The 57,671-nt window shown below is 55.1% G+C and carries 44 protein-coding genes (1 of these 44 only partly in view); 27 read left to right on the top strand and 17 right to left on the bottom strand.

All coding sequences use genetic code 11. The features are described from left to right. Positions 1 to 450: 450 nt before the first annotated feature. Entirely contained in the window at positions 451 to 1,578 is a 1,128-nt protein-coding gene (locus tag AC2FLA_RS08135; protein ID WP_496668115.1) for an ATP-dependent DNA helicase, read from the top strand. 632 nt (positions 1,579 to 2,210) lie between these two features. Here the strand turns inward: AC2FLA_RS08135 and AC2FLA_RS08130 are convergent. After that, entirely contained in the window at positions 2,211 to 2,975 is a 765-nt protein-coding gene (locus tag AC2FLA_RS08130) for a hypothetical protein (protein ID WP_496721579.1), read from the bottom strand. 136 nt (positions 2,976 to 3,111) lie between these two features. Continuing rightward, positions 3,112 to 3,810, bottom strand: a complete 699-nt coding sequence (locus tag AC2FLA_RS08125) for a Crp/Fnr family transcriptional regulator (protein ID WP_298855257.1) — start codon at positions 3,808 to 3,810, stop codon at positions 3,112 to 3,114. Between the two features lie 217 nt (positions 3,811 to 4,027). Between AC2FLA_RS08125 and AC2FLA_RS08120 the strand changes: the two genes are divergently transcribed. From AC2FLA_RS08120 to AC2FLA_RS08085, 8 genes are all read left to right on the top strand, one after another. Next, positions 4,028 to 5,860 carry a DUF3604 domain-containing protein gene (locus AC2FLA_RS08120; RefSeq protein WP_496721578.1) on the top strand — a complete coding sequence of 611 codons (1,833 nt, stop codon included), beginning with the start codon at positions 4,028 to 4,030 and terminating at the stop codon, positions 5,858 to 5,860. 10 nt (positions 5,861 to 5,870) lie between these two features. Further along, the gene (locus AC2FLA_RS08115; protein WP_496721577.1) at positions 5,871 to 7,751 is read left to right on the top strand and encodes a DUF3604 domain-containing protein; all 1,881 of its coding nucleotides are present in this window, start codon (positions 5,871 to 5,873) and stop codon (positions 7,749 to 7,751) included. 55 nt (positions 7,752 to 7,806) lie between these two features. After that, positions 7,807 to 8,808 carry a SphA family protein gene (locus AC2FLA_RS08110; protein WP_496721576.1) on the top strand — a complete coding sequence of 334 codons (1,002 nt, stop codon included), beginning with the start codon at positions 7,807 to 7,809 and terminating at the stop codon, positions 8,806 to 8,808. 22 nt (positions 8,809 to 8,830) lie between these two features. Then, positions 8,831 to 9,610: a hypothetical protein gene (locus AC2FLA_RS08105; RefSeq protein ID WP_496721575.1), complete on the top strand. Its 780-nt coding sequence runs from the start codon at positions 8,831 to 8,833 to the stop codon at positions 9,608 to 9,610. Between the two features lie 58 nt (positions 9,611 to 9,668). Then, the gene (locus AC2FLA_RS08100; protein WP_496721574.1) at positions 9,669 to 10,544 is read left to right on the top strand and encodes a peptidyl-prolyl cis-trans isomerase; all 876 of its coding nucleotides are present in this window, start codon (positions 9,669 to 9,671) and stop codon (positions 10,542 to 10,544) included. Further along, positions 10,541 to 11,551 (top strand): HupE/UreJ family protein, encoded by a 1,011-nt coding sequence (locus AC2FLA_RS08095; protein WP_496721573.1) that lies wholly within the window; start codon positions 10,541 to 10,543, stop codon positions 11,549 to 11,551. Before AC2FLA_RS08100 ends, AC2FLA_RS08095 begins: the two co-directional genes overlap by 4 nt. A 24-nt stretch (positions 11,552 to 11,575) precedes the next feature. Continuing rightward, positions 11,576 to 11,761: a hypothetical protein gene (locus AC2FLA_RS08090; RefSeq protein ID WP_298855268.1), complete on the top strand. Its 186-nt coding sequence runs from the start codon at positions 11,576 to 11,578 to the stop codon at positions 11,759 to 11,761. 187 nt (positions 11,762 to 11,948) lie between these two features. Then, complete coding sequence (locus AC2FLA_RS08085) at positions 11,949 to 12,503, top strand: neutral zinc metallopeptidase (RefSeq protein ID WP_496721572.1); 555 nt, start codon at positions 11,949 to 11,951, stop codon at positions 12,501 to 12,503. 505 nt (positions 12,504 to 13,008) lie between these two features. On the opposite strand, the gene AC2FLA_RS08080 is transcribed toward AC2FLA_RS08085, so the two are convergent. After that, entirely contained in the window at positions 13,009 to 16,209 is a 3,201-nt protein-coding gene (locus tag AC2FLA_RS08080; RefSeq protein ID WP_496721571.1) for an ATP-binding protein, read from the bottom strand. 187 nt (positions 16,210 to 16,396) lie between these two features. Between AC2FLA_RS08080 and AC2FLA_RS08075 the strand changes: the two genes are divergently transcribed. From AC2FLA_RS08075 to AC2FLA_RS08050, 6 genes are all read left to right on the top strand, one after another. Beyond that, positions 16,397 to 16,795: a nuclear transport factor 2 family protein gene (locus AC2FLA_RS08075; RefSeq protein WP_299987102.1), complete on the top strand. Its 399-nt coding sequence runs from the start codon at positions 16,397 to 16,399 to the stop codon at positions 16,793 to 16,795. 260 nt (positions 16,796 to 17,055) lie between these two features. Further along, positions 17,056 to 17,346: an ArsR/SmtB family transcription factor gene (locus AC2FLA_RS08070; RefSeq protein ID WP_367181564.1), complete on the top strand. Its 291-nt coding sequence runs from the start codon at positions 17,056 to 17,058 to the stop codon at positions 17,344 to 17,346. A gap of 257 nt (positions 17,347 to 17,603) precedes the next feature. Then, positions 17,604 to 18,332, top strand: a complete 729-nt coding sequence (locus AC2FLA_RS08065) for an alpha/beta fold hydrolase (RefSeq protein ID WP_496721570.1) — start codon at positions 17,604 to 17,606, stop codon at positions 18,330 to 18,332. A gap of 131 nt (positions 18,333 to 18,463) precedes the next feature. Then, positions 18,464 to 19,396 (top strand): DMT family transporter, encoded by a 933-nt coding sequence (locus AC2FLA_RS08060; RefSeq protein ID WP_496721569.1) that lies wholly within the window; start codon positions 18,464 to 18,466, stop codon positions 19,394 to 19,396. A gap of 547 nt (positions 19,397 to 19,943) precedes the next feature. Beyond that, a complete protein-coding gene (locus AC2FLA_RS08055) occupies positions 19,944 to 21,656 on the top strand; it encodes an adenylate/guanylate cyclase domain-containing protein (protein WP_083445195.1) in 1,713 nt (570 codons plus the stop codon). Between the two features lie 437 nt (positions 21,657 to 22,093). After that, a complete protein-coding gene (locus AC2FLA_RS08050) occupies positions 22,094 to 23,065 on the top strand; it encodes a hypothetical protein (RefSeq protein WP_496668131.1) in 972 nt (323 codons plus the stop codon). Positions 23,066 to 23,459: 394 nt separating this feature from the next. Here AC2FLA_RS08050 and AC2FLA_RS08045 read toward each other — a convergent pair whose 3' ends face one another. The 4 genes from AC2FLA_RS08045 to AC2FLA_RS08030 all read right to left on the bottom strand — a co-directional run bounded on the left by AC2FLA_RS08045 (position 23,460) and on the right by AC2FLA_RS08030 (position 27,045). Beyond that, on the bottom strand, positions 23,460 to 23,933 hold the full coding sequence (locus AC2FLA_RS08045) for a hypothetical protein (protein ID WP_496668133.1): 474 nt from the start codon (positions 23,931 to 23,933) through the stop codon (positions 23,460 to 23,462). Positions 23,934 to 24,472: 539 nt separating this feature from the next. Then, complete coding sequence (locus AC2FLA_RS08040; protein WP_496668135.1) at positions 24,473 to 25,369, bottom strand: EamA family transporter; 897 nt, start codon at positions 25,367 to 25,369, stop codon at positions 24,473 to 24,475. Between the two features lie 58 nt (positions 25,370 to 25,427). Beyond that, positions 25,428 to 26,051, bottom strand: coding sequence for an NAD(P)H:quinone oxidoreductase (wrbA, locus tag AC2FLA_RS08035; RefSeq protein ID WP_496668137.1), 624 nt, complete (start codon positions 26,049 to 26,051; stop codon positions 25,428 to 25,430). 106 nt (positions 26,052 to 26,157) lie between these two features. Further along, positions 26,158 to 27,045: a LysR family transcriptional regulator gene (locus AC2FLA_RS08030; protein ID WP_496668139.1), complete on the bottom strand. Its 888-nt coding sequence runs from the start codon at positions 27,043 to 27,045 to the stop codon at positions 26,158 to 26,160. A 1,203-nt stretch (positions 27,046 to 28,248) separates the two neighbouring features. Between AC2FLA_RS08030 and AC2FLA_RS08025 the strand changes: the two genes are divergently transcribed. After that, a complete protein-coding gene (locus AC2FLA_RS08025) occupies positions 28,249 to 33,366 on the top strand; it encodes a RecQ family ATP-dependent DNA helicase (protein WP_496721568.1) in 5,118 nt (1,705 codons plus the stop codon). Between the two features lie 240 nt (positions 33,367 to 33,606). Here the strand turns inward: AC2FLA_RS08025 and AC2FLA_RS08020 are convergent, their stop codons facing one another. Beyond that, positions 33,607 to 34,008: a helix-turn-helix domain-containing protein gene (locus AC2FLA_RS08020; RefSeq protein WP_171711823.1), complete on the bottom strand. Its 402-nt coding sequence runs from the start codon at positions 34,006 to 34,008 to the stop codon at positions 33,607 to 33,609. A 140-nt stretch (positions 34,009 to 34,148) separates the two neighbouring features. Beyond that, positions 34,149 to 34,604 carry an Lrp/AsnC family transcriptional regulator gene (locus AC2FLA_RS08015; RefSeq protein WP_170423874.1) on the bottom strand — a complete coding sequence of 152 codons (456 nt, stop codon included), beginning with the start codon at positions 34,602 to 34,604 and terminating at the stop codon, positions 34,149 to 34,151. 115 nt (positions 34,605 to 34,719) lie between these two features. On the opposite strand from AC2FLA_RS08015, the gene AC2FLA_RS08010 reads away from it, so the two are divergent. From AC2FLA_RS08010 to AC2FLA_RS08000, 3 genes are all read left to right on the top strand, one after another. Further along, on the top strand, positions 34,720 to 35,919 hold the full coding sequence (locus AC2FLA_RS08010) for a methionine gamma-lyase (protein WP_496721567.1): 1,200 nt from the start codon (positions 34,720 to 34,722) through the stop codon (positions 35,917 to 35,919). A 14-nt stretch (positions 35,920 to 35,933) separates the two neighbouring features. Then, entirely contained in the window at positions 35,934 to 38,306 is a 2,373-nt protein-coding gene (locus AC2FLA_RS08005) for a thiamine pyrophosphate-binding protein (protein ID WP_496721566.1), read from the top strand. A gap of 911 nt (positions 38,307 to 39,217) precedes the next feature. Next, positions 39,218 to 42,010, top strand: a complete 2,793-nt coding sequence (locus tag AC2FLA_RS08000; RefSeq protein WP_496721565.1) for a bifunctional aconitate hydratase 2/2-methylisocitrate dehydratase — start codon at positions 39,218 to 39,220, stop codon at positions 42,008 to 42,010. A gap of 37 nt (positions 42,011 to 42,047) precedes the next feature. On the opposite strand, the gene AC2FLA_RS07995 is transcribed toward AC2FLA_RS08000, so the two are convergent. From AC2FLA_RS07995 to AC2FLA_RS07970, 6 genes are all read right to left on the bottom strand, one after another. Then, positions 42,048 to 42,980 (bottom strand): hypothetical protein, encoded by a 933-nt coding sequence (locus AC2FLA_RS07995; protein ID WP_496721564.1) that lies wholly within the window; start codon positions 42,978 to 42,980, stop codon positions 42,048 to 42,050. 6 nt (positions 42,981 to 42,986) lie between these two features. Further along, entirely contained in the window at positions 42,987 to 44,300 is a 1,314-nt protein-coding gene (locus AC2FLA_RS07990; RefSeq protein WP_113788636.1) for a TRAP transporter large permease, read from the bottom strand. Between the two features lie 4 nt (positions 44,301 to 44,304). After that, entirely contained in the window at positions 44,305 to 44,838 is a 534-nt protein-coding gene (locus AC2FLA_RS07985; protein WP_496721563.1) for a TRAP transporter small permease, read from the bottom strand. 68 nt (positions 44,839 to 44,906) lie between these two features. Continuing rightward, complete coding sequence (locus tag AC2FLA_RS07980) at positions 44,907 to 45,884, bottom strand: TRAP transporter substrate-binding protein (RefSeq protein ID WP_282152044.1); 978 nt, start codon at positions 45,882 to 45,884, stop codon at positions 44,907 to 44,909. Positions 45,885 to 45,936: 52 nt separating this feature from the next. Continuing rightward, entirely contained in the window at positions 45,937 to 47,187 is a 1,251-nt protein-coding gene (locus AC2FLA_RS07975) for an NAD(P)/FAD-dependent oxidoreductase (protein ID WP_496721562.1), read from the bottom strand. Further along, positions 47,184 to 48,317: an enolase C-terminal domain-like protein gene (locus AC2FLA_RS07970; RefSeq protein ID WP_496721561.1), complete on the bottom strand. Its 1,134-nt coding sequence runs from the start codon at positions 48,315 to 48,317 to the stop codon at positions 47,184 to 47,186. The genes AC2FLA_RS07975 and AC2FLA_RS07970 overlap by 4 nt, the downstream gene beginning before the upstream one ends. Before the next feature lie 99 nt (positions 48,318 to 48,416). Here AC2FLA_RS07970 and AC2FLA_RS07965 point away from each other — a divergent pair, with 99 nt between their 5' ends. Beyond that, a complete protein-coding gene (locus tag AC2FLA_RS07965) occupies positions 48,417 to 49,337 on the top strand; it encodes a LysR family transcriptional regulator (RefSeq protein ID WP_496721560.1) in 921 nt (306 codons plus the stop codon). Here the strand turns inward: AC2FLA_RS07965 and AC2FLA_RS07960 are convergent. Further along, on the bottom strand, positions 49,298 to 50,992 hold the full coding sequence (locus AC2FLA_RS07960; RefSeq protein ID WP_496721559.1) for a thiamine pyrophosphate-binding protein: 1,695 nt from the start codon (positions 50,990 to 50,992) through the stop codon (positions 49,298 to 49,300). The genes AC2FLA_RS07965 and AC2FLA_RS07960 overlap by 40 nt on opposite strands. Before the next feature lie 109 nt (positions 50,993 to 51,101). Between AC2FLA_RS07960 and AC2FLA_RS07955 the strand changes: the two genes are divergently transcribed. The 7 genes from AC2FLA_RS07955 to AC2FLA_RS07925 all read left to right on the top strand — a co-directional run bounded on the left by AC2FLA_RS07955 (position 51,102) and on the right by AC2FLA_RS07925 (position 56,964). After that, positions 51,102 to 51,806, top strand: coding sequence for a GntR family transcriptional regulator (locus AC2FLA_RS07955; RefSeq protein WP_496721558.1), 705 nt, complete (start codon positions 51,102 to 51,104; stop codon positions 51,804 to 51,806). Then, the gene (locus tag AC2FLA_RS07950; RefSeq protein ID WP_496721557.1) at positions 51,803 to 52,522 is read left to right on the top strand and encodes an aspartate/glutamate racemase family protein; all 720 of its coding nucleotides are present in this window, start codon (positions 51,803 to 51,805) and stop codon (positions 52,520 to 52,522) included. Before AC2FLA_RS07955 ends, AC2FLA_RS07950 begins: the two co-directional genes overlap by 4 nt. A gap of 129 nt (positions 52,523 to 52,651) precedes the next feature. Beyond that, a complete protein-coding gene (queC, locus tag AC2FLA_RS07945; RefSeq protein WP_496721556.1) occupies positions 52,652 to 53,350 on the top strand; it encodes a 7-cyano-7-deazaguanine synthase QueC in 699 nt (232 codons plus the stop codon). Further along, entirely contained in the window at positions 53,350 to 53,703 is a 354-nt protein-coding gene (queD, locus tag AC2FLA_RS07940; protein WP_496721555.1) for a 6-carboxytetrahydropterin synthase QueD, read from the top strand. Before queC ends, queD begins: the two co-directional genes overlap by 1 nt. Next, positions 53,700 to 54,401: a 7-carboxy-7-deazaguanine synthase QueE gene (gene queE, locus AC2FLA_RS07935; RefSeq protein WP_496721554.1), complete on the top strand. Its 702-nt coding sequence runs from the start codon at positions 53,700 to 53,702 to the stop codon at positions 54,399 to 54,401. Before queD ends, queE begins: the two co-directional genes overlap by 4 nt. Before the next feature lie 16 nt (positions 54,402 to 54,417). Beyond that, positions 54,418 to 54,882 carry a preQ(1) synthase gene (gene queF / locus AC2FLA_RS07930; RefSeq protein WP_108859684.1) on the top strand — a complete coding sequence of 155 codons (465 nt, stop codon included), beginning with the start codon at positions 54,418 to 54,420 and terminating at the stop codon, positions 54,880 to 54,882. A gap of 225 nt (positions 54,883 to 55,107) precedes the next feature. Continuing rightward, positions 55,108 to 56,964: an SLC13 family permease gene (locus AC2FLA_RS07925; RefSeq protein ID WP_496721624.1), complete on the top strand. Its 1,857-nt coding sequence runs from the start codon at positions 55,108 to 55,110 to the stop codon at positions 56,962 to 56,964. A 53-nt stretch (positions 56,965 to 57,017) separates the two neighbouring features. Here AC2FLA_RS07925 and AC2FLA_RS07920 read toward each other — a convergent pair whose 3' ends face one another. Continuing rightward, on the bottom strand, positions 57,018 to 57,671 hold the 3' portion of the coding sequence (locus AC2FLA_RS07920; protein WP_496721553.1) for an HlyD family type I secretion periplasmic adaptor subunit. The gene runs 609 nt beyond the window's last position; only the last 654 of its 1,263 coding nucleotides appear in the window; its start codon lies beyond the right edge, outside the window — the gene reads right to left on this strand; its stop codon occupies positions 57,018 to 57,020.

Genomic DNA, 57,671 nt, shown 5'->3' with positions numbered 1-57,671 from the left:
AAACCCTTCCAGAAACGGGCTTCGCGGATCCGATTGCCGAGGCCGATAGGCGGGCAAACCGGAGGCGCGTGAACGAATATCGCGCTCGCCAGCGTGCACTGAAGTTAGAAGCCAACGCTGCCCCGAAGTTGGAGGTTGCGGTGTAATGGCCCCCTTGCGTCAGACATAGTGTAAGAGAAATGAAGTTAAATATTAGGGGAGCGTTACACCTTCCGGAGATCAAGAAACTCCTCCGGGTATGTAATGCCCCCCTAATTAATTACTTTCTCCGGAACATTCCTCCTGAAGTGTAACCTGTCACAAGGGGGGCATTACACCTTAATTTCCATGAACGCAGAGCCGACCATCAATCGTCTGGTTGGTTTGTCCCTAAGACGCCCAAGATACGCTCGGCCAGACTCGCCCGTTGGCCAGGATTCTCAACCCCAAACCTGCAGAAGACCTAACCTCATGAATGCTATCAATTTCACTATGTCCGGCCAACAGCTCTCAGCGCTTGACTGCGTTGGCTCCTGGCTGAAGAACGATGCCAAGACAAATAAGATCTTCCGGCTCTTCGGATATGCTGGCACCGGCAAGACGACAATCGCGCGACATCTGGCCAGCGGTTTGAATGGAAGGGTTGTTTACGCAGCCTTCACTGGCAAAGCGGCTATGATGATGCAGCGCAACGGCTGCGAGGGTGCTTCCACCATCCACAGTCTGATCTACAAGTTTGTTCAGGGACCGGATGGCAAATTCAGTTTCCACCTCGATCCGGATAGTGCAGCAGCGGATGCGGACTTAATTGTGCTCGATGAGTGCTCAATGGTTGATGTGAACTTAGCCAGTGACATTATGTCATTCGGAACTCCTATCCTCGCACTTGGTGATCCTGCCCAACTGCCGCCGGTGGCCGGAGAGGGCTATTTTTTCACCAACGCCAAGCCTGACGCCATACTGACCGAAATCCACCGTCAGGCCAAAGACAGCCCGGTCTTACAACTGGCGACAGACATTCGTGAAGGGAAACCGTTGAAATATGGTGCCTATGGGAACAGCCGTGTGGTGCCGGACGGGAGTCTTGAGATTGATGAGATACTGAATGCGGACCAGCTCCTTGCCGGTAGGAACGTCACTCGTTCCCACTACAACGAAGAAATCCGCAGGGCCTTGGGACGCACCAGCGACCTGCCTGAGATTGGCGACCGCCTTGTGTGTCAGCACAATGACCATGGCCTTGGTATCGTCAATGGAGGCATGTTCACGGTCGTCTCTGAGCCGAAGAAGTCCCGGTTTTCGGGGACTTTGTCGTTGGAACTGAAATCGTGCGACTTCCCGGATCATGAAAACTACCGCGTACGTGTGCATCCGGAGTTTTTTACTGACGACGAAGAGAGATTGGCGGACAAGGAACGGAAAAATTCTCAGCAGTTTAAGTATGGCTACGCTTTGACAGTTCATAAAGCCCAAGGCAGCCAGTGGGACCACGTGATTATAGAGGACGAAAGTCACATCTTCGACAAATATGCGAGGAATTGGCTCTATACCGCAGTTACACGGGCTTCTGAATGCGTGACTCTGGTTACACGCCTCTAGGATATTTCCATACTAAAGGCGTCATTGGGCAGGGTTTCTCTGCCCAATGATAAAGTTTTCGTCTCTATTCGGCGCTCCTTGGTCAAGCGCCTTCGAGCAATTATTAACAGCGGGACTTCAGGTCTTTCGCGGGCCCTTGCTTCTCTTCGGGATCAGCTTGCTGGCCCTCCCATCCTGGGATCAGAAGAGTGAAGCGGTCCAATCTGACTCGCGGCCTAGCAGTCATGATACTGTCGGATCTGAACCCGTTGCGAACTCGCCTCAGCTCGAGACGCAGCACCTACCGAAGACCGAAGCTGGAATTTGGGCACAATCCGAATACGCCATCTGACTCTATATAATGGGAGCATTGGGCCTCACAGTCGTGTTGGCGCCAGAATGCATCCCCTTCGCCTCCAAAGGCTAATTCTAGGACATCGCTGATATCCGACGGGCGGAAAGCTGACACTCGCCGCGCTTGCCAAATGGATCGTCGATTCCCAGAAACCGGACGTTCGGATCAACCAACCATGAGAGAATTTTAGACGGGCGTCTGGCAGGAGTGCAATTTTAATACGCAACAAAGATCAGCTGCTTTAGTATGTGCGGCCAATCAATGAAGCAGTTTCGGCGCAGATCGAAACCGTCAGTTGTCACTTAATTGAGGCAAGTTTGGTTTGGATGACGAACTTGGTTACCGGGTCAATTTCATCGTTTTGAAGCAAATACGCAAATTGGGTATCCAAGCGCGTTTCATTCCAATTGTGCATGGCAATCGCAATCTCCAAAGCCGACCTGGGATATCGTGATCGGACAATTTGTCTGGCCTTGTTATCGTCGGCCTGGAGGCCCAGCAATCGGATCGCAACCGGAACGAAGCTCATGCGAGCGAGGCTGTCGAACTCACGCAATAACTCTTCTGTAGCAACCGTGTTGTGCAACATTTGGATACTTCCGTACGGCGCTCGGTCGATTTCGATCAGGGCAGTATCTCTGAGCACCCGATCTTCTTGCGAAAGGTATCGGGCAAAAAACGCAACGCGCGCATTGGATGCCGTAGTGCGGCCCTGCCACAGCTCGGCTTCGGTCCAAAGCGCTTCCAAGAATTTTTCGCGCTCGGGGGTCAGCGTGAATATCCTTGTCCACTTGCGTGACAAGCCGCGTCCGGCACCATCCTTGGCAACGGTTCCGTAAGTCAGCAGAACTGACATCTCGGGGTCAGCGCGGAAGGCAGCGCGGGTTGTGCTGTCGATCAAGAATGGAATTTCAGGAAATCTCTCCAGATCGTCCGATGTGCCTTTAATGATCTGACGCGGGGCAAACTTGAATGGATTGTCCTGCGCTGGTCCTGCCATGACGACGACGTCGGCCGTGATCAAATGATCCGCAAGTGAGGCCTCGGGCAGCGTGACGCACACTTGGCACGCCAAAGCCGAACGCGGATCAAATAGTCCAAAACAGAAGATCGAAATAAGTATGAAAACCCGAGAAAAGGCCGGGGGCAGCTTATTCCAAGATTGGCTACGGTTATGACATGCAGCAGCACGCATCACTCTATTCCTCGACCACGCGCCGCAACCCGTCCAAATCGACTAAGACGGTGCGACCATATTCCAGACGTATCAGGCCTTCGGTTGCCATTTCCCCCAAATAAACAGAGATCTTGGACAGGGCGATGTTCGACAGGTCCGCAAGTTCCTGCTGGCTGGCAACAACGGTGTCTGTCGGTTCAGCGCCCTGCAAAACGCCACGCCATCCGCCCAATCGCAAAAGCGCGGCAGCGATGCGTTTTCGGGTATTTCGTTGTGCAAGGTCGTTGGCCGCGGACATGGCCAGCAGTTGGTTCATCGAACTGAGGCGGGCAAATGCCTCCCACAGATCAGGGCGCGCATTTGCCAGTGGCCGAAATCGGGAATACGCGATCCTGACCAGTCTGACATCGCCTGCTGCCTTCATCTCAACCAAACCGTCAACATCAAGCAACAACTCTGATTCACCAAACCAGGCACCAGGGTGGTGGATATGACCCAGGACCGGCTCCATTTCTGTCAGTGTGAGACGGACCTGAACCTTTCCCGAAACAGTTCCGTAAAGCGAATTCTGGGGCCCGCCAATTGCGTAAATCGTTTCCTTATCCTTGTACGCAACGATTTCCGAAATCTGCTCGAGTTTTTCTAAGCTTCCTTGAGATACGCCTGCTAGCCACGCTGAAGAAAAGATAGGGTAAAATGCATCTTTAGATTTCTTCTTCATCGCAATTACCCCATTTGGGAAAGTATTTTGAAAACTGTTCTGTTAGCTTTGCCCAATAACGTTCACGTTACAATGACATAGTTACCTGATAATAAACGATATTATGGGGGCATTAGGCATGTATTCCGCTCAGAATTCTCGTGGGCTTCTATTCTCGACTTCTGCGATCAGTTGCGTTGCTGTAACTTGCATTGCAGGCATAATAGCACATTCGGCTATGGCGCAGGATGCGCCCAATGTTGCGCCAGATCGGGCTGAATATTCACCATACCCGGAACAGAGTTTTCCCAATCAGGTCTTCTTTGGCGACACCCACCTGCACACGTCCTATTCTTGGGATGCCGGGCTGGTTTTTAACAAACTGTCGCCCGCGGACGCCTATAAGTTCGCTAAGGGCGAAACGGTGGTTGCGTCCACTGGGATTCCCGCCAGATTGCAGAGACCACTCGACTGGTTGGTGGTATCCGATCATTCCGACGGTCTTGGCATCGCGCCGCTGCTGACACGCGCTGATCCGACATTGTTGGAAGACCCCCTGGGCGCAGAACTTTACGAACTGGTCAGTCAGAAGACGATTGAGAGCACCCAGGCTGCGTACAACCTTTGGCTCGGCCGCGCGTATGAAGGCACGAACCATCTGGCTTCGGATCAAAATGTGCCCAAGGTTCCGTGGGAAGAGATCATCGATGCCGCTGAAGAGGCCTACGTACCCGGTCATTTTACCGCCTTCATCGGATATGAATGGAGTTCGGCCCCGGACGGCAACAACCTGCACCGAGTAGTTGTCTATCGGGACGGCAAGGAAGAGGCCAACACCCGTATCCCGCTGTCCAATGAGCTCAGCAATGATCCCGAGGCGCTGTGGGACTGGATGGAGGAATACCAGTCGGAAACCGGTGGCCAGCTTCTGGCCATCCCACATAATGGAAACCTGTCCAACGGGTTGATGTTCGACGATAAACGGTTCTCTGGAGAGCCCCTGTCTGCCGGATATGCCGAGCGTCGGCAGCGTCTGGAGCCTCTTTATGAAGTAACTCAAATGAAAGGGGACGGAGAAACCCACCCAGCCTTGTCCCCTGATGACGCCTTCGCTGATTTCGAAACATGGGACAAAGGCAGTTTCGGAACCGAAGTCAAAACACCGGAAATGCTGCCCCGCGAATATGCGCGCTCCGCCTATCGTTTGGGTCTCCAACATCAGGCCGCGCTTGGCGCGAACCCGTTTAAGTTTGGGATGATCGGGTCCACGGATGCGCACACGTCTCTGTCCACTTCGCGGGAAGAGAACTTCTTTGGCAAGATCACGGCTCTTGAGCCTTCGGCCCATGAGATGCGGTTTAACGAGGCCATCACCGGCCGGCTTGGCGATGAGGCCAACCAGATCAAAGCATGGGAAACCTCTGCCTCGGGCCTCGCCGCTGTCTGGGCTCGTGAAAACACGCGCGAGGCCATCTTTGACGCGATGATGCGGCGTGAAGTCTTTGCGACCACCGGAACACGCATGCGGGTCCGGGTCTTTGCGGGATACGATTTTGAAGAGTCCGACCTGCAGCGTTCCGATTTCGATGTTCACGGCTATGAAAACGGAGTTCCGATGGGCGCGGATTTAGTCGCCTCGGGCGATGATCGTGCGCCGCGTTTTTTGGTGCGGGCCCTGCGTGATCCAGATGGGGCTAATCTGGACCGCATCCAGATCGTCAAAGGTTGGATGAATGCTGACGGCACAACCACCGAGCGGGTGTTCGACATTGCCTGCGGCGGGCGCGAGTTGGTTGACGGGGACTGCGATGGTCCTGTCGGTGATACGGTGGATCAGGAAACAGCCACCTGGACCAACGATATCGGTCAGGCCATTCTTGCAGGCTTCTGGGAAGACCCGGATTTCGATCTCGCGCAATCGGCGTTCTATTACGTTCGCGTGCTTGAGATTCCATCGCCGCGCTGGACGACCTTTGACGCCAAGTTCTTTGGGACCGAACTGCCCGAGGGTGCTCCGGTTTCGATCCAGGAACGCGCCTACACTTCGCCCATCTGGTACACGCCATCCTGAGGAATTCACCATGTATTTGAAAGTACTAACTATATCGGCCATGGCGGTGTCTTCTGCGGCCTTCGCTCAGGATGCGCCGCCGTGGAATCCGGGCGACCGTGAGTATTCACCTTATCCTCAACAGGATTTTCCCAATCAGGTGCTGTTTGGCGATACCCATCTGCACACCTCCTACTCGCCGGATGCGGGCATGATCGGAAACAACCTGGGTCCCGCCGAGGCGTTCAAATTCGCCAAAGGAGAAGAGGTGGTGTCTTCGATGGGTGTACCTGTTCGTCTCGTGCGCCCTTTGGACTGGCTTGTGATTTCGGACCACGCTGAGGGACTTGGCGTAGCACCGATGCTGAAACGAGACGACCCCGCTGTTCTGGATACCGAATTTGGTCGGACTTTGCATGGGTATGTCCAGGATGGATCTGCCGAGGCCGCCGGAGAAGCATGGAACCTTTGGGCCGGGTCCCGGTTCGAAGGCAAGAATCCATATTCGAACAACCCTGAATTTTCCCGAGGGCCTTGGGAAGAAACCATTGATGCGGCCGATGCCGCAAATGAGCCGGGACTTTTTTCTGCGATCATTGGGTTCGAATGGTCATCGACACCAAACGGCAACAATATGCACCGCGTGGTTGTCTACAGGGATGGCAAGGATGTCGCTAACAGCCGCGTTCCGCTTTCGTCAGACTCAGGAGTAAACCCCGAAGCTCTGTGGGACTGGATGGAGGCTCTGGAGGTGGAAACCGGTGGGCGGGTTTTAGCAATTCCGCACAACGGCAATCTTTCTAACGGGCTGATGTTCGATGACACCCGGTATGACTCGGATGAACCCATCGACAAAGCCTATGCCGAGCGTCGGGCGCGATGGGAACCGTTGTACGAAGTAACCCAGATGAAGGGGGATGGCGAAGCGCATCCAATGCTTTCACCAGATGATCCATTTGCTGATTTTGAAACTTGGGATACGGCCAACTTTGGAGCTGATGCCAAAACGCCCGAGATGTTGCCGAATGAGTATGTACGTCCGGCGTTGCGACGCGGTTTGGCTTATGAAGCGCAGTTGGGTGCGAACCCATTCAAATTCGGCATGATTGGATCAACCGACGCACACACGTCACTGCCGACAACGCGCGAAGACAATTTTTTTGGCAAAGTGGCCCAGCTTGAGCCAACGGCTGACCCGGTCCGCTTTGAAGAGACCATCGCAGGACGGCTGGGCGCTCCTGAAAACGCAATTAAGGCCTGGCAAACCTCAGCGTCTGGATTGGCCGCCGTATGGGCGCGCGAGAATACGCGCGAAGCCATTTTTGATGCGATGCAGCGCAAAGAAGTCTATGCAACTTCGGGCACGCGCATCCGCGTACGTGTATTTGCGGGTTACGATTTTGAAGAATCTGACCTCCCTCGGTCAGACTTCGCGGCGCATGGCTACGCCAATGGCGTACCTATGGGGGGTGATCTGGGTAAGAGCGAAAGTCGCGCGCCGCGATTCCTTGTGCGGGCCTTGCGTGACCCAGACGGGGCCAATTTAGACCGCGTTCAGATCATCAAGGGTTGGCTGAACGCAGATGGGACCACATCCGAGAAAGTCTATGACGTCTCTTGCGGAGGCCGCGAGGTGATTGAAGGCATCTGCGACGGTTCGGTCGGCAATACCGTCAATGCCAGAGAAGCCACTTATACCAACGATATCGGTCAGGCCATATTGGGTGGCTTTTGGGAAGACCCGGATTTCGATCCTGAGCAAAGTGCGTTCTACTATGTTCGGGTTCTGGAAATTCCAACCCCGCGCTGGACGACCTATGACCGCAAGTTCTTTGGCGTCGAACTCCCGGAAGGTGCGCCCGAGTCAATTCAGGATCGGGCCTATACATCGCCCATCTGGTACACGCCGTGATCCGACAGAGCAAACAGCGCGGCAAACGCGTCAAGAAGTTAGAACGAGGTGACAAATGAAGATGTTTTTGCGCGAGATGTGCTCAGCGATGGGTGCCACGGCCATTGCTGCGCTTATAGTTCTGCCGGTAAAACCAGCGATTGCGGTTGAAGGAGGGTTGGGCGCCTATTTTCTGGGAACCAGAGATACGTTTGCCGGTTTCGTGCCCGAGCCAGGAACTTACACAAGCCTGACATTCGACCATCTGGACGGCAGCGTGGACGGCGTTTCGCTTGCAGGGCTTCCGATTGCAGCAGACGCAGACCTCGAGCTCAATCTCTGGCGACTGGGTGTAACTCAGGTTTTCGACGCGCAGCTATTTGGCGGGACCCCTGCCATAAACCTCACTGTTCCATTTCCTGTTGCTGAACTCACGTTCACAGCGATCCGCCCTCCTCTGCAGGGCGCTATGATCGACGACACGCTCTCCAGCTTCGGAGACATCAGCCTGACCGGTTTGGTGGGTTGGCACCGCGGCAATCTGCATTACAGTACGGGCCTGACCGTTTATGCCCCGACTGGCGAATACAATACCGCATCTATTAACATTCAGCAGCGCAGCGTCCAAGTATTGAATGCAGGCAAGAATGTCTGGTCTTTCCAGCCCTTCATTGCCGCGACCTGGTTCGTTCCGGAACGTGGTTTTGAGGTTTCAGGCGCGGCCAGCCTGTTGTTCAGCGAAGAAAACGATGCGACCGATTATCAGACTGCTCCTGCATTTCAATTAGAAGGAGCCGTTGTGCAACGTTTCCGCTCGGGCTGGGGGGTTGGCCTTGCCGGGTACACTTACCATCAGCTTGAAGATGACAGTGGTGCAGGCGCCGAGCTCACCCGGATCGCCCTGGGGGCCAGCAGCCTGCGGGCTCAGGTCAGCGGTATTGGCCCGCTTGTCACCTATGATGGCGGAACTTTGCTGGGAGCCGACGCCTCCCTAAAGCTCAAATATACGCATGAGTTTGCAGCAAAACGGCGGTTCGAAAGCGATATCCTGACGGCCGTGATCTCTCTGTCTTTCTGAAATTGAAATCACGGTGTTAAACGTGTCAAAGAAAATTTACCTGTCGTGTTTGGTGGCTGTTCTTTTGGTCCCTTCAGGTGTTCAGGCGCAGGACAATTCGGAATCGCTGCAATCGGCTGCCAATGACCCGACTGCTTCGATCATGTCATTCCAGCTTCAGGGATTTCATTCGTTCAATCTGCACAACTCGCCCGAAGACAGCAGTCTGTTGCAATTTCGCGCCGCGATCCCGTTCACGCTGGGACAAACCAACCACATTGCGCGGCTTACGCTGCCTTATGTGACGGACAGTGCCACCGGGCAGTCGGGACTGAGTGACACCACACTGTTTGACCTTGTGACGTTTGATCGACAATGGGGTCGTTTCGGTGTGGGTGCCGTAGCCCTGTTACCAACAGGTGAGGACGGGCTGAGTGCGGAGAAATGGGCATTGGGTCCAGCGGCCGGTTTTGCAAAGCAGGAAAAGTGGGGGCTTTGGGGCCTATTCAACCAGAACTTGTTCACTTTTGCCGGGGATGACGACCGGCCCGATGTCAACTTGTCTACGGCCCAGCCTGTCTTCAACTACAACCTCGGCAATGGTTGGTCGGCAGGGACATCCGAGATGGTTTTTGTCTACGACTGGGAGACCAGCGATTTCAGCAGTCTGCCGCTGGGGGTCAAGGTGTCCAAGTTGGTCCGCGGCAACGGATTACCGTGGCAGTGGTCCTTGTCCTACGAGCACAATTTTTACGATGACGTGGTTTCGGCGGCCGACACGGTGAGCTTTACGCTGAAATTGTTGGTGCCCAAGGGCGGTTAAGGAAATGGGCGAAGAGCTGATGAATGTGAGCTGGCGAACGACAGATCCTCCACAAATGATGGAATCTTCGACACGCAAAAAGAGCCTGTTCCGCCGGATTGTCACGGAACCCTTTGTCCTTTTTGCGCTTCTCAGCATAGCGATCTTTAGCTGGTTCAAACTTGTCCAACCAGACGAGTGGTCCATTGATCCTGACGCGCGGGTTATCATCATCGATCAAAGGCAGGTCGATGTTCTGGCTGGTCAGTTCGAAGACACGTGGCGGCGCCCTCCGACAGCTGACGAGTTGGGAAAGCTGAAAGAGGATTGGCTGAACCGCGAAGTGCTGGTGCGCGAAGCGTTAGCGCTGGGGTTGGATGGTAATGATGAGATCATTCGCAACCGCCTAGTACAGAAGATGAACTTTCTTCTGACCTCGGAGGCAGGCGCTGCCCGACCTGAAGATGAGGTGCTGCAAACTTACCTGTCCGACAATGCCGAGACATTCACGACCCCCGCGCAGCTTGCAGTCAGCCTTGTTTATCTCGGGCAATACCCCAGCGACAGGTTTATCGACCAGACGCAGGCGCGTTTGGCTGCAGGGGAAGATCACCGCCAGTTGGGTCAGGCGTCACTGCTTCCGACAGGATTTGATCTGAGCATCCGAGCTTCGGTTGATGGAAACTTCGGAACGGGTTTCTTCGACCAGTTGCACCCCCTGCCACTGGGTGAATGGAGCGGTCCTGTTCAGTCTTCCTTCGGGCTTCACATGGTTCGGCTCGACAACAGGTGGGACGCCGTCTTGCCGCCGTTTGGCGCGATCCGAGATCGCGTTTTGGCTGCTTGGCGCGAAAAGCACGCTGAACGGGCGACAGAGACTTTTTTAGAAAATCTGCGATCCACCTATGTGATCCAAGACCTCGGAGAAGCTGACCTGTCTGCGGGTGAGTCATGAAGCGTCTTCTGCTCTTGATTGCGATGATGGCGGGGCTGCTGGTGCCCGCCTTTGTGCAAGCCCATGCATTGGAGCCCGGCTATCTGGAAATCTCGCAGGAGACCGAAAGCGATTGGTACGTCTTCTGGCGCATGCCCGATGTTCGGGGGGCACCGATGGATATCGACGTTGCGCTGCCCCAGAGCTGCTCATCGCCCGCATTCGACGCTCCGGTCTTTGACGGCCGCGCCTGGACGCAGGTCTGGCGCATGGCCTGCGCCGAAGACCTGCGCGGCAATACGATCCGGATTGACAGGCTGGAGACGCAAAGAACGGATGTTTTGGTGCGGGTGGGTTATCTGGACACGGTGAACATGGCCACCTTCCGCCTGACGCCAGATGCGCCCGCCGTCGCGCTGCCCGCGCAGCAAGGGTTGGCGCAGACGTTGTGGCAATACGGCGTGTTGGGGTTTGAACATATCCTCGAAGGCTGGGATCATCTGCTGTTTGTCTTTGCTCTGCTGGTGCTGATCCGCAATCTGCGCCAGCTGATCTGGGCCGTGACCGCATTTACCGTCGCGCATTCGATCACGCTGGGCTTGGCCACTTTTGGCGTGTTGAACGTACCGGGCCCGCCCGTTGAGGCTATAATCGCGCTGTCGATCGTCTTTCTCGCGACCGAAGTGCTACGGTCGGAGGACAAACCAAAGACGCTGGCCAGCCGTTTCCCCTGGGTGATTTCCTTTGGGTTCGGCCTGCTGCACGGTCTGGGATTTGCTGGAGCGCTGGCCGAGATTGGTCTGCCTGAACAGGACATCCCAGCGGCTTTACTGGCCTTCAACCTCGGCGTTGAGGCAGGGCAACTGGCCTTCATCTTTGCGGTATTGGGCGTGTTCCTGACACTGAAAAAAACACTGCAAATTGTCTGGGGGTGGTCGGTAGCACAAGTGCCGTCGCGCCAATTCCTCGGATATCCCATCGGATGTGTCGCCGCGTTCTGGTTGGCCGAGCGGCTGGCCGGATTTTGAACAAAAAAGGAAGGAGAATGGACAATGATGAAAGCACTTGGAGGCATGATGCTGCTCGCCATGGTCGCGCTGACCGGCTGCGACGTGGTGGACCCGGACTGCACACCGGAAAAGGCCGCGAAACGTCAGGTTCAGCAGGCAACGATCGGTGTCAGCAACCGGTGCACTCCCGCTGAAACAGCACGCGATACCGCAGGTATCGACGGCTAAGAAATTCGGACCCTCCAAAGCTTTGATCAAAACGTGAGTGGTGGCGAAGTGACACCCGATATCGTCCATTAGGATCGGCGGTCACTGCTTCAGACTTTGGAACTCCGGATCGGTTCCCCGTTCAAACCTCGTAGATCGGGGAGCCGTCAGAAGTTAGTTTTAAACTCCCGAATGGGTTGGAGGCCACATGCTCTGGAAAGGACGACGCACAAGCAAAAACATCGACGACCGACGCCACACGTCACGTGGGGTGTCTCGTGCCGGTATGGGCGGCGCCGGATTGATTGTGGTCCTGGTGATCGGCCTGTTTTTTGGTGTAGATATCACGCCGTTTCTGAGTGGCGGGGGTCAGGTTGCTCCTCCGCAAGCAAATGCGCCTGTTCAGATTAACGATGAAACAGAGGAGTTTGTGGCCGTCGTCCTTGCAGACACCGAAGTTATATGGGGCGAGGTATTCAGGGACTCGGGCATTCAATACACACCACCGGTACTGGTCCTGTTTGCAGGCTATGACGAGGAAAAACTGGTGTTTGAGATTGCCGCCGATAGAGTGCCGTGCGTCGGAGTCGCGCCCATGCAGTGTCTGGTGATCAATGGCGATTTTTTCTATGAGAGCATAGTCGGATACAGACATATCGATGGACAGGCCGCGAAAATTTGCGTTTTGCACACCAAGAGACCCGAGCCAATACCCGCCGATCTCGGAGCGTTCGTATTCACGCGCGTACCCTGCGAAGACTGAAGCGCCCATGGTAGCATTGGTCCTTCGCATCGCAACCAGTCGTGATCGATGGGCTGTACCACTTTCGGAAGTTCAGTTTGGCCATGAACGGTTCCAAGCTAACAACCATCCCAAAACTTGACGCTGCAATTGCCATCCGAAGACGGGTAGCACGCTGCGCTTCCAAAATCTCGCACCGCGAGAGCGAGGGTTTTCTGCCTCAACAATAGTGGCAAGAGACAAAGGCGGCTTCGTACCGAACTCCTGACCCTCAACTGCTTTGAGTTTCGCGTTTGCGGCGAATGGCGGCAATGCGGGCTGCGGCTGCAGCATCCTTTGACCAGGTTCAAGGTCGGCTCTGGGCCGACCCTGTAACGCGTTGTTCACCAATCGTAGCAAATGTTGCAGCTGATCTATTGGTGGCAGAGGGCTCAGTATGATCGAAGTTGCATCTAATGGAAATGACGACCTTAAACGTTTGCATAGAAGGGTTATGCTCCAAGATGCGAGCGAGAAACCCGAATGCTCAGCCGTTTGCGTCGAGGAGAATCTGTTTTGAACGAAACGCGCGCTCGATCAATATTTGGGCCTTTTGAGTCTGGGCAACCGAGATAGCCTGGTCAAAGGCGGCACTCGCTGAATCGGTATCTCCTTGTGCTGCTCTGATTTCTCCTTTGATACGCAGCAACTCAGCCTCTGCCCAGTGTTCTCCTGTGGTATCCTGTTCTCGCAAAGCGCGAACCACTGTTTGTAGGGCCGCGCTGGGATCACCGGCCCTGAGTAGGGCTTTCGCGTGTTCAGCCAAATAGAGCGTTACCCAAAGCCAGCATCCTTTTGCACGATACTCTTCCAAGGCCTTGTCCAATTGATGGACGGCGCCAGGCGCATCCGTCATGCAAGCCAGGACAGCGTCATGAATGGCAACAAAATTCTTCCACAACGCCATGTCGTACTCGTTTGAGACCTGTCGCATTTCCTCATTGATCTCGGTTGCACTTTCCAAGTCGCCAATCCAGATCGATAAGGTGACAGCGTGCAGACCAGCGTAACAGATTGTGTTGGCGTGTTTGAGCTCGCGGGCTCGAGCAAGGGCCTTGACGCAGGTCTGTTGCGCCGTGTCTTCGTCGCCGCACATCCACTGCGCAAGGAGCATATAGCACCAGATCTGCACTCCTGGATCCTGGGCGAATTTCGTCGAAAAATCTATGATCTCGGCCGACCGATAGAGTTCATAAGCGACTTCGAGATCTTGAAGTGCTTCAGCAGAGCGGCCCTTGGCGATCAGGGTCGCAGCCCGCATCCGGCGCGAGATCAGCTTCGGGATCGGAGCGCGCTCGTTCGCCATGTCTTCTACAAGTCTCGAAACCAGACCGAACGCTTTATGCAGATCGTTGCCGATATAAGGTGCGATCCACGTCCCATAGTAGATTGCAACCTTGAGTTCTGGGTCCGTGGTTGCCTCTATCCTTTCCAACGCCTGTGAGAAAGCGTTGCTGGCTTCGGCTGAGGCGTAGCCATCCTTGGCGATATGTACCTGAGCAAGCTGCACCAGAAGCGCCAGTTCCCGTTCGCGCCATTCCGGTTTGTCCAGCAAGCCTGCAACCAGCGTCAAGGCATTGTGCAGATGATTTCCTGCTTCGACATAAGCCGGTCGGGCCTGAGCTTTTCTGGCAGCGTCGCCCCATAACGTAATAGCCTTTTCCGCCAACCCAGCCTCAGTCGCATGATGTGCGATCAACTCCGAGGGCGCGTTCGGGTCGGCCTCAAACAGATCCGTGAGCCTGTGGTGGATTTCCAAACGTCGACGTTTCAGCAAGCTTTCATAGGCTACATCCCGAACCAGAGCATGCTTGAAGACATATGTCGCGTCCGGAGGTATCCCCCGTCGAAACACGAGCTCGCTGCGTTCAAGCTGCCCAAGCGCATCGTCAAGCGCCAAATCATCGACCCGGGCGATTTTTGTCAACGACGCACGGTCGAAACTTCGCCCGATGCAGGCGGCCATCTGGGCGATTTCCTTCACGGGTTGAAGCCGGTCGATCCGGGCCATTAGGGAATCATGCAGGGTCGCTGGGATAGTCACCCGATCAATAGGACCGGCAAGTTGGAAGCTGTTTTCGGCTTCAATCAGGTCGCCGGATTCCAAAATGGTTTTTGTCAGTTCCTCGACAAACAGGGGAACGCCGTCGGTTCGGTGGATGATTTCTTTAGTCAGTTCGTCGGGAAGGGTTTTCCCACCTGATATCTTTGCGAGAACAGCCTCGATCTGCTCGGACCCCAATCGGTTTAGGGTAAGCTTGGATACGATTGGATGACCTCCGAACGCGTGCTGGAAAGTCGGTCTACCGGTAATCAAGATCATTACCCGCTCGGTAGCAATTCGATCCAGACACGCCTCGAGCATCGCGAGCGTCGAGGCATCGCACCAATGTGCGTCCTCTACGACAAGGAGAACTGGCTTTTCCCGTGAAAGCGCCTGCAATTCTGCCGAGGTTTCTTCCATGATCCGAACTCTGAGTTGTTGTGGTGTCAGATCGGGATTTTCGGCAGATGGACCAGTTTCAATCTGCAGGAGTTCAGCAATAATCTTTGGGTCAGCGGCCCGGAGTTGCTTGCGAAGCTTTGCAATTTTTTTGCTGGCAGTGTCAGTTTCCAGATGGCCCATGGCATGTGAAAGCTGCCGGATAACAGGAAAGAAACTCGAATCCGTGTGGTAGGGCGAGCAGTGATAGTTCATCCGGAAGTGATCCTGCGTCGAGACCGCATCAATGACGGCACGCGTCAGTCTGGACTTGCCGATGCCTGCCTCACCGATCAGAACAGCGACTTGGCCTTCCCCGGAAATTGCGCGATGCCAGCGCTCCATGATCAGTCCCAGTTCATGGTTGCGCCCGATCATCGGCAGAACAGGACTGATATCTTCGGTCTCGAACCGGCTTTCCAAGCTGCGCTCGGTTCCGATCCTCCACGCCGGTACTGGCGAGTCCAATCCCTTAATGTCGAAACGGCCTAACTCTTCTAGCTCGAACGAGTCTTGGATCAATTGCTTCGTCGATTCTGGAACCAGAACCTGCCCCGGCTCAGCCAATGTCTGAAGACGCGCTGCAAGGTTTGGCGTGTCGCCAACAACGGTTTCTTCCCTTGATGCTCCTTCCCCTATGAGGTCGCCGACGACGACCATGCCGGTCGCTACTCCGGCCCGAACAGATAGTGCCTGTTCATCAGGCGAACGCAATTCGGCGATCGCCCCGATAATTTCCAGCGCAGAGCGCGCAGCGCGTTTGGCGTCGTCTTCATGCGCCACCGGCCAACCAAAATAGCACAGTACACCGTCACCCATATATTTAGCGACATTCCCCTCATAGCGGGTGATGATACCGGCAACGGTATTTTGATAGCGCTTGATCACGTCGCTCATGTCTTCGGGATCCAACCGCGCTGACATTGCTGTTGATCCGGCAAGATCTACGAACAGCGTCGTCAAATGGCGACGCTCGGCTTCGCGCTTGATATCCGTTGTACTTGTCGCGTCAGACTGGGATTGATTAGGTTCAACTGCTTCAATAGCCGCTCGCAACCGCTTGCGCGAACCCAGTGAAAGGCCGATCTCACGCATGTCCTCATCCGTTAGGTCATAAAGGACATCAAGATCGATCTCATTCTCGACCAGAACCGCTTCCAGATTAAGGAGCTTCCTTCGTGTCAGCCATTCAATGAGATCGTACATAGGGTAATTGGTCTTCTAAGAGGGTTTGAGAATCGTAGTGTTCCCGATTAAGTCAGTTTGGGCAACGAGTATTCCTCAGACTGCGAATTTGCTCAAATCGCTACAGAATAACGCCATATTTGGCTTGTGGACATAAGAGTGGGGCGCCAACTAAGTTGGCTTGGGGTTTGGAGACGGGAAGGCTGGCATGCGACTGAATAAAAATGAGTTCGAAAGAATGACCGAGGCTTATACTACAGCATGGAACTCGGGAAATCCCGAGGCGGTCGCCGATCACTATGCTCCTGACAAGGGTATCACGATCAACCGAGGGGAAAACCAATTTGGGCGCGACGCGATAATTGCCATGGCGGGTGGTTTCATGTCTTCTTTTCCCGATTTGAAACTTACAAGGGACTTTGTTCGTTTTGCCGGAGATCACGCCATCTTTGGTTGGACGCTTGAAGGGCATCATTCGGATACGGGTAACCTGGTCAAGGCCAGCGGCTGGGAAGAATGGGAACTGGACGAAAACTGTCGTATCACCAATTCACTAGGCTGGTTCGATGCCGTGGATTACGAACGACAGGTCGCTGGCCAAGTGTAATGATACTCCTCGAATATTGACTCGTGCGAAGAAATTGCGCCGCTCCCAAGTCTGGCCACCGTCTTCTGTAGCAAAAACACTAGCCGCCGATATAGATGAACAGGCTCAGGCCGTGGCTTAGACGCTGGCGACCGAAATGCTGGCAGCCGGGACATTCCAGGATGTGATTGCCGAAGTCGAAACCGAGTACGAACGTCTCAAGTTCATCGCGGTATACGTGATACACAGGTTCAGGGATCAAAAGTGAGGCGGCCCGGAAATTGCAAGAAGAGCTAGACGAAAAAGCCCTGGAGGCCACCAACTTTCTGAAGGCGATTGCGCATGAGCACCGCCTTACAAATCTGTGCCTTCTCTTGTCGGGAGAGAAATCAGTCTCTGAATTGCAGAAGTTGGTTTCTATTCGGCAATCTGCGGCGTCGCAGCAATTGGCCAGGCTGCGCCTGGAGGGTCTGATCGCAGCGCGACGCGAAGGCAAATCGATCTACTACAGGATAGAAGATGAAAAAGTATCGAGTTTGATCTCGGTGCTTTACCAGCTTTTTTTGCGGTGACGATGACTAGAAATGGGGACACGCGAAGGAAACACGAAACTGCAATTCAAAGCGCCGCGGCCATGTGCCAATGATGCGGGTCCAAAGGCCGCTGCGCGCTATTTGGAGTCCTTTGCAGTTCGGGGCGAAATGACACTCTAAGGGGCTCAGGCTAAGCCGCCGTTCATCCAGAGCGCGGCAGATTCAACGAACGAGCCCAAATTGTCGAATGCTGCAGCGCCGTGTTAATGTCTGCATACGATGCTCTGGAAGCCGAAATGACCAAACACCCCAGTCAAGTGAACGATGAAAGACCCGCCATTCTCTGTGTTGCAGGCTTTGGTGACAATACGAGCATGTATGACGGTTTGGCTGACACCCACCTCGCCAACAGCTATCGTGTGCTACCCATCAATCTTCCGGGATTTGGCGCTCAGCCTTTGGCAAAAGAAACAACTCTCGGAGCACTTGCGCAAACCGTCGCCGACGAAGCGAACAAGCACAGAGCCGAGATCATTGTCGCTCATTCGGTTGCTTCAATCATAGCTTCACTGGCTGCGAAAAGGGCGAGTTGTCCTTTGACAACCATTATTTCTTTAGAAGGTAACATCACTGCCGAGGATGCCTATTTTTCGGGAACTGCCGCCGACTACGGTGATCCGGTTGCGTTTCGTGCAGCGTTTCTTGAGCGGCTTGATGAAATGGCGAAAACGGCACCAATCATCCGACGGTATCGTAATGAAGTTTCGAAGGCCGATACTCTGGCGCTGTGGCAACTCGGCACCGACGCACGGCATTTTTCAGCAAGCTGCGTGCCCGGCGAGCTTTTGCAGAACGCGGCAAATGTGATTTATCTCTACAACCCCGATAACTGTCCGGATAGCACCGTCCGTTGGTTAGAAGAAAACAAGATGGATCGGATCGTTCTCGAAAATGCCACACACTGGGCGAGCGTTGATCAGCCCGAAAGTCTTGCAGAAATGATTGCTGAGGCGCTCCGCCGATAGGCGAATGCAGCAGTTCACAATTGGATAGATGAAAGTTGGCTTTGTATTGGTTTTCCGCAAGAAACGGGTCGCGGTGTCAGGATCGCCCAGGCTAATCCGTTAGGTAATAGTTAGTGACGAAACCAGAAGATATGACAAACCAACCCATGCCAGCAATGGATTTTACAGCCAGCGTCATGCTGCTTCTGCTCGCTGCGGTTTGGGGCGGGTCGTTCTTCTTCGGCGAGGTTGCACTGACTGAAGTGCCCCCGCTGACAATAACGCTGCATAGGGTGATCTGGGCCGTCCCAATACTGGCACTCATCGTCCTATTCAAAGGATTGAGTGTTCCACGTGCCCCTCAGGTATGGGGCGCTTATCTCGTTATGGGAGCGCTCAACAACGCAATCCCATTCTCATTGATCTTCTGGGGGCAAACGCAAATCGACAGCGGGCTGGCTTCTATCCTTAATGCAACAACTGCAATGTTTGCTGCAGTCGTGGCTGGCTTGCTTCTTAAGGACGAGCCGTTGACTCCGAAGAAGATAGCAGGTGCTGCCCTAGGAATTCTGGGGGTGGCCTTCATTATGGGGCCAAGTGCATTGACCGAGTTCAATCCGAGCAATCTGGCTCAGCTAGCTATCCTTGGGGCAACGCTCTCCTATGCGTTTGCCGGTGTATGGGGCAGAACTGCTCTTTCAGGCCAACCACCACTTGTGAATGCCCTTGGCATGCTGATCGGTAGCACAGTGCTTATGATCCCTATTGTTCTCGTGATGGATGGTCCCCCAAGCTTTGCTCTGTCTGCTGGTGTATGGGCGGCGCTCATTGGGATGGCCGCATTATCAACAGCACTGGCCTACGTTCTGTATTTCGCAATCCTTGCGCGCGCCGGTGCCGCCAACCTGCTTTTGGTTACACTGCTGATCCCACCGTTCGCTATCGGCCTTGGCGTTTCATTCCTGGGTGAAAAGATGGAGCCAATGGCTTGGGTCGGGTTCGCCATCATTGCCCTCGGCTTTGCTGTAACCGACGGTCGGCTTTTTTCCCGCTTTGTCAGGCGCAAGTCCCAACAAACAGAATGAGGCGCCTTTGGGAACACCTTTGATCACCACATTACGGAGTGACGATCCCCGTCGTCACCAACTGACCCGGCCAAGCGTCGGGTCTATTTTTGAGTAGCGAGCATTCAGCGAGGGCAACCGAATGGCTGCAAAGCCCCGCATTCCCGTCATAACCTAAGACACGGATATGCTCCCGCAGCGAAGGTCTGGAATGCGGGCTGCGAACGCGGCATTTCAACCCTCGGTCGAGTGACCAGTTTGGGCCGTCCTCGCCGGTCCTTCCTGCCTAGCCCTCGCAGATGCTGCGCCGCCTCCGAGGTCCGGAACGAGCCCAAAGCGGAATTGCTTTGCCACGAACATTGGCAGCTAAAGAAACGCAAGTGACTAACTCCGCGGATATGAAGGTGACCGTTTGCTGAATGCGCGACAGGTATTTGAGCATTACCTTTTTAGTTGTGCGTGTATGCCTGTACCTGTGCTTTCTATTCATTAAGGCTTTTCAAAATCTGACGAATGGGCTGACAGAAGCAACCCACCGAGCTAACTTCATTGCAAAGAGGAGGGGTGAATGGGAAGACGTCTCACGACGGTATTGGCCGCCGACATTGTGGGGTATTCCGCGCTGATGGATCAGGACCGTACTGGCACAGTCGCTGCATTAAAGACCTTCCGCGAGGACACGTTTCTCCCGATCGTGGAAGATACCAATGGTTCACTGATCAAAAGCATGGGCGACGGCTGGATCGTCGAGTTTCAATCACCATCTGAAGCAGCAGCTTGCGCGATTGCAGTTCAGTCCGCCCACAAACCTGACCACATCAAACTGCGCATCGGGGTTCACACAGGGGAAGTGGTAACCGATGGCGATGACATTTTCGGCGACGGCATCAATGTTGCGGCGCGTCTGGAGGCTCTCGCGAAGCCGGGACAAGTGCTCTTTTCAGATATGTCACATAACAGCCTTGACCGTAACGATGCGGGATTATTCGACGGCGGAGAGCAAACCGAACTGAAAAACATCACGCGGCATGTTGGAATCTGGTGTTGGCCAAAGGGTACGAAAGCCAATCTCGCGATCAAAGCGGATGTGAGGCCGGGAATCGCAGTGCTCCCATTCGACAATATGTCGGGTGATCCGGAGCAGGAGTTCTTTGCCGATGGCATAACGGAAGACATCATAACTGAGCTATCTCGGTTTCGTTGGTTGATGGTCGTCGCACGAAACTCTTCTTTTGCTTATAAGGGGAAAAGCACGGACATCCGCGACGTGGGCCGCGACTTAGGGGTTCGGTATGTACTGGAAGGCTCCGTTCGGCGTTCCGGGCAGCGCGTCCGCATCACGGGACAGCTCATAGATACCGAAAATGGGAGCCATTTGTGGGCGGACCGCTTTGACGGTGTGCTCGACGACATCTTTGATCTTCAAGATCAAGTCACCGAAGACGTAGTTACAGCTATTGAACCATCGGTGCGGCACGCTGAAACAAATCGTGCGCGTGCAAAACCCACCAAGGACTTACAGGCATACGAGCTCTACCTCCGAGCTTTATCACATTTCCACTTGCTGACTGACCAAGACAACATAGAGGCAATACGACTGACAAAACTGGCTTTGGATCGAGATCCGGAATACGCCTCCGCAGCGGGCTTGCTAGCATGGCTTCATATCCAACGTCTTGTGCAAGGTTTGGAACCTGTAGATCAGGGACCCAAGTCAGCTGTCGCGGCCGCAGAGCAGGTGCTGCGGAGCGATCGCGCGGACGGCATTGCAAAGGCTTATGCCGCGCATTCAATCTCTATGCTGGCACAAGACCTGTCCCGCGCGCGGACAGCCTTTAAGGAAGCATTGTCGGAAAATCCCAACGCGGCGACGGTCCACATGCTCGCCGCTGCAAATCTTTATTTGCTGAATCGCCCTGACAAGGCGCTGGAACATGCAGTCCGGTCTGTCGAACTCAGCCCGGGTGATCCATTGCGGCACGCCGCTTTCATGGGACAGGGTGCCGCCTTGTTTCACTTGGGACGTTATGAGGAAGCCGCGCAGGCCTGTCGCGAAGCCTTGTCTGTGCGTGCAACCTTCCTGATGAGCCACCTGATGCTGATTGCCTCGCTCGCTGAGCTCGATGACATAGATGCGGCAAAAACAGCGGCTGTCAAATTGAACGAAATCGCTCCGAATGCGGCTTCGATAACCGAGACAACACGTTTACCATTATTCTCTATTCCAACCTGCGCTGATCGCTGGCGCAGCGGGTGGAAAAAAGCAGGGTTGCAAGTGTGAAGGCAAACGGCACCCCCCCGGTTCCGACAACCATGCATTCGGTAAAGGATATTTCGCCTTTGTCTTGAAAATCAGTCGCTGACCAAAACTCTGCCTGGCTGGCCCTCCTCATGGACACGGAACACCAAAATGGTTGCCCCTTCGTCCCCTGAGCGAGCGGTGTGCACTTTTTTCAACGGAACGACGCCTACGTCACCTGAAAAAGCTTCTTGTTCGCCTTCGCCGTCTAGGATGAGGGTGGCTTCGATCTAGGATCGACCAGCAGCAAGGTCGTGTTAAGGTTTCCTTACGAGGAAGGTTTAGGTGCTTACGCAGTTCCTGCACCAGGAGAACTACAATCCGACAATCACCCTTATTACTGGACCACTCAGCTTTGGGAGAGACCTAACGGCCACTTCAGCTTGTGTGCATCGACTGAGTCTGAAAGGCGAAACCACTTGAAAGTGGCATTCCTGAACAAGACCAAAAAAGAGACTTCAGGATTGGTTGCCGAAGAGGTCGACGTATCCGCATATCTTGCCTTGATGATACGTCATGCGTTGGGGTGGTTGTGGGAAAAACTGGGGCGTAGTCTCAGCGAAAAAAGCATCGGTTTGTCCGCGAACTTTGGATTTCCGACAGAATCTGGAGGTAGTTCACCGCAGTTAGAAAGATTTCAGAATTGCGTTGGTGCCGCTCTTAGGGTCGCACTTTCGGAGGCGCCAATTTGTAGAGCCGTCGTCGAAAGGGAGCTTGAAGATTCCAGCCTTTCAAATCGAAAAGTGAGCGTCCCGACCTTGATCGTTCCAGAGTTCATTGGCGCAGTCATGGGGTATTTTCATTCTGCCCAAAAACATAACGGCCAGTTCATGATCTGTGACTTTGGAGGTCTCACCATTGACGCTGTCAGCTTTGGTTTTTACCAGCGTGATGACGGTAGTTCGCTGGTGAAGATTTACGGGAGCGCGGTCAAACCGTTTGGGGCAGAAGTCGCAAGGATCGCTGTCAGCGAGGGAGTTCCGGCCAATAAGCTGGCAACAGCCATCGGCAGCTTTGTTTGCGATCCCCTCCGGGATTCTTACAAGAAGACGGGATACAATGCATCCGCATGGGGAGGAACGATGCCCCTGTTTGTCATTGGTGGAGGAAGACACTGCTCCGAATTCCAAGGAACGTTTTCAGAAGCGCAGAGGCTCATAAAGAATGCCGTGTTCAATACCACATTTGCCAAGCAAGACTTGGACTTGGATGAAGAGCTAGATGTGTCTCTGGCCAATGGGCGAAGTTGCGGTCGACTAATGGTTGCTTGGGGCCTATCCCATTCTGATCTGGACTTGCCCGAATGGATCACCCGAGGCGAGGTGATAGATGCTCCCAAACGGAAAAGAAGGAACGTCCAGGATTTCTTTATTGGCAACGAGCAAATGTAGGAACTCAGTCGACTACGAGTGAATTTTTTCGTCAGGAAAATAGGCCGAAACCTCCCTAGGAGCTTCCGAAGCCGAAGTATCCGCGGCGCCAGAATGCATCCCCCTTGAGTTCATCGTAAAACCCTAGGACTTCATTCCCCCATAGCCTGGATGCAAATGATGCAGCCGCCCGATCAACTTTGACGGTTTTGAACCCAACTCTACCTCCAGTGCCTTGGACAACCTCAGTAGGTGGCATCTTCCGCGATATGGAGCCGCCAGTTTGAAACAGATCTCCTCTGCCCATCCCGATCATACCACTGCCGCCCTTGCGGCGCATTGGGCCAATGCGTTTATTGCTCATATGTCCTTTTTCTTCTTAGTTTTGGTTTCTAATAGCATTAAACGTTCGACGTCACGACTGATATCCTAGGGCTTCAAACTCCTCTTTTAGAGTGGCTGGATCGTGGTTTTTAGCTATCCTGAAAACTGCATCTTCAATTTCGAGTTCAACTCGCTCAAGGCGCTCGAAGTGTGTCAGGCCATCGTCGCCCCCGTCTGAGGTGGCAACAATTAGGAGATCCTCTTCACCGTCGCGCAGAGTTGACACCACGTTCTTACAATGTGGGCGAATAACAGGTCGGTAATTGTCTTCAAAAAGCCTATGAGCGTCCTCGTTCATAACCCAGATCAGCTCGTCCACAACGGAAAATTCTTTCTTCTCGCCTGAGTAAGGCCAAGGGAAATAGTCTCCTGTGAGATCTTGAAACGGCACTTTCCGCATACGCCAAAGCACACCGAATGCGAGATCGTTGATCTTTTCCCCTCCTACCCTTTGGATAATGTCGAAATAGAAATCCGCGTCTTCTTGAGTGTTGTAATTTGCCACGGTTTACCCCTGCCTTGATCTGCCCAACTTTGCTTCGGACATGTTTCTGATAATGCGCGAAAAATGCCGAAGCATCTTTCGTAAGTTTCGCTCAATTGTGAACATGTCTAATCCCGCATAAGATGTTGCTATGAAACAAGAAGCGCAAGAACGATGGTTGGTCTCCAAAATAACCGGTTGGTCCGCCGCTACTTTGAAATGAACCACACTGTGACCGCTTGAAACCTACGCACAATACCAGACTGCATCGGGCGCTCACTGGCAGCGTCCAACGCGGTTTTCGATATGCGACAGCACTTAAGTAGAAACGCTCGCCCTGAGCGCTCTCAGCGCTTGGTTGCTCGACCACCATTCCACCATGGCTACAGGAGTTTTGGAACACCCGAACGTGGGGGCGCCAGAATGCATCCCCTTCATTATTCGGAGGGAAACCTAGGACTTCGATATTGTAGGGATCTGGCGAACGGGCTTGAGCGAAGCGCTGAGCCATTCCTCGCCCACTTGCGTGATTGGGTTCGCTGTTTGCAGCTCTGCACCCATCAGACAGGTCCAGCTGTTGCTGGTCTCCATTTTTTCAAACCCGAATTGTCTCTTCGACCCACGCTTTGGCCGACCACAACAGAGCCAATAACTATGACTGCTCCTATGGACTGGGTGAGGCTAAGCGTTTGTCCCAAGTATACCCAGCCGAGCACGACAGCTGTAACAGGACTCATCATGCCGAGCATCGAAACTGCACTGGGGTCCAGGCGCGCTATGCCACGAAACCAAAGAGCATAGGTTGCTGCAGCACCTATCAAACCAAGCCAGATAAGGCCGGCGACATTTGTCGCGCTGAGCGCATGGAGAGGTGGCTCAACGAACAATGCAATTGGCAGCAGTATCAAACCACCGGCTGTTAATTGCCACGCTGTGAAACTAAGCGCCGAGACCGGAGGTTGCCATTTCCTACTGAGAACAGTCCCAGCAGCCATTGACGCGGCTCCTCCCAAACCCGCTGCTATACCGATCCAATCAAGTTGTGCTTCTGGCCCGCTCAGCAGCAGAGACACACCCATTACGCCAGTCGCGGCGGCACCGAGTGCACCAAGTCGTATTGGGGTTCCCAGCCATCCCCACGCCATCAAAATCACGATCATTGTTTGCAACGATCCTAGGGTGGCGGCCACACCACCGGGTAACCTATACGCAGCAACGAAGAGGAGCACCCAGAACAGAGCGAAATTGAGGCTGCCTAAGACGAAAGTTCGACCGAGCCATTCGCGTGGTGGAACGCAGCGCGTCACTGCAAGCAACAACAAGCCAGCAGGCAAAGCTCGTAACGCAGCCAGGGTAATCGGATAGCCAGCCGGGAGCGCTTCCGTAGTTACCAGGTAGGTGCTTCCCCATACCGCTGGGGCGAGTGAGGTGAGAAGAATATCGGTTAAGCGTGACATTGTATGTCTCCCGGCTGAAGCGTTTGAGAATTTGAGTGAGACGACAGAGCAGCGCGGGTTAAGCTGCTTCCGCTTGCAGGTTTGATCCAGCGAGGCACGCGGCAATCCTTGCAACATGAGCGCCCTGGAACCGCGCTCCCGCTAGGTCAGTTTCGGTAGGTGTGCGGGAACCATCAGCACCGGCGATCGTTCCGGCACCATATGGTGCGCCGCCAATGATTTCTTCTGATGTAGTCTGGCCAGAAAATGTGTAGGGCATTCCGGCAATCAGCATCCCAAAGTGTTGAAGCGGGACTTGCGTTGTCAGAAGGGTCGCCTCGTGCCCACCGTGTTGCGAACCTGTTGATGCAAAGACCGCCCCGACTTTTCCAACCAGAGCATTCCTGGCCCAAAGCCCTCCGGTCTGGTCAAGGAAGGACTTCATTTGGCCAGCCATCATGCCAAATCGGGTCGGTGTTCCTAAAATTATTGCATCATAGTTTTCCAGATCTGCCGGCAAGGCGATTGGCGTATCATCCACTACATAGCCAGCCTGTTGGCGGACTTCCTCAGGGACAGTTTCGGGCACACGCCGAACGTCAACTTTGTTGCCGGGAACACTTCTGGCGCCTTCAGCTTCGGCATCGGCCAATGTGCGGACGTGGCCATAGCTTGAATAATAGAGAACGAGAATACGTGACATAGGATACCTCTCAGGGCTGTGACTTGTTCCCTGAGAGAATGGAATTTGTGGCGCCGCCAATTAAGTCACGCTCTTTGACATCACTCTTTACCTGTATTGAATAATGTCAGGACCTGAGAGCCAGACGCAGATGATCAAGAAAGGCTGTAACCTTTGCGTCCATTCCCAAGCGAGATGCTGTAACGGCGAATACTTCCGGCGCGGGCAATTCGTGGTCAGGAAGAACTCTCACTAAGGTTCCGCTGGCTTCAGGAGCATCAGAGACGAACTCGGGCAGAGTTCCGATACCTTGCCCCGCTATCAGCAGATCCCGCAAAACGAGGCTGTTGCCGACACGCACGCGCGGATCAAGCTCTAGTGCTGTGACACCGTTGGTGGCCGAAAGCTTCCAGCTCGTCAAATGATCAGCAAGCAAAAAGCCGATGATAGCGTGGTTTTTCAGATCCGCCGGCTGGGTCGGCGTCCCGCATCGCTCCAAATAGTCAGGAGACGCAAAAATCCGCTGTCGCATCACGCCGATCCGTCGCGCAACAAGGGCCGAATCCGGCATCGCGGCTCGGATTCGTATCGACAGATCGAACCCGCCCTCGACCATATCGATCACCTTATCGTCCATCGAAAGGGTAAATCGCAGATCTGGATAGGTTTCTAAGAACTCTGGAAGCATCGGTGCAATAACGGTTTGGCCGAAGGAACTTGACGCATTCACCCGAAGGTGCCCACGCACCGCTTTGGAACCATCTCTGATGGTCTGCTCCGTTTTTTCGACCGCGTCGAGAATTCCAATCGCATCTTGGTAGTAGAGACTGCCGGTGTCAGTCAGTGACATAGATCGGGTCGTTCTGGTGAGAAGAACGGTTCCCAGACTTTCCTCCAGAAGCTTGATTTCTCTACTGAGAAGCGCAGGAGAAACACCAAGGTCTTCCGCCGCACGAGCAAAGCTGCCGCGTTCAACGATACGGCGAAAAGCTTGCATGACTGACAGTTTGTCCAACTTCAGGCCCCCGATCAGTTTTTCGAGCCGCCCAGTTGGGCGTAACGAACTGCAAGTTATACGACCGCGCCACTGGTGCGAAGGGGCGACACGCCTGGGTTGCTGGTGTTGATTTCCGGGCGGTTGCCAGAAAACAATCATCACTCTATTTTCGATCAGGGTAGGAGTTAGGGGCAATGGCAAAATCTAAGAATCCGCATAAACCGAAAAACGTTCCAAGCCGGTCGAACAATGAAAAGTCGGATCGCCCTGTCGAGAGCAGGCTTATACCGGTTAGCGACGCTGTTAGTGAGCCAACTCGACAGGAAAGACTTATGGCGATTGCAAAAGATGCGGAACGACGCCTCAAGGGTTCAATGAAGCTACTCTCTTGAAGTCGCAATGCGAACTTCCAACGGAATAACAGCACATACAATCAAAGTGCAGCCTTCAATACGCTTCACCGCAAGTTACAAGCTTCCCAATGAGCACTTAGAAGCAACGGAGCATACAAAAGGTCTGGTAAACACAAGCGCAAATTGGGCTCCGCCCCTGGATACTCCCTCCTACGTTTCCCTTGCGATCGATCTATCACCTTACCTGTGCGTGCTCTCTATAGGGGCTTTCTCTCACACCTCTTCTCTCTAGGCACATACGCTCTCTTAGGTGTGTTCTCTCTAGGTGCATCTATTTCCTGTCTATGAGCAATCGTCGGTATTCGATCTCCGGAGTAGCTCAATAGCTTTGCTGGCCTGATCGGGTGTGTTTGCTCTCTATGAGGTTTATGCTCAGGCGCTCTCTACGCTGGCCTGAGTTGCATCCGTTCTCTTACGTGTGTCAGGTGTCGTCTGGCCTGTGTTTCGTCGCTCTGTGCGCTTTTCTGGCCTTGGTTCGGATGTGTGTTTTCCGAGAACCGTTGTTTTTATGGGTTTGTCTGGTTCAAAGGTTTACATTTTGCTCTGAAAAACTGGTTTTCGGGTGAAATCTGTCAACTTAAGGTAAACTTAGTGTAAACCTTTGGCCTGATTTTGGGGTGTTTTGAGAGGTGAAAGGTTTACATTCCGTTGATCCCGGGAGGGTGGATGTAAACCTTTGTCAACCTTATGCAACCATTGAGGAGTGCGAGGAATCCACATTGCGAAGAGCAATTTGAAACGCACCTTCTCTTTTGTCTGTAATCCGGTAGCTATCAAGGAGACACTAAAAGAGAAAATTTGGCGAGCAATGATAACGAACGGTCAGGTGGACATTTCGCGCTTTCTTGAGCGCTGTGTATCGATTGACCTGGAAGTGGATCCTAAATCCGCTCGGATATTCGCATTGGCTGCCACAACGAACGATGACTCCCGACCAGCCCTCGTCGAAAAAAGCAGCTCCGCCTCAGCACTGTCGCAACTCGACACATATTGTAAAGGTTTCGACAGTGTCATCGGCCACAACATCTTGCACCACGACCTGCCCCACCTGGCCGCTGCTGCGCCCCGCTTTGCCGCCTTGGCAGAGGCACCAATCGACACACTCTGGCTCAATCCTTTGGCCTTCCCGCGCAACCCCTATCACCATTTAGTCAAACACTATCAAGACGGACGGTTGCAAACGGGTCATGTCAACGATCCCGAAAAGGATGCACGTCTGGTCTTCGAGGTTCTGCAAAACCAGATCGAGGCGTTCGCCAAGCTAAACACCACGACCCCAGATGCGCTGACAGCCTATCATTTCCTTGCCACACGCCCCCCACGCAGCGGAGGGTTTGACGCTCTTTTTACTGCTGTGCGATGCACTAGCAGACCCAATAAACAAGAAGCTTTTGACGCCGTTCGCCACCTTTTGGCTGGACAAGTCTGCTTGCATCGGCTCGAACAGACTCTTAGCCGGATGGAAAACCCGAACCTTGCCTGGCCTTTGGCCTATGCCTTGTCGTGGATTTCTGTTGCTGGCGGCGACAGCGTCATGCCTCCCTGGGTTCGCATGCAATTTCGCGAAGCTTCTCTGATTGTGCGTCACTTGCGAGAGGCTGCTTGTAACGATGACTCTTGCCAATGGTGTGTCGAACACAACGATCCTAAAAGGGCGCTAGATCGCTGGTTCGGCTTTCCGTCCTTCCGACCCGAACCCGTGGACGAATTCGGTCAACCCTTGCAGGAACGCATTGTAGCTGAGGCGATGGCAGGCAAAAGCGTTCTGGGCATCCTTCCAACCGGAACTGGCAAGTCAGTCTGCTATCAGATTCCAGCCCTTTCACGGTTCGACAAGACCGGTGCGCTAACCGTCGTTATCTCACCGCTAGTCGCACTCATGGCCGATCAGGTGCAGGGCCTGGCGAGAGCCGGTATATCTTCCGCCGTCACGATCAACGGCCTTCTGTCGCTGCCTGAACGTCACGACGCTCTGGACAAAGTGCGCATGGGTGATGCTGCGATCTTGATGATTTCACCCGAACAGCTTCGCAACAAGTCAGTTCGCAGCGCTCTGGCACAACGCGAAATTGGCCTTTGGGTGCTAGACGAAGCACATTGCATCTCAAAATGGGGCCATGATTTTAGGCCCGACTACCGCTACGTCAGCCGCTTCATCAAAGAAAACTCCGGCGATGCCCCCGCTCCGATACTTTGCCTTACCGCCACTGCCAAACCCGAGGTAGTGCGCGATATAAGAGAGCATTTCAAAACACGACTGGATCAGGATCTGATCCTGCTGGACGGTGGTGCGTCGCGCACGAACCTTTCTTTTTCGGTGCGTGAAACCCAGCGCGCGACGAAACTCGCAGATATTCTGAACGCGATCGAGCAGGGCTTGCCCGCCTCTGGCGTCTCCGGAGCCGTTGTCTATTGCGCGACCCGAGGTGCGACAGAACGCGTGGCCGAATTCCTGAAACAACAGGGTGTCAGCGCCGAACGTTTCCACGCTGGCCTACCTCCCGAAGAAAAGCACGAGATTCAAGAACAATTCCGGACCGGCGAATTGCGCGTGATTGCTGCGACCAACGCCTTTGGCATGGGCATCGACAAACCTGACATCCGCCTAGTAGTCCACGGCGACGTGCCAGGCTCGTTGGAGAACTACTTACAAGAGGCAGGACGCGCGGGACGCGACCGCGACCCCGCTAGCTGCGTGTTATTGTTCAACATAGAGGACGTTGAACGCCAATTCAGCCTTTCGGCCCGCTCCCGCCTTGCACGGCATGAAATAGGTGCCATCCTTAAAGCGCTACGTCGCTTGGATATGCGCACTCGAGACGAAGGTAAGATCGTCGCCACTCCGGGCGAGATCGTGAGAGAAGAAAAAGACTTTGAATTCCAGCGTGACAACAACACTGAAGACACGCGCGTAAAGACCGCCGTTGCTTGGCTGGAGGAAGCGAGTCTGTTGCGGCGTGAAGAAAACAGCGTGCAGGTCTTCCCCGCCTCCCTACTCGTGCGCGATGTGGATACCGCCGCCACCTTGTTGGATAAGGCAGACATCACGGGCGCTCGGCGCAAGCAACTGCTGGCGATAGTGCGCCATATCGTAAACACACCAGTGGGAGAAGGTGTTTCCACCGACGAATTAGCAGGAACTAGCGGGCTCTCCTCCGCTGAATTGCGCAAGGCGCTGACCGATCTGGAGGCGATTGGAATTGCCAGCGACGACACCAATATAACCATTTTTGTGCACTATGGCGTGACCGACGCATCGCAAGCCCGGCTGGATCGGGCAGCGCGACTAGAAGAAGACCTAATCGCCGTGATGCGCGAAATGGCCCCAGATGCCGATCAGGCTGAACCGATTCCGTTCAACCTTTCCATTGCCTGTCAGGAGTTGCAACAGCGCGGCCATGGCGAGGTGCGTCCGTATCTGGTGGAGACCCTTCTGCGCGGTATGGCACAGGATGGACGTGATACGGAGGGAGGGCGTGGCAACCTTTCTCTGCGTAAATCAGTGCGCGGTAGCATCCTTGTGCGACTTCAACAGTCTTGGCGCTTTGTCGCTCAAACCGCCGAGTTGCGCCATCAGGGCGCACAACGCCTGCTGGCGCATCTTCTGACCCTCGTGCCGAAAGGCACACACGGCAAGGACATTCAGGTCGAGACCACTCTGGGAGCGATGCTGTCCACGATTACCGGCGATACGCTTTTGCGCACCAGTATCAAAGACCCAAACCGCTTAATGGATCGATCACTTTTGTGGATGCATGAACAGCAGGTGGTTACGCTGGGACGCGGACTGTCCATCTTTCGCCCTGCCATAACGGTGCATCTTGGCTCCAAAGGAGGTGGTTTCACCGTCCAGCATTTCGCACCACTCGAGGAACACTATGACGAACAAACCATTCAAACCCATGTGATGGCAGCCTACGCGGAAAAAGGACTGGAAAACATTGAGACAGCGCAGCGCTTGTCCGACGACTATTTCGTGCTGGAGCAAGACGCCTTCATGCGCCGATGGATGCCGGGGCGCGGGACCGAATTCCGGCGTCAGGCCACTGGCGCCACCTATAAGGCAATTGTCGACAACCTGGGCAATCCGGTGCAGCAAAAAATTGTGCGTGACAACCGGGGACAAACCAACGTCCTTGTGCTGGCAGGACCAGGCTCGGGCAAAACACGAGTCCTGGTTCATCGCATCGCTTATCTGCTGCGCATCAAACGCGAGGATCCCCGCGGTATCCTCGTGCTGGCCTACAACCGTCACGCAGCCGCTGAAATACGTGAACGCGTTCGCCGGTTAGTTGGAGATGACTCAACCTTAGTAACCGTCTCAACGGTGCATTCACTGGCTATGCGCCTGGTCGGAGCTAGTTTCGCGGGCATTCAAACAGCCGACATCCCCGATTTCAAAGGTCTATTGCAAAAGGCTGCGGCACTGCTTCGGGGTGACGGTCTAAGCAAGCAAGAGGCCGAAGCGCTGCGTGAAACACTGATACAGGGGTATCGCTGGATTTTAGTGGATGAATATCAGGATATCGGTCCAGATGAATACGCGCTGATCGCTGCTGTGGCAGGGAGAACTCTGGATGATCCCGATCTGCGACTCAGTCTCTTTGCCGTGGGTGATGACGACCAGAACATTTATGCCTTCTCCGGTGCATCGATCCGCTACATCCGCCAGTTTGAACAGGACTACGCAGCAAAACCGGTTTTCTTAACCGAGAACTACCGCTCTACCGGTCATATCGTCGCCACCGCCAATGCCGTGATCGCTGGGGCAGCTGCGCGTATGAAACTTGGCCATGATATTGCCGTAGATCAGGCCCGGACGAAGGCTGACGCCGGTGGATCTCTGGCCAAATTGGATCCAGTAGCACAGGGCCGTGTGCAGATCCTTGAGTGCCCCGCTGGTAATGAAGAGCAAGCTATGGCCGCACTAGACGAGTTGATCCGCCTCTCTCGTCTCGACCCCGATTGGACATGGTCACGCGCCGCGATTATCTCGCGCGATTGGCGAAAGCTGATACCGGTGCGCGATTTTGCCGAAAACCTCGGAATACCGGTTGAAATGGCTAACGAAAACATACCTAGCCTATGGCGGATGCGCGAGATGCAGACGTTTGTCAAAGCCCTACGCGAGACACCCTCAAAGCTTTACTCGATCAATCAGTTGACCGAAGTGCTGAACACACTTTCGCATTCGCGCTGGACCGATCGTATTGGTGAAGGACTGGGCCTACTGGCACGCGAGGTTGGGTCGCGCAGCCTGCCCGTCCCAGACATAGTCGAATGGTTCGCGGAATGGTCCCGTGATAGCTGGGATGAACAAAGAGGGTTAAAGCTGCTGACGGCCCACCGCGCAAAAGGCCTGGAATTTGACGATGTAGTTATACTCGATGGCGGGTGGGAGCGGCCCTCGCGATCCGAAGATCAGGACGCACCCCGTCGACTGTTCTATGTCGCTATGACACGTGCCCGCCGCAGCCTTGTAGTAATGAGCAACGACAACCATGAATACCTACCAACAGGAGCACCTTCAGTTCTCACCCGTAGCGTGAAGCCTGACATGAACGCGTTGCCTGGTCCCCGTCGCTTTTTTCAGGCGGCTGAGGCGCGGATGGTTGATCTTTCCTATGCTGGACGCCTGCATCCAGGCCATTCTTCTCTGAGTGCAGTTAATGCGGCACGCGTCGGTGATGCAGTGTTATTGGTAAAGGACGGCGACCGCTGGTTGCTACACAATGAAAAAGGGCAAGTGCTGAGCCGGATGTCCAAATCCTTCGCACCACCGCCAAATACCAGGTTTGATCGGGGTGAAGTCGCCGCTATCCTTACATGGCGGAAGGAAGACTCAGGTGAAGCCTTCCAGCACACTCTCCGCCGCGATGCATGGGAGGTGGTTTTGCCAGAGCTCGTTTTCGTGTCCGTCAACTAGGACATCACTTACAATTTTTTTTGTTTCCAGAGGGATCCGACGAAGCCCAGCACTTCACCCATCCCCACCACAGTAATGCTACGCATTTTCATCAAGCTCTCCGAGGCTCGCATAAGCGCCGCAACAGCTGCACTCGCCGTAGGGTCGGCTCAGGATCACTTCCGTTGCTCACGTCACGGAGGAACCGCAACCAGGCGCGCTCATTCAATGTCAGGACGTCTTTCTGGTCACACATGGCTCCTACCTCCCGAAGATAGTCTTGATCGCCGTCGCTGACCGACTGGTCAGCCGAGGATCCGTGTTGTTAGAGGCCTTGCGAATTGCTTTCAGCCAGCCAAGTTCATTCGACGTGACGGGTTCTCCGAACACCTCGACAACTGCCTCGGCTGCGGTCAGGCCGATCGACTGCTCAATTGCGAGGCGCATAAGGTAGGCGGCGTCGCATTCCAAAGCTTTCGCCAAAGCCGGGACGCGATCCAATGCCACCTTGGAACTACCCTGCTTGATCATCGTGATCATGTTCGGATTGACGTATCCCACCTGCGCCGCGATCTCGGCTTGGCTCTTGGTAGGTTTCAGTTCGAGCACCCTCCGTTCGACATACGTCGCCATCCGGGTGTCTCCATACGGTCTATTTGTCATCGCTATCCTCTCAGAAGTGATGCAGCACGCGCTGCATGTCTTTGATATAGCGACGATGAGAATGGGAAATTGCGGAGGGAAAAAATTAATCAACTAAAATGTTTAGCTGATTGGCAACAACTCATTCTAACTGGGTCCATCTATCCGGGCGGAAAAATTGCGGTCTTTTTTACCGTTCCATAGACAAAGCTGGTATCGATCGAGGCTATCCCACCGATAGGATGAATTCGGTGACGAATAAATTCCTCGTAGGCTTCCAGATCCGATACCAAAACCCGCAATTGGTAGTCCATTGCCCCGGTCAGCACGTGGCATTCAAGAACTTCATCGATCATCCGAACGCGTTTCTCGAAGTTCTGAACGTCCGTTTCGTTGTGTCGCTCCAACCTGATACGCACGAAGACGGTAATGGCCATCCCATACGCGGCAGCGTCAACGTCGGCGCTGTATCCCTTTATCACTCCATTGGCTTCTAGGTTTTTGACCCGGCGCAAACACGGTGAGGGAGACAAGTTCACCTCATCGGCAAGATCCTGGTTCGTCATGCGCCCGTCACGTTGCAGCGCTCGAATGATTTGCCTGTCCTTAGCGTCCACTTCGCCCTCATCCTTAGCAGAATCTGCCAATATGTATGCTCTAGTTGGTATAATTTGCAAACATTGGCCCAAAGTAAAGGCGCAAACTGGCTTCAACATGAATCAGGAGCTTGCAATGACTCGTTCAACCGGATTTGCCACGCGCGCTATTCACCACGCATATAACCCTCTGGAAAATGACGGTGCTCTGACACCACCGCTACATTTGACGTCCACGTTTACCTTTGAAACCGCAGAGGCTGGCGGAGAGATGTTCGCTGGAGAGCGTGAAGGTCATATCTACAGCCGTATTTCAAACCCCACATGCGACCTTCTTGAACAACGTATTGCCGTGCTTGAAGGAGCCGAGGCCGGGCTAGCTCTCTCAAGCGGCATGGGGGCGATTACGGCAGCGCTTTGGACCCTGCTGTCGCCAGGTGACGAAGTCATCGTGGACAAAACGCTCTATGGCTGCACCTTCGCCTTCATGCGTCACGGTTTGGCAAAATGGGGAGTCACGATCACACACGTCGACATGACAGACCCTGAGAATCTGAAAGCTACCGTTTCTGACAAAACCCGCGTTGTCTATTTCGAAACTCCTGCCAATCCGAATATGCGATTGGTGGACATCTCCGCGAGCGCCGAAATTGCGCATTCGGTCGGTGCAACGGTCGTCGTCGATAATACCTACGCTAGCCCGTATTTGACCCGCCCGATCGAGCACGGGGCAGATATCGTTCTGCACTCCGCCACCAAATACCTCGGTGGGCATGGCGATGTGGTTGCCGGTCTGGTTGTCGGGTCCGCCGAACAGATTGCTGAGATCCGCCTTGTTGGGATGAAGGACATGACCGGCGCGGTAATGGCGCCTTTCAACGCGATGCTGATCCTGCGTGGTCTGAAAACACTGAACCTGCGTCTGGATCGTCATTGTGATTCTGCCAAGGTCGTCGCGGACTTCCTTGAAGCGCATCCTGCCGTCGGTGAGGTTTATTTCCCCGGTCTTGAGAGCTTCGCACAGCACGATGTAGCGCAGCGACAGATGTCCCAACCGGGCGCTATGATAGCGTTCGAGATCAAATCCGGTCTGTCCGGAGGAATTGAATTCATGAACCGCTTGAATATGATCCAGCGTGCGGTGTCATTGGGCGACGCGGAAACACTGATCCAACACCCAGCGTCCATGACTCATTCGACGTATACCCCAGAAGAGCGTGCCGAGCATGGGATAAGCGATGGCCTGATCCGTCTGTCTGTCGGGCTAGAGGATGTCGAAGATATCCTTGCAGACCTAGAGCAGGCTTTGCCCTACCCTGCTCGCAGCGCCGCCTAAACCCGGAGACCACCATGCACATTGATCCCACCCAACTAAAGATCGTCGAACAGCGCCTGCTGTGGTTGTCTCATTGGATGATCCACCATGCCAACCATGTCCAACCAAAGGTGGATGGGATCAAGATTGGTGGCCATCAGGCTTCGTCTGCGTCGATGGTATCGATCATGACCGCGCTCTACTTCTCAGCCTTACGCCCTGAGGACCGGGTTGCAGTAAAACCGCATGCGTCGCCGGTGTTTCATGCGATGCAGTATCTCATGGGTAATCAGACCCGCGAGAAGATGGTGAATTTCCGCGGATTTGGCGGTGTGCAAAGTTATCCCAGCCGGACCAAGGACATTGACGATGTTGATTTCTCGACCGGGTCTGTAGGTTTAGGTGTCGCGATCACCTCGTTTGCCTCGATCATTCAGGACTACATCAAGGCCAAAAGCTGGGGTTCAGACGCCCCGATGGGGCGTATGGTGGCACTTGTTGGCGATGCCGAACTGGACGAAGGCAACGTCTATGAGGCGTTGCAGGAAGGCTGGAAAAACGACCTACGAAACACGTGGTGGATCATCGATTACAACCGACAGTCGCTGGACGGTATCGTCCGAGAAGGACTGTTCGAACGGATCGAGAAAATCTTCGATGCATTCAGTTGGGATGTCGTGCGCGTAAAATACGGAGTTCTTCAACGCGCGGCCTTTGAAGAGCCCGGCGGCAACCGCCTGCGTGATTGGATCGACGCTTGCCCCAACCAGGACTACTCGGCGTTGACATTCATGGGTGGTGCGAATTGGCGACAGCGTCTCATGGACGATCTGGGGGATCAGGGGGATGTGACTGCCTTGATTGAAAGGCGGACGGATGCAGAGCTTGCAGCCCTTATGGAGAACCTCGGCGGCAACTGCGTCGAGACCATGGCTCAGACATTTGCCGCCATCGATCATGATCGCCCGACATGCTTCCTGGCCTACACCGTCAAAGGATGGGGCACCCCTATTGCAGGCCACAAGGACAATCACGGCGGGCTGATGAACAACAGCCAATTCGTCGCATGGCAGTCGCATATGGGTGTGCCGAAGGGCGAAGAATGGGAGCCGCTCGCGACGGTGCAAAATCCAGACGCATTCAAAGATTTTCTGGCCAGCACCCCGTTCTTTGCCAAAGGTCCGCGCCGCTATTTTGATGACAAATTGGATGTGCCGCCAATCGAAATCGACACCAGTCGCGAAATCTCGACCCAGCTGGCGTTTGGCAAGATCCTTGACGATCTTTCAAAAGGCGACAGCCCATTGGCGGAGCGCATAGTGACGACCTCCCCAGATGTGACAGGCACAACAAGCCTTGGTCCTTGGGTGAACCGCCGCAAACTGTTCGCCCGATCCGAGCAAGCCGACGCCTTCATAGAACACCGGATCCCTTCGACGGCGAAATGGGAATTCACGCCGGACGGGCAGCATATCGAGCTTGGTATCGCCGAAATGAACCTCATGTTGCTTCTGGGAGCGGCGGGTCTGTCGCATTCCCTGTTCGGTAAGAGGCTGATCCCTGTTGGCACCGTTTATGATCCATTCGTGAGCCGCGGCCTAGATGCGTTAAATTACGCTTGCTATCAGGACGCGCGTTTCATGCTGGTTGGCACACCTTCCGGCGTCACACTCGCACCTGAAGGTGGAGCACATCAGTCCGTTGGAACACCACTCATCGGTATGAGCCAAGATGGGTTGGCCGCTTTTGAGCCCGCCTTTGCCGACGAGCTAGCGGTGATTATGGAATGGGCCTTCGACTACCTGCAGCGCGATGGCGAAGGGCAGCCCGACGAGCGCACATGGCTGCGCGATGAAACCGGAGGGTCTGTCTACCTGCGCCTGACCACCAACCCGATTGAACAGCCCGGCAAACGTGTCGACCAGGAGTTCCGCCAAGGTGCCATTGATGGGGCCTATTGGTTACGAAAACCCGGGCCCAATTGCGAAGTTGTAGTCGCCTATCAAGGAGCCGTCGCGCCGGAGGCAATCAAGGCCGCCGGTATGATTGGTGAAGGCCGTCGCGACATAGGTGTATTGGCCGTGACATCCGCAGATCGCCTGAATGCTGGATGGACCGCCGCTCAACGAGCGCGTTCTCGTGGCAATCGAGCGGCACGCTCCCACATCGAAACCCTGATGTCCGACCTTCCGCCACACTGCAAGCTTGTCACCGTTATCGATGGTCATCCTGCAACTCTATCCTGGCTTGGGGCAGTGCTGGGACATCAGACTATCCCAATGGGCGTCGAGCATTTTGGCCAGACCGGAACGATCGGCGATTTATATCGCCACCACTGCATTGACGCAGACGCTATCCTGGAGAAAGTGAATGGCCTGACCCATGGCAGAACTCTTCACCGTGCATAAGTGGGCCGGGTCTGCTCGCAATGAAACCGCAACGTTATCGCAGCGCTATCCGCCACTGAAGTGCAATGGTTGGCATTCAAAGCCCTTATTTTGTTTACTTTCACCCTGGGAACTCGCCTTCGGGAGGCAGGGGTCGGAGGTTCGAATCCTCTCACTCCGACCAATAAAACAAGGCGCCAAGGGTGTCTTTGACGATCTTCTCGCCAGAGCTCTTCGTTGGCGTTCTCATGTCCTACTCCTCAATGGTTACGATGAGCCAGAAACACCCTCATATCAAATTTTTTTTTTGGACCGGTAAGCGCTGACGTCAGACAGGTTTACCTATGTGCTGGTGTCTGTCGCTTTCATGGAAGGGGTTGTTGGGCCGTCACTCATCCCGGTGCCGACAGGTTGCCAACTTAGTAGTCGGCCTCTGCATCATCGGGATATTTCTCGAAGAGGCAAACACCAAAAATTTCAGGATATTCGACCGCAGAAGAGTTGATCGCCAGAACATTTTTGAGGGTCTCCAGCCCCAACATTTGTCAAATGAACCCATTCTCGAGACCGGCCCTGGTGCTCATTTTGGTGGCCTTTCGTTTGAAGGCCTGGCGGGGGCTGTTCTGTCCCAGAGCTGAGTGTCGCCGTCGCGGATCACAAAATCCGCTGATGTATGCAGCTATGGCGATCTAGGTTTTATGGCGCGGCTGCGAGGATTGTTGCACCAAAACTGGACCTCAATTGTCTTGAAGAAGGTTTGGTCCGGCGTTCTGGATTTGAACTGTGTACTGTAATCAAACAAAAACTGGTAAATTTCCTAAGCGGTATCTTGAAACCTTGGCGGCAAATGTATACCGGTGCATACAAATGCGATCGAGCGGGATGTCCGACGCCACTCAACAGCAGCAGATTCACACAAAGCGGAAACAGCCATGAGCCAGTATTCAGACTACTTGGATGAAATTGAAACGCGCAAAGAACAAGGGCTTAGCCCGAAACCCATCGACGATGGTGCGCTGGTCGAGGAAATCATCGAACAAATCAAGGATACTGGTCATCCGCATCGCGCAGATTCGCTGCACCACCTGATTTACAACACGTTGCCCGGCACAACCAGTGCTGCGGGTGCGAAGGCAACGTTCCTGAAGTCCATCATCGTCGGCGAGGTAACTGTTGAGGAAATCTCGCCCAAATTCGCGTTCGAACTTCTGTCCCACATGAAGGGCGGACCGTCCGTTGACGTGCTTTTGGATGTTGCATTGGGCGACAAGCAGGACACAGCGGTTCAGGCGGGCGAGGTTCTGAAAACTCAGGTCTTCCTGTACGAGGCTGACACGGACCGCCTGAAAGCTGCCTATGAGGCGGGCAACAAGATCGCTGCGGATCTCCTTGAGAGCTACTCCAAGGCCGAATTTTTTACCAAGCTGCCCGACGTGGACGAAGAAATCCAAGTTGTCACATACATTGCAGCCGAGGGTGACATTTCCACTGACCTTCTGTCGCCGGGCAATCAGGCGCATTCACGTTCCGACCGCGAGCTGCATGGCAAATGCCTGATTTCCGAAGCCGCACAAAAAGAGATTGAAGCGCTGAAGCTGCAGCATCCAGACAAGCGCGTGATGCTGGTTGCGGAAAAAGGCACAATGGGCGTTGGTTCGTCGCGGATGTCGGGTGTCAACAACGTGGCGCTTTGGACCGGCAAGCAAGCCAGCCCTTACGTGCCTTTCGTCAATTTCGCGCCGGTCGTGGCCGGCACAAACGGCATTTCGCCCATCTTTCTGACAACCGTGGGCGTGACCGGCGGTATCGGTGTCGACCTGAAGAACTGGGTCAAGAAAGTGGACGAGGATGGCAAGGCGATCCTCAACAACGATGGCAACCCGATCCTGGAACAGCGCTATTCGGTTGAAACGGGCACTGTACTGACCATCAATACGAAAGAGAAAAAGCTCTATAGCGCGGATGGCAGTGAAGAACTGGTCGACATGGCCGGCTCATTCACCCCGCAAAAGATGGAGTTCATGAAAGCCGGCGGCTCTTATGCCATCGTCTTTGGCAAGAAACTGCAGACATTTGCATGTGAGACGCTGGACATCGAACTGAAGTCGGCCTTCGCCCCTGCGAAAGAAGTCAGCCATGAAGATCAGGGGCTAACGGCCGTCGAAAAGATCTTTAATGCAAATGCGCGCGGAGCGACCCCGGGCAAAGTGCTACATGCCGGCTCTGACGTGCGCGCCAAAGTCAATATCGTGGGCTCTCAGGACACCACCGGTCTGATGACCAGTCAGGAGCTTGAGGCCATGGCCGCGACCGTCCTATCGCCCAGCGTCGATGGTGCCTATCAATCTGGCTGTCATACTGCCTCGGTTTGGGATCTCAAGGCGCAGGCCAACACCCCGCGCTTGATGGCGTTCATGCACAAATTCGGCCTGATTACTGCGCGTGATCCCAAGGACGTGTACCACGCGATGACAGACGTCATTCACAAGGTGCTCAACGACATCACGGTGGATGACTGGGCCATCATCATCGGTGGCGACAGCCACACGCGGATGTCCAAAGGCGTGGCCTTTGGTGCGGACTCGGGCACGGTTGCGCTGGCGCTGGCCACGGGTGAGGCAACAATGCCGATCCCGGAATCCGTCAAGGTGACGTTCAAGGGCGAAATGGCCCCGCACATGGATTTCCGTGACGTGGTGCACGCGACGCAAGCCCAGATGCTGGCGCAGCACGGCGACAACGTTTTCCAGGGCCGGATCATCGAGGTTCATATCGGTACGCTGCTGGCGGATCAGGCCTTTACCTTCACCGACTGGACGGCCGAGATGAAGGCCAAGGCGTCGATCTGTATCTCGAACGACGATACGCTGATTGAATCGCTGGAAATCGCCAAGTCGCGGATCAAGATCATGATCGAGAAGGGCATGGATAACGATGTTCAGATGCTGCAGGGCCTGATCGACATCGCGGACAAACGTATCGACGAAATTCGCTCGGGTGAAAAACCGGCCCTGCGCCCTGATGACAACGCCAAGTACTTTGCCGAAGTCGTTGTGGATCTGGATCAGATCGTCGAACCGATGATCGCCGACCCGGATGTGAACAATGCCGATGTGTCCAAGCGTTATACCCACGACACGATCCGCCCGATCTCGTACTACGCTGCTGAAAAGAAGGTTGATCTGGGCTTTGTGGGCTCCTGCATGGTGCATAAGGGGGACATCAAGATCGTGGCCCAGATGTTGCGCAATCTCGAAGACGAGTATGGCAAGGTCGAGTTCAAGGCCCCGCTTGTTGTTGCCGCACCGACATACAACATCGTTGATGAGCTGAAAGAAGAAGGTGATTGGGCAATTCTGCAGAAGTACTCGGGCTTTGAGTTCGATGACTTGTTCCCCAAGCAATCCGCACGGACCGAGTACGAGAATATCCTCTATCTTGAGCGCCCAGGCTGTAACCTCTGCATGGGGAACCAGGAAAAAGCCGCCAAAGGCGACACCGTTTTGGCAACGTCCACCCGTCTGTTCCAAGGCCGTGTTGTAGCGGACAGTGAGACAAAGAAGGGTGAATCCCTTCTGGGTTCGACCCCGGTTGTTGTTCTGTCAGCCATTCTGGGTCGTACGCCGACGCTGGAGGAATATAAGGTCGCGGTCGAAGGCATCAACCTGACCAAATTTGCACCACCGATGGAAGTTCCCGGTACTGCCCGCTCGGTGCATTTCTAATACAATAGCGGGTGCGGCGAATGTTGCCGCGCCCGCTTTACCCCAACCTGCCCGAAGCTTGGTAAAAACGGCGCATTACAATGGGGGTCAGGTACATCGGGATCTGATAGGCCCCGATGAACACCAAAAGTGGCGCTGTCACCTCGAGTGGTAACGCAATCAGGAAAATCGCGACATTCCGGTTTCCGGCGACAATTGACAAAGCGGTTGCTTTGTCGGCAGCCACTCGGTTGCGTGTCAAAAAAAACATCACCAGTTGCGCGCCGAAATTGGCCAGACATGCGATCCCGACCCAAAAAACCGCAAGACCGGGGTCAACAAGCGCTGTCGCGGTCACGGACGGCATCAAGCCGATCACAAATACAGCAAGCGTGATCGTTGCCAACCCTTCCAGATTTTTTAGCGTGGTTTGGGATGGGTTTCTCAGAAACGCGAGGCGCAACAACACGGCTGCAACAGTCGCCCCCGCAATTGTAAAAAACAGGCGCAAGACGGCGATAAGAACGGATTGGAAGTCGCCCAGCTCGGGCATCAGCACGAATATGGGAAACACGGTCAACGGCAATACGGCGGTCCCGATCACCATCAAGCGCATGGCGTGTTCTGCCGGATGTCCCATCATCAGGCACATATTCGCACTGCCCGAGATGGACGGAGCCGCGGCCATGATCAGCAGAGACAAAAAGACCGGCGTGCCGGTCCATCCACCGATCATGCCAATAGTCACAACTATTAGCGGGAAAACCAGCTGGAACGCGATCACTGTATTTGCCACCTGGCGTAAATCGACCAAGGACCCCAACAACAAAGAAGGTTCAATTCGAAGGACAGTCAGGAACAGCAGCAACGCCACCAGCGGTGGCAAAGCTGCCCGCATCGGCTCGGCCAGCGCGGGCAACAGCAATCCGGCGGCCAGCCCTGCGACCAGAACATAAGGACCGTTACGCGCCGCCAGATGAAGTGGGTTCAAAGCCCCCTACCCGCCCGGGCTTTGCCTAAGGTTTTCCGGCAGCCATGTGGCCAGTTCCGGGAACCAGATCAGGACGAAGACCATCACCACCATGATCAGAAACATCGGAATTGCCGCGCGGGCGATATAGCTCATCTCATGGTTCGTCATGCCTTGCATCACGAACAGGTTGAAGCCAATCGGCGGCGTGATCTGCGCCATTTCAACGACAACCACGATAAAGATTCCGAACCAGATGAGGTCGATACCTGCATCCCGGATCATCGGTTCCACCACGGCCATGGTCAGAACGACTGATGAGATACCGTCAAGGAAACACCCCAGAATGATGTAAAAGACCAGTAGAACCATCAAAAGCTCAAACCGCGTCAGCTCCCACCCGGCGATCAGATCAGCCAGACCGCGCGGCAGGCCCGTAAATCCCATGGACAAAGACAGGAACGCGGCCCCCGCCAGGATCAGAGCGATCATCGCACTGGTCCGGGTGGCGCCCATCAGGCTTTCGGTAAACGTCTTCCAGGTCAGCGACCCCTGCCCTGCCGCCAGCAACAGACCACCGATCACGCCAAAGGCGGCGGCTTCGGTCGCGGTGGCATAGCCCAGATACATCGACCCGATCACCACCATGATCAGCAGGATTACCGGCAACAAGAAGCGTGAGTTCTTGATCTTCTCAGAAAAGCTCAGTTTGCTCTCACTGTTTGGGTTCCAGTCTTTTCCGAATTTCGAATAAATCGCGACGTATCCCATGAACATCGTCGCCAGCACCAATCCGGGCAGGATACCCGCAAAGAATAGCTTGGTGATCGATTCATTGATGGTCACGCCATACACGATCAACGTGAGCGACGGCGGGATCATCAGACCCAGTGTCGCCGCGCCGGTCAATGTTCCGATGATCATTCGTTCGGGGTAATTGCGCTTGCGCAATTCAGGGATCGACATTTTGCCCACGGTCGTAAGTGTCGCCGCCGACGAACCAGATACGGCGGCAAAGACTGTGCAACCCACGATGTTGGTATGCACCAATCCACCGGGCAAAGGTGCCATCCACGGCGACAGACCTTTGAACATGTCTTCGGATAATCGCGTTCGATACAGGATTTCGCCCATCCAGATAAACATCGGCAGTGCTGTCAGGGTCCAGGACGAGGACGCCGACCAGATGGTGGTGATCATCACGTCGCCGACGGGCCTTGTTGTGAACAGCTCCATCCCGACCCAGGCAACGCCCATAAGCGCCAGACCGACCCAGACGCCGGTGCCCAACAAGGTGAAAAGAACAAAGAGGAAGAGGATGATGACAGACAGGTTTTCCATGCGCTTATTCCCCGTGGCTCTGATCGGCCAGATCGCGGACGATACGGTGATTGCCATGGAAGAGGACGTGGACCAGATGATCGGTGAGAGCGATTGCAAGAATGACCCCGCCGATCAGCATCGCAGACTGCGGAATCCACAGCGCAGTCTTGTCCTGACCCTGACTGATGTCGTTGAACTTCCAGCTCCAATAGACAAAGCGATAAGCGTACCAGCAAAAGTACCACATCACTGCCGTACCCACCGAAAAACACCATATTTCAAGGAAGCGGCGAACCCGATCGGGAACCGCATTGAGCAGGATAGACACACGAATGTGGCTGCCTCGGTTCAGCGCATTGGCAAAGGCCAGAAAGGACGCGGCGGCCATGGCATAGCCGGCGTAATCAGGGGCGCCGGGAAAAACCTCACCGGTCCAGCGGGCCAGCATTTGCACAACGATCAGCAGCAAAATGGCGATCAGGCTAAGCGCTGCCAGAACCCCTGCTGCCTGATAGATGAAATCCAATACGGACCTGAGCCCTCGTAGTGCCGCCATGCTGTCCCCACTATTAGTTATTCTATGGAAACGGGCGGCAGGTTGATCCGCCGCCCATCCTTGGCCAGTTACTGAGACGAATTGAACGCATCGACGATGGCCTTGCCCTCGTCACCTGCGGCCTCAAGCCACTCATTGGTCATTGTCACACCGATTTCTTTCAACTCGTTGGTCATCTGCTCGGAGGCCGGACCAACCGTCATGCCGCCATCGCGCAGACCTTGCAGGGTAAAGCCGGTGTATTCCTTGGCGCGCCAGTTGCCGGCATATTCGGCAAGCTCAGCACAGGCCTTGATGACGTTCTTGTTGGCATCAGAAACGCCAGCCCAGATGTCTGAGTTGACCATGACGTAGTTGCGCGGCAGCCACGCGTCCACCTCGTAGAAATAATTCAGGCTTTCCCATACTTTGCGGTCATATCCGGTCGATCCCGACGACACCATCGAGTCCGCGACACCAGTGGCAAAAGCCTGGCTGATTTCTGCAGCCTCGATTGTCACGGGCAGCATGCCAGTCAGTTCCGCCAAACGCGACGTGGCATTATTGTAGGACCGGAACTTGATGCCCTCCATGTCGGCGACCGAGTTCACCTCGTCTTTAAAGTACAGCCCTTGCGGCGGCCACGGCACGGCATAGAGCAACGTCAAGTTCTGTTCAGCCAGCAGATTTTCGATCGAGGGTCTTGCCGCCTCCCATAGCTTGGCGCTGTCATCGAACGACGTTGCCAGGAATGGGATCGAGTCGAACCCAAACAGTGCGTTTTCGTTTTGGTGACCGGACAGCAGACGCTCACCAATTGGTGCTTGCCCGGTCTGAATGGCGCGTTTGATGTCGGCGCCTTTGAACAGCGACCCGGACGGATGCGTGACGATTTCAACCTCACCACCGGTGCCTGTGGTCACGCATTTGGCAAATTCCGCACCCGTTGCCGAATGGAAGTTCGATGCCGAATACGCCATTGGCATATCCCATTTCTCGGCCATCGCCGGTGCGGTTGCTGCGGCTGTCAAAGCGGTTGCCGCCAGAAGGCTTGTCAATTTCTTCATCTTTTTCTCCCTGTTTAATTTTGTGTTGCCGGCTTGTGTTACCGGACATTTCTTAAGTCGCGTAGCGAGACGGCGCATAGACGCTCATGTCTGCGTTTGGGGTCCTGCCCGCGATCATCTGCGCCAGCAGACGTCCTGTTTTCGGCCCGCCCGTGAGGCCTATATGATGGTGGCCAAACCCCATAAACGCTCCGTCAATTCCCGGCACCTCGCCGATGATCGGGATCGAGTCTGCCGGCGCGGGCCTGTGCCCCATCCATTCTACTTCGTCCTTCCATGTCACTCCCGGAAAGGCCGCCCGGGCATTCTTGCGCATCAGTTCGAACGGTGCCCTCGAAGGCGGCGCATCCAGCCCGCCGAATTCGACAATCCCAGCCAGCCGGATGCGGCCGTCCATCGGCGTGGCAACGAACTTGCCCGAAGCAACCATAACCGGACTTTTCGGCATCGCGGAAGGTTCCACCAATTCAAGATGATAACCACGTTCTGTCTCCAGTGGAACAGAAACGCCCAATTTGCTGGCCAAAGGTCCCGACCAGACGCCCGCAGTGACAATTGCAGTGTCACACGGGATGGTCTCACCAGCCACCTGAACGCCTGAGACTTTACCGTTCTCGTGTACGACATCCTCAACAGCAGCACGGATGACTCTGCCGCCGTTGGCCTCGACATGTGCGGCGAGGTCTTTCACGTACCGCCCGGGATCGGTAATGTGTCCGTGATCGGAAAGTTTGGCAGCAAACCCGATATCTTTGCTGTAGATCGGGTCGTAGGCGTGGAACGCGGCACCCTCTAGCTCTTCCCACTTGAACCCGTGCTTGCGCCGAACACCCCAACCAAAGGCATCGCCTTCAAAATGCTGGCGGTTTTCGTAGAGGAACAGGTAGTCGGAAGGCACAATCCATTTCTCGGCCGCCGTACCCTGAGCCAGCGCCTGATGATCGTTTAGGCTGTCTCCCACTATAGGGGTTAGCGCGGCCGCGATACGTTCGACATCACCTGCGTTTGCGTGTTTCAGATAGCGCGTCAACCACGGCAATAGCTTGGGTACATATCCCCATTTCATGAACAAAGGTTGCGACGGGTCAAACAACATCCTGGGCGCTTTTTTCAAAAGCCCCGGCACCGTGACCGGAATGATCGAGCAAGAAGCCAGCACACCGCCATTGCCATGCGAGGTGCCCTCTCCGGGGCCAGCCTTGTCGATAAGGATGACATCATGTCCGTCACGTTGCAGCCAGACGGCGGTTGAGACACCAACTATACCGGCACCGATAATGGCAATTGTCTTTTTCTCGCTCATGCCGCCACCGCTTTGGAAACAGCATAGTGGTTCAGCTTTGCCTCGTCTGGCTTCCCTCCAAGACCCGGTGTGTCGGGGACTATGACCTGGCCCCTATTCACCTCGAAAGGCTCCTCAAGAATGTCTTCGTTAAGGAAGTATGAGGCCTGATAAAACTCGCAGCCCAGCGTAATTTCCGGTGTGGCGGCGATCATGTGAGTGCCTGCCAGATGTGCCAAACCGGCCTCAAACATATCTCCGCCATACGCGCTGAGACCATGTGCGGCGGCCATGCGGGCGACTGTTTGCCCGCGCGTCAGGCCGCCGGACTTCATGATTTTGACCGAGACACCGTCGCAGATCCCTTCGCTTGCAGCCCGCTCCATATCCTCGGGGCCAAAGACGCTTTCATCAGCCAGTAGCGGCACATCCGTCATTTGCCGCAGCTTTGCCATCATGCCGTAGTGATGCGCGCGCACCGGTTGTTCGATGAAATCGGGATTGAACGATGCCACGTCCCGTACCTGCGCCGGTGCGTCCTCGATCGACAGACCTTGATTGTAATCAACACGCACCGAGAACTGTGGGTGATGCTTCGCCAAATACTCAAGCCGCATGATATCGAAAGCATGATCCTTGAACCCAGTCTTCAACTTCACGATCCGCACACCGTCGTCCTGCAAACGGGCCAGAAGATCTATATCCTGCGCAAAATCGGGGTTAGCGATGGAGCAGCTTAGCGGGATCGCGTCGCGGCATTTCCCTCCCAACAAGGCCCAGCCAGGAACGGCGCTGATCCGGCCCGTCAAATCAAGCAAAGCCGCTTCCAGCGCCGCTTTAGCCTCGGTGCAATGCGCAACCGCATATGCGGCCTGCGCCATGATGGCGGCTCTGTCAGCAACCCTCGCCCCCATCACCAACGGGCGCAGATACCTATTCAATGCGGCGTAAGTCGCTTCGGGCGTTCCGGTGAATACGGACCAGGGTGAGGCTTCGCCATATCCGTGGCTACCATCCTCGGACGTCAGGCGTAGGACAACGACCTCGCACACACCTTCGACAGATCCAATACCGTGGTCCCGGCGAGATGTGACAGGCAGTTCAAGATGCCACAGGTCGTAACCTATGATTTGTTGTGTCAGATCGACCATTCGTCCTCCCCAGCGGTAGGTGGAAGCCTGCCTTGACCGGCATATCATTTCAAATACTATGTTTTCGTAAGTCCATCATAAGAAATGATAGGGTAAGCTATGTCTCTGCGCTTTCGTCAGTTGCAGGCGTTCCACGCCATCATGGAAACCGGCACTGTGACGGGAGCCGCGTCAGTCCTGGGAATCTCCCAACCGGGCATCAGTAATCTGTTGGCTCAGTTGGAACGTGAGGCCCGGTTGCCCTTGTTCGAACGCAACAAAGGGCGTCTTTTGCCGACGCCAGAGGCAGAGCTTTTGTATCGTGAGGTCGATACCGTGGTCCGCGGGCTGGATCACGTTGCGCAGGCCGTGTCGGACCTGCAGAACAAGCATCCCGGGCAGTTGCAGGTCGCGGCACCCCATTTGTTGTCGTTCGGTTTCATGCCGCGAGAGATAGCACGCTTTGCCAAGTCACGCCCCAATCTATCCGTCAGCTTTCAGTCTCAGTATTCTTCTAAAATACAAGAGTGGGTAACTTCGGGCTTGTTCGAGATCGGCATCGTCGAGATGCCAATACTCCATGACACGCTGAACTATCAGGTCTTCCAATTTGAAACGATGGCCACGTTCCCCGAGGGTAGCCATTTGGCGACCCATGACGTTCTGACACCAGAGGTGTTGGAAAATGAGCCGTTCATCGTCATGGGCCCCGAGCACCAAACCCATCGCAGAACCCGCGACATTTTTCAGACTGCAGAGCGCACCTGGCAGACGCGAATTCACACGCACTTGTCGGAAAACCTGCTAAGCTTTGTCAAACAGGGCATGGGCGTCGCGATGATTGATCCGTTCACAGTGACCTTCGATGAAGAGGGCGGATATCAAACCCGCCCCTTCACACCGGCCGTTACGCTGGATCTTGCGATAATCACCGCAAAAGGACGCCCTTTATCGATGATTGCGCAGGAGTTTCTGGCCCAGCTGACCCCGTCCATCGCGTCTTATGCCACCCATTCCGACACCGGTGCCGCAGCTTCGTGAAGTTGTTGTGAGTGGATGTCGACCAGCGTCGGGCCATCATGCTCAACAGCCTGTTTCAACACTTTGCGCAGATCGTCCGGGTCCTTCACCGTCCACGACTTGACCCCAAACGCCGAAGCAACAGCGGCGTGATCGGTCCGATTGAAATCGACGTTGTAGTAACGCTGCCCAAAGCCTGCATCCTGACCCGCTTTGATCCAGCCAAAGACCGAATTCGAGAATACGATCGAGGTAATCGGCATCTTGTGCCGCACCATCGTTTCAAACTCACCGCAAGTGAAGCCAAACGACCCATCCCCCATAACGGACAGTGTCTTGACTGATGGCCGACCCACATGCGCGCCCATAGCGGCACCCAGCGAATAACCCAGCGCGCCATGCGCCCGATTGGTGATAAAATGCCGCCCCGGTTTGCGCCAGCGGTAATGGGCGCTGAAGTAAGGGCATGGGGTGCCCGGATCAGCGACGACAATCGCATCATCGTCCAGGATGTCTGCAAGAGCCGCCATAACGGCTTCGGGCCGGATCGGAGTTTCGCGACTTGCCGCAAGCGGAGCGAACGCTTGCAACTTGGCCTCCCAAGCGGCACGGGCTTGGACCGCTCCACCAAGGCCTGGCAGATCGTTCCGCGTTTTCAGCGATCGCGCCAAGGCCTCCAGCGCCAAACGGGCATCGGCACAGATGGCGACTTCGGTCTGATAATTTGCGCCAATCACCATCGGGTCGCTGTCTATATGGATAATAGTGGCGTCGCGCCCGGGGCTGCGCCAGCGTTCGGTCGTGACCGACCCAGCGCGGCAACCGACAAACATGACCACATCTGCCTGATCCACAACGGTGCGCGTGGCCGGAACACCACCGTTCGAGCCAACGACGCCCAAGGCCAGCGGATCCGTTTCGGCAATGGAACCCTGACCGGAAACTGTTGTGGCAACTGGGATATCCAACAGGGTGGCAACACGGTGCAATGCCTCTTCGGCCCCGGACAGAACCGGCCCGCCGCCGCAAACGATGACTGCTGATTTGGCTTTGGCCAGGATATCCGCGGCCGCTTCAATGGCATCCAGATCCGGTCCAGCCCGTTCGGCGGGATAGCTGCGGTGGCGTGCATCCGCCCAAACCTCAGCTTCGTCCACCGGACCTTTCTGCGTATCAAAGGGCAGCGCCAGATGTGTGGCGCCCGGCGTTCCGGTCGTCATGGCCCGAAACGCCGCACGCACCATCGCAGGTAAACGCGAGGCGTCGTCCAGAGACGCATTCCACTTTGCCAACGGCTTGAACAGCGCAGCCTGATCCAACTCAGTCAACGGGTATTTTCCGCGGCTGGTCGTCGCCACGTCAGAGGTGATCGCCAGAATGGGAACCGAGCTTTCGCTGGCCTCGATCACCCCCGGCAGTATGTAGGTCGCCCCGCCCCCGGACGGGCCTTCGCAGACTCCCGGCTTGCCAGTGACGCGTGCGTATCCATCCGCCATATAGGCTGCGTGACGTTCATCCCGGGTCAGAATGTGCTGAATACCATGATCCATCCGCGCCAACGCGTCATAGAATGGCAGCGTTGTGTCACCGCACAGGCCGAACATGTGTTTCACGCCGTGTGCTTCCAGCATGCGCACCATTGCCTCAGCACCTGTCAGATAGTTCGTCCCGGTCATCGCTGGTTTCCTGTGATTTTGATCTGCATGCAGAACTGTATACAGTTTTGTATATTGATTTCAAGAGCAGCCTGTGGCACGCCTTAGCAAACGGAAAAAGGCGGCACTTATGGCAGGTCCACGCGTTGACGACATCTATGATCAGGTAAAGGCGATGGCCGTCTCGTTTCACCTTCGACCAGGTGATCGGTTGAACGAGGTGGCGCTGTCGAAGGAATTGGGCGTCAGCCGCACGCCTCTGCGCGAGGCCCTGAACCGGTTGGTGGCCGAACACCTGTTCGACTTTCGCCCTGGCCTGGGTTTTTTCTGCCGCCCGCTGGACCCGCAGAGCGTGTTTGATCTGTTCGAGTTGCGCCAGATCATCGAATCCGCCGCCGCGCGCATTGCTTGCGCAAAGGCGTCTGACAAAGATCTACAAACACTTCGGGATGAGCTTTACGCGACCGGCATCGACATCACCGGCCTGACCGTCGAAGAAGCTGTCAGCAGAGACGAAGATTTTCATCTGGGCATTGCCAGGCTATCGGGCAACAATGAGCTGGTGCAAACCCTGACCCGGATCAACGAACGCATCCGATATATCCGCTGGGTTTCCATGAGCTTGGATCGGGTTCAACGCTCGAAAGACGAACATAAACGGGTCATGCAGGCCTTGCTGGATCGCGACGAGGATGAGGCCGCGAGCGTACTGGGCGCGCATATTTCCAAGCGAATGGATCAGGTGCAGGACGCCGTGCGCCACGGGATTTCCAGCATCTACATGGAAGGGTCCGAAGACATCTCGGCCCGCATTATCGAGGAGGCGCACGGATGATCGCCCAAGGTGGCAAATCCATTTACGGAGCGTCGGTGGGTATTCTGATGCTGGACGCCCAATTCCCGCGCATACCTGGTGATATGGGAAACGCACTGACATGGCCTTTTCCTGTGCTCTATCGCATTGTTCGGGATGCTTCGCCGGACCTGGTTGTTCGGCACCGGGCCGAGGGCATGTTAGACGCATTCATCGATGCCGCGCGTGAACTGGTCAAGGACGGCGCGGACGGCATTACCACCAATTGCGGGTTTCTGTCCCTGTTTCAGAAAGAGCTGTCCGAGGCTGTACCGGTTCCGGTTGTGACCTCATCTTTGATGCAGGTGCAGATGGTGAACGGTATCCTTCCGGCCGGAAAACGCACGGGGGTTCTGACCATTTCTGCCTCCACTTTGACCCATGATCATCTGCGCTGCGCACAGGTTCCTGACGATACACCCATCGGTTCCACCGAAGGCGGGCGCGAATTCACGCGCGCGATACTTGGGAACGAACTTGGCCTGGATGTTGATAAGGCCCGTGCCGATAACGTTGATGCCGCGCTTGCGTTGCAGTCCGAGAATCCGGACCTTGGCGCGATCGTGCTGGAATGCACGAATATGTGCCCATACGCGGCAGATATTCAGCGCGCTACCGGTTTGCCCGTCTTTTCCATTGTGACATTGGTCAGTTGGTTTCAAGCTGGGCTTGTGCCGCCGCGCTTTCCCAATCCCTAAAGGGCGCGGCGGTCAGGCCTAAGGTCTCTTTTGCCCACCAATTCGTGCATTGCGCTTATCGGAAAAAGACCGTAAGCGTCCCGCCCGCCGGTCGCAGCCTACCCGGTTATCAAAACAAGGACTGAAAACATGAAAACTACATTGGTCTGCTCAGGCGGGCTGGATTCCGTGTCGCTTGCGCATATGCTGGCCGCGGAAGGAAACCTCTCGCGGCTTGTGTCTTTCGACTATGGCCAGCGCCATACCAAGGAGCTGACCTTCGCGGCCCTCTGCGCGCAGAGGCTGGGCGTGCCCCATCACGTGATCGACCTGCGTTCTGTCGGCGCGTCGCTGACAGGCTCGGCCTTGACCGACGATGTCGACGTGCCTGACGGGCATTACGCGGAAGAAACGATGAAGGTCACGGTTGTCCCCAACCGCAATGCGATCATGCTGACCATCGCTTATGGCGTGGCAGCAGCGCAGGGGGATGATGCGGTGGCTGCTGCTGTGCATGGCGGCGACCATTTCATCTATCCCGATTGCCGCCCGGCATTCACCGATGCGTTTGACACCATGCAGCGCGCCGCGTTGGACGGCTACGCGGATGTGGTGCTGCATGTGCCATTCGTGCGCCGCAGCAAAGCCGATATTGTCCGCGAAGGCGCGCGCGTGGGTACCCCGTACGATCAGACGTGGTCCTGCTACAAGGGCGGCGACGTGCATTGTGGCCGATGCGGAACATGCGTTGAACGGCGCGAGGCGTTCGAGCTGGCTGGAGTCCCGGACCCAACCAAGTACGACGACGTCGAGTTCTGGAAATCTGCCATCGCAGGAGCAAGTGTCTGATGTACCGGATTACTAAGGAGTTCCACTTTTCCGCCTCACATCAGCTGACCCACTTGCCCGATGATCACCAATGTGCCCGGATGCACGGCCATAACTATATTGTCGTGGTCGAATTGGCCGGGCGCGATTTGAATACGGATGGGTTCGTGCGGGATTACCACGAGCTGAAACCGCTCAAGACCTATATCGACGACGAATTTGACCACCGGCACCTGAACAATGTGCTGAACGTCGTGTCGACGGCCGAAAACCTTGCGCGGCACTTCTTTGACTGGTGCGCGGCCCGCTGGCCCGAAACCGCTGCGGTGAAAGTGTCCGAAACGCCCAAGACATGGGCCGAGTACCGCCCATGACCCTGAGAATATCCGAAATTTTCGGCCCCACGGTACAGGGCGAAGGCGCGCTGATCGGTCAGCCGACGGTATTTGTACGCTCGGGCGGGTGCGATTTCCGGTGCAGCTGGTGCGACAGCCTCCATGCTGTCGACAGCTCCTATCGCCACGATTGGGCAGCAATGGACAAGCAGGCCGTCTGGTCCGAGATTCAGCGTTTGTCGGGCGGGCGGCCCCTGACCGTGTCTCTTTCTGGCGGAAATCCCGCCATTCAGGATTTTGGCCCTTTGATCCGGCAGGGCAAAGCGGAAGGCTATGCCTTTGTATGCGAAACCCAAGGGTCAATTGCAAAGCCGTGGTTTGCCGACCTTGCTATGCTTGTTCTCAGCCCGAAACCGCCCAGCAGTGGCGAGGATATGGATTGGACGGCGTTTGACGCCTGCCTCAACGTGCGCCCTGCGCAGGCTGTCCTCAAGATCGTGATCTTTGACGACACGGATTTTAACTGGGCACGCAGCGTTGCCGACCGGTATCCGGACCTTCCGCTGTACCTTCAACCCGGTAACCCCGAAACCGACCCGGCCAGCCCGGTTGATTTGACCAATGCCACCAGCCGTATGGAATGGCTGATCGACAAGACTTTGAATGCCGGTTGGTTCGCGCCTCGCATTCTGCCCCAGCTACACGTGCTGATCTGGGGCAACAAACGCGGCGTCTGACCGCAGGAGAGACAAGATGACCGATAGTATCTACAGTAACCTCACCCAGTTGGGCGGAGACACCAAAATGCCAGCCAGCCCGGAAGAGGCGGTTCTGGAACGCGTACAGAACCCGCAAGCTGATGTGGACTACAACGTGCGCTTTACCGCGCCCGAGTTCACCTCGCTTTGCCCGATGACAGGCCAGCCGGATTTTGCCCATCTTGTGATAGATTACGTGCCGGATCAGTGGTTGGTGGAAAGCAAAGCGCTCAAGTTGTTTCTGGGCTCGTTCCGCAATCATGGCGCCTTTCACGAAGATTGCACCATCTCGATTGCCCGCCGGCTGCAGGAGTTTCTGGAACCCCGATGGCTGCGTATCGGAGGGTACTGGTATCCGCGCGGGGGCATTCCGATCGACGTGTTCTGGCAAACTGGCCCAACGCCCGAAGGCGTCTGGATCCCGGATCAGGGTGTGCCGCCTTACCGTGGGCGTGGTTGACCACGATGACTTGAGAGGCGTGAAGGCCCCAACCTGACAAGCAATCAAAGGGGCTCCACGCACCGGTTTGAAACGTGGCGTTTTGGCAGCGGTGGTAATTTTGTTTCGCCCGAGCTTGCAGTTTTGAAACATCATGACAATCCAACATTGATGGGTTAGATGTTTCCTTAATGTAAGAACAAATTCCTGGTGACGATTGTGGAACAGGTGGCCTTCAATTTTGAGATGGGTGTCGTTTGCGCCCTTCTTGCCTTCACCGTATTTCTCTTTGTATCCGAAATCGTCAGAATTGACCTTTCTGCCATACTTGTTCTGGTCCTAATCGGCCTTCTCAGTTACGCGCCCGGGCTCGAGAAACTCGCGGACGTGCCGCACCTGTTTGATGGATTTGCATCCAATGCGGTGATTTCCATTATCGCTGTCATGATCGTTGGCGCGGGCCTCGACAAGACCGGCATAATGAACAAAGTCGCTGCTGTTATTCTGAAATATGGCGGTACGTCCGAGAAACGCGTTCTGCCAATTATTTCGGGTACCGTGGGGGTCATTTCCTCGTTCATGCAAAACGTTGGGGCCGCCGCATTATTCCTTCCGGTCGTCAGCCGAATATCTTCCCGATCAGGTATCCCGTTGTCGCGTTTGTTGATGCCCATGGGGTTCTGCGCCATCCTTGGCGGCACAATGACGATGGTCGGATCTTCGCCTCTTATCTTGCTGAACGATCTGATCCAGTCTGCCAACAATAGCCTGCCCGAAGGTCAGAAAATGGAACAGTTCGGCCTGTTCTCTGTGACGCCGATCGGGATTGTTCTGATCCTGACCGGCATCGCCTACTTTCTGCTGCTGGGTCGGTGGGTTTTGCCGGGTGATGAGGGATCGGAAAACACCGGGACCGGACAGGGAACGCAGGAGTATCTGCAACGTGTTTACGGCCTGAAGGCCGATGTTTTCGAAGTAATCGTTCCAGCCGAAAGCCCGTTGGTCGGGCAGATTTTGGCCGACATAAACCACGAAAACCACCTCTACATCATTTCGACATTCTATCGCGGTAAAACCTCGATGGTTCAGGTTCTGACGGCCGAAATTGCCGCGCCTTGCCGATTGGCGATCATTGGCCGGCGCTGGGTCGTAGAGGAGTTTGCGCAAAAATACGGGCTAACCGTCCTGCCGGCGTTGGACATCTTTGTCGAAGAATTCGCACCAACCAATGCAGGCATTGCTGAAGTTGTCATAACACCCGACAGCAAGCTGATCGGGAAATGCCCACGCGAGCTATTGTTCCGCAAGACATACGGCATGTCGTTGCTTGCCATCCATCGCGGCGAGGAAACGCTCAGCCATGTTGAATCCGAAACGCACGAGTCCACTCAAATCGGGCTTGAGGAGTTTCACGCAGGCGACATGCTTGTGGCCCATACACGGTGGGACAACCTGATGCGGATCAAGCGCGATCCCGATTTTGTGGTTGTCACCACAGACTTCCCCCAAGACGAACTGCGCCCGCAAAAGGTCGGTTGGGCGCTGGCGTTTTTCGCCGTTTCCTTGACGATGATCCTGTTCACCGACATTCGGCTCTCGCTCTGTCTGTTAACCGGCGCCGCGGGAATGATGCTGACACGTGTGTTGAGTGTCGATGAAGCCTACCGTGCGGTCGGATGGAACACAGTCTTTCTGCTCGCATGCCTTATTCCACTGGGTCAGGCGGTACAGAACACCGGCACGGCTGCGTGGATTGCACAACAGATCATGGTCATTCTGGACGGCTGGCCGATCTGGTCACTTCAGGCCGGCGTTGCGATTTTGGCCACAGCGTTTTCATTGGTGATGTCCAACGTCGGGGCCACTGTTCTGCTTGTGCCATTGGCCGTTTCCATTGCAGTGGCAGCTGGCGGAAATCCGGCCGTATTTGCCCTGACGGTTGCCATATCAACATCGAACAGCTTCATAATCCCGACCCATCAGGTAAACGCCCTGATCATGGGTCCTGCAGGGTATAAAGTCATGGACTTTGTGCGCTCAGGGGGGGTCATGACGATCCTGTTTCTTGTTGTTTCACTCCTGATGCTCAATTTGCTGTACTGACCGCTTCGGCTAGCAGGAATGGGTCCATGATTGCAAAGCCTTACAGATGTAAACTACCGCTCGCTGAATGCGCGTTCCATTGTCATCTGCACCGGCTTCAACAGGTAGGAAAGCAGCGTCTGTTCGCCCGTCGTCATTTCCGCAACGACAGTCATTCCAGCCTGAAGCGGACGTTCCCACGGGCCCGTGCCAACCTTGGTTTCGGCCAGTTTAAACGAGGCCCTGAAATAGGTTTCACCGGTTTGTTCATCCGTCAGAGGCACAGGATAGATGGATTGCAGGCGTCCTTCAACCTTTCCGAAACGCCGGGCATCAAACGTGTCTACGCTTACTGAAACCGGCTGATCCACCGCAACATGGCCGACCTCAGAATTTGCGATACGTGCTTCTACGACCAAGGCGCGACGGGTTGGCAAAATCTCAAAAATCACTTCGCCCGGCGCGATGACTTCCCCTGGGTTTGGATATGTCACTGCCTGAATAATCCCACGTGTTGGGGCAGAAATACGCAGTGCCGCTAATTTTGAATTTACGACGTCCAGCGATATCTCCAACTCCACGCGCTTTTGCTCAAATTCGACCCATCGGGTCAGCACCTCATCTCGCAACGCCAGGGTTTCTTCAGCTTTGGCTGCGCGGGCCAGCATCAATGCGCTATGGGCTTCGGCAAGGCGTACCCGGGCGTCCGATGCAGCCGCCCGCACTGC

The sequence above is a fragment of the Ruegeria sp. CDSA033 genome (genome assembly GCF_059612305.1).
The sequence above is the reverse complement of the archived record's forward strand: the minus strand, read 5'-3'. Positions and strand labels throughout refer to the sequence as shown.

What these genes read in the sequence shown, in the direction of transcription:
- AC2FLA_RS07970 (WP_496721561.1), bottom strand. Translation starts at nt 48,317, where the DNA reads ATGGTCGATCTGACACAACAAATCATAGGTTACGACCTGTGGCATCTT.
- AC2FLA_RS07985 (WP_496721563.1), bottom strand. Translation starts at nt 44,838, where the DNA reads ATGGCGGCACTACGAGGGCTCAGGTCCGTATTGGATTTCATCTATCAG.
- AC2FLA_RS08125 (WP_298855257.1), bottom strand. Translation starts at nt 3,810, where the DNA reads ATGAAGAAGAAATCTAAAGATGCATTTTACCCTATCTTTTCTTCAGCG.
- AC2FLA_RS08115 (WP_496721577.1), top strand. Translation starts at nt 5,871, where the DNA reads ATGTATTTGAAAGTACTAACTATATCGGCCATGGCGGTGTCTTCTGCG.
- AC2FLA_RS08095 (WP_496721573.1), top strand. Translation starts at nt 10,541, where the DNA reads ATGAAGCGTCTTCTGCTCTTGATTGCGATGATGGCGGGGCTGCTGGTG.
- AC2FLA_RS08005 (WP_496721566.1), top strand. Translation starts at nt 35,934, where the DNA reads ATGCACATTGATCCCACCCAACTAAAGATCGTCGAACAGCGCCTGCTG.
- AC2FLA_RS08100 (WP_496721574.1), top strand. Translation starts at nt 9,669, where the DNA reads ATGGAATCTTCGACACGCAAAAAGAGCCTGTTCCGCCGGATTGTCACG.
- queE (WP_496721554.1), top strand. Translation starts at nt 53,700, where the DNA reads ATGACCCTGAGAATATCCGAAATTTTCGGCCCCACGGTACAGGGCGAA.
- queC (WP_496721556.1), top strand. Translation starts at nt 52,652, where the DNA reads ATGAAAACTACATTGGTCTGCTCAGGCGGGCTGGATTCCGTGTCGCTT.
- AC2FLA_RS08085 (WP_496721572.1), top strand. Translation starts at nt 11,949, where the DNA reads ATGCTCTGGAAAGGACGACGCACAAGCAAAAACATCGACGACCGACGC.
- AC2FLA_RS07990 (WP_113788636.1), bottom strand. Translation starts at nt 44,300, where the DNA reads ATGGAAAACCTGTCTGTCATCATCCTCTTCCTCTTTGTTCTTTTCACC.
- queF (WP_108859684.1), top strand. Translation starts at nt 54,418, where the DNA reads ATGACCGATAGTATCTACAGTAACCTCACCCAGTTGGGCGGAGACACC.
- AC2FLA_RS08010 (WP_496721567.1), top strand. Translation starts at nt 34,720, where the DNA reads ATGACTCGTTCAACCGGATTTGCCACGCGCGCTATTCACCACGCATAT.
- queD (WP_496721555.1), top strand. Translation starts at nt 53,350, where the DNA reads ATGTACCGGATTACTAAGGAGTTCCACTTTTCCGCCTCACATCAGCTG.
- AC2FLA_RS08090 (WP_298855268.1), top strand. Translation starts at nt 11,576, where the DNA reads ATGATGAAAGCACTTGGAGGCATGATGCTGCTCGCCATGGTCGCGCTG.
- AC2FLA_RS07960 (WP_496721559.1), bottom strand. Translation starts at nt 50,992, where the DNA reads ATGACCGGGACGAACTATCTGACAGGTGCTGAGGCAATGGTGCGCATG.
- AC2FLA_RS08065 (WP_496721570.1), top strand. Translation starts at nt 17,604, where the DNA reads ATGACCAAACACCCCAGTCAAGTGAACGATGAAAGACCCGCCATTCTC.
- AC2FLA_RS08110 (WP_496721576.1), top strand. Translation starts at nt 7,807, where the DNA reads ATGAAGATGTTTTTGCGCGAGATGTGCTCAGCGATGGGTGCCACGGCC.
- AC2FLA_RS08075 (WP_299987102.1), top strand. Translation starts at nt 16,397, where the DNA reads ATGCGACTGAATAAAAATGAGTTCGAAAGAATGACCGAGGCTTATACT.
- AC2FLA_RS07980 (WP_282152044.1), bottom strand. Translation starts at nt 45,884, where the DNA reads ATGAAGAAATTGACAAGCCTTCTGGCGGCAACCGCTTTGACAGCCGCA.
- AC2FLA_RS08000 (WP_496721565.1), top strand. Translation starts at nt 39,218, where the DNA reads ATGAGCCAGTATTCAGACTACTTGGATGAAATTGAAACGCGCAAAGAA.
- AC2FLA_RS07925 (WP_496721624.1), top strand. Translation starts at nt 55,108, where the DNA reads ATGGGTGTCGTTTGCGCCCTTCTTGCCTTCACCGTATTTCTCTTTGTA.
- AC2FLA_RS08055 (WP_083445195.1), top strand. Translation starts at nt 19,944, where the DNA reads ATGGGAAGACGTCTCACGACGGTATTGGCCGCCGACATTGTGGGGTAT.
- AC2FLA_RS08135 (WP_496668115.1), top strand. Translation starts at nt 451, where the DNA reads ATGAATGCTATCAATTTCACTATGTCCGGCCAACAGCTCTCAGCGCTT.
- AC2FLA_RS08060 (WP_496721569.1), top strand. Translation starts at nt 18,464, where the DNA reads ATGACAAACCAACCCATGCCAGCAATGGATTTTACAGCCAGCGTCATG.
- AC2FLA_RS08120 (WP_496721578.1), top strand. Translation starts at nt 4,028, where the DNA reads ATGGCGCAGGATGCGCCCAATGTTGCGCCAGATCGGGCTGAATATTCA.
- AC2FLA_RS07975 (WP_496721562.1), bottom strand. Translation starts at nt 47,187, where the DNA reads ATGAGCGAGAAAAAGACAATTGCCATTATCGGTGCCGGTATAGTTGGT.
- AC2FLA_RS07955 (WP_496721558.1), top strand. Translation starts at nt 51,102, where the DNA reads ATGGCAGGTCCACGCGTTGACGACATCTATGATCAGGTAAAGGCGATG.
- AC2FLA_RS07965 (WP_496721560.1), top strand. Translation starts at nt 48,417, where the DNA reads ATGTCTCTGCGCTTTCGTCAGTTGCAGGCGTTCCACGCCATCATGGAA.
- AC2FLA_RS08025 (WP_496721568.1), top strand. Translation starts at nt 28,249, where the DNA reads ATGATAACGAACGGTCAGGTGGACATTTCGCGCTTTCTTGAGCGCTGT.
- AC2FLA_RS08080 (WP_496721571.1), bottom strand. Translation starts at nt 16,209, where the DNA reads ATGTACGATCTCATTGAATGGCTGACACGAAGGAAGCTCCTTAATCTG.
- AC2FLA_RS07950 (WP_496721557.1), top strand. Translation starts at nt 51,803, where the DNA reads ATGATCGCCCAAGGTGGCAAATCCATTTACGGAGCGTCGGTGGGTATT.
- AC2FLA_RS08020 (WP_171711823.1), bottom strand. Translation starts at nt 34,008, where the DNA reads ATGACAAATAGACCGTATGGAGACACCCGGATGGCGACGTATGTCGAA.
- wrbA (WP_496668137.1), bottom strand. Translation starts at nt 26,051, where the DNA reads ATGTCACGTATTCTCGTTCTCTATTATTCAAGCTATGGCCACGTCCGC.
- AC2FLA_RS08040 (WP_496668135.1), bottom strand. Translation starts at nt 25,369, where the DNA reads ATGTCACGCTTAACCGATATTCTTCTCACCTCACTCGCCCCAGCGGTA.